We start from the raw sequence: 56,714 nt of genomic DNA, 5'->3' as shown, positions 1-56,714 counted from the left end.
CACCCAGGCGATCGCCGGCGCCGACAAGGCCGCCTATCTCGACGAATGGTCGCAGCCCGGCGCGATGACCGCGATGCTCAACTGGTATCGCGCCTCGACCGTCATCGTCCCCGCGCCGGACGAAGCCCCGCCCCGCCCCGCCTTCCTCGACCGCCCCTTCCCGCCGGTGACGCAGGACACTTTGGTGATCTGGGGGATGCGCGATTCGGCGTTGCTGCCGCCGCTGGTCGACGATCTCGGTCCCTATGTGCCGAAGCTGACCGTCGAGAAGATCGACGCCGGCCATTTCGTCCCATGGGAAAAGCCCGAAGCCGTCCTCGCCGCGATGCGCCGCTGGAACATCTGAAGCTTCGCTCACCCTCACCCCTCGCCGGCTTCGCCGTCTCCTCCCCTCTCCCGGTGGGAGAGGGGAAAGGCGCGCAGCGCCGAGGCGTGAGGGTGAGCAGGCGCCCAGCTTTCGCGTTGCTGACCAAAACATTCTTCGTTCGTTCAGGCGGATAGGCCGAATAAGCGGCCATGCCCCGCTGGGGCGCCCGATCGAAAGGAGTGTTACGATGCGTAAGATCATCATCGCCGCCATCGCCGCCGCGACCATCCTGCCCGCCGCAACCGCCACCGCGCAGAGCGGTCGCGAAGTGCGCCAGAGCGAACGCGAAGTGCGCCAGAGCGAGCGCGATCTCGCCCGTGCCCGCGCGTACGGCGACCGCGGTGACGTCCGCGAAGCCCGCCGCGAGGTCCGCGAGGATCGCCGCGAATTGCGCGAGGATTGGCGCGACTATCGCCGCACCCACCGCGACGTCTACACCCGCGGCGGTTATGCCGGTCCGCGCGGCTATCGCTATCGCCCGGTGAACGTCGGCTATCGCTTCGCGCCGGAATATTACGGTCAGCGTTACTGGATCAACGACTACGGCACCTATCGCCTGCCGCGCCCGGGCTACGGCTACCAGCGCTGGGTCCGCTACGGCAACGACGTGGTGCTCGTCGACACCCGCTCGGGCCGCGCCGTGCAGGTCTACAACCGCTTCTTCTATTGATGACAGCCACTCCTCCCCCGCAAGGGGGAGGGGGACCGTTCGGCGATAGCCGAATGGTGGAGGGGGAGGAAAGGGTGGGAGCCTTGACGCGGGCTCTCACCCTTTCCTCCCCCTCCGTCACGCCTGCGGCGTGCCACCTCCCCCTGGCGGGGGAGGATTTATTCAATCCGCCTCATACGCCCCGCGCCGCATCACATAGTCGCGCGTTTCGTACGGCGCCGGCAGCCCCTCCACCCAGGCGCCATGCGCATGGGTCAGCGCCACCAGCTCCATCGGCGTCTCGCCCGGCCAGCCGCGCACCCGCACCTCGTGGCGGTGAAGATCGCGGTTCGGCTCCATCATCACCCAGCCGAGCGGCCGCTCCGCGCTCGCCCGCGCGCCCGCCGCCGCCATCGCCGCGACGATCCGCGCCCGCCCCTCGGCGGAGAGGTACTGCCACACCACCGAATGCATCAGCACCCGCGTCACCCCCGCCGCCTGCGGCTCGGCGAGCCGCGCCTCGACCCAATCCGCCGCATCGCCCCGCACCAGATCGACGCCGGCGCGGCGCACCTCCCCGATCGCCGCGGCGAGCCGCGCCAGCCGCTCCTGCGCATCGACCCAGACATAGGCCTCCAGCCGCGCCGCCTGCGCGGGATCGCCGACGTCGACCGGCGCGATATCGACGCCGCGCGCCGCGACCACCGCGACCGTGGCGGCGGGCGGCGCCACCCCGCGCCATTCCGGCGCGATCCGCACCGCCGCGTCCGCCGGCCCCACCGCCACGCCGCCGAGATCGAACCGATAGCGCCCGAGCATCAGATTGAGCCCCGCGCTCGACCCGATCTCCAGCACCTCGACCCGCGGCCCGAACCGCGTCGCCAGATGCAGCAGCCCCGTCATCAGCCCCGCCGACCGCGCCGCCTCGTTGGTCTGCGGCGGCCCGTCGAGCCAGGGCAGCAGCGCCGCATCGTGCTCGCGCACCACCCGCCCGAGCGTCACCGCGACCGCCGCCGCATCGGTCACCGCACCGTCGAACACCCGCGACAGCTCCGCGTCCACACCCGCACGATGCAGCGCATGCAGCCCGCCGATCAGCCGCAGCACCACCGCATCCGCCACCGGCTCGCCCGGCCAGTCGAGCACCCGCCGCCCGGTCGCGCTGGTCCGGTCGAGCGCCTGCCCCAGCGCCACGCAGACCCGCGCCGTCACCGGCGCCGCCATCGCCGCGCAATAGCCCGCCTGCACATCGAATGCCGCCCGGTTCTCCGCTTCGTTCGCCATCGACTCGCCCCCCTTCGCGACGCCGTGTTGCGCCCACCCCTGCCCGTCAGTAAAGCCCGGGCCGTGCCGACACCCCCCTTAGTCATCGCCGTGCCGAAAGGCCGTATCCTCGCCGAGGCGCTGCCGTTGCTGGCGCGCGCCGGTATCCACCCCGAAGCCGCCTTCGGCGACCCGGACAGCCGCGCGCTGCGCTTCGCCACCGACGTGCCGCATATCGAGCTGATCCGCGTCCGCGCCTTCGACGTCGCGACCTTCGTCGCGCACGGCGCCGCGCAGCTCGGCATCGTGGGGTCCGACGTGCTCGCGGAGTTCGCCTATTCCGAACTTTACGCGCCGGTCGACCTCGGCATCGGCCATTGCCGCATCTCGGTCGCCGAGCCCGCCGCGATGGCGGCGACCGACGATCCCCGTGGCTGGAGCCACGTCCGCGTCGCCACCAAATATCCGCACACCACCGCGGCGCATTTCGCCGCGCGCGGCGTGCAGGCCGAATGCGTGAAGCTGAACGGCGCGATGGAGCTGGCACCGACGCTCGGCCTCGCGCCGCGCATCGTCGACCTCGTCTCCTCGGGCAAGACCTTGAAGGAAAACGGCCTCGTCGAGGTCGAGGTGATCGCCGAGGTGACCAGCCGCCTGATCGTCAACCGTGCCGCGATGAAGACCCGCCCCGAAGTCGTGCCGCTGGTCGAGGCGTTCCGCCGCGCCGTCGCGCAAGGGCAGGCGGCATGATCCGCCTCGACACCCGCGACGCCGGCTTCGCCGACGCCTTCACCGCTCTGGTCGAGGGCCGCCGCGAAGCCTCCGCCGACGTCACCCGCGACGTCGCTGCGATCATCCGCGCGGTCCGCGACGACGGCGAGGCGGCGGTGGCGGCCTTCACCCGCAAGCTCGACCGCCACGATCTTGCCGAGACCGGCTGGCGCATCGAACCCGCCGCCTGCGCCGCCGCTTATGCCGCGCTCGACCCGTCGTTGCGCGACGCGCTCGATCTCGCCGCCACCCGCATCCGCGCCTATCACGAGCGCCAGAAGCCGACCGACACCGATTATACCGACGATGCCGGCGTCCGCCTCGGCGCGCGCTGGCGACCGGTCGATGCCGCCGGCCTCTACGTCCCCGGCGGCCGCGCCGCTTACCCCTCGTCGCTGCTGATGAACGCGATCCCCGCCAAGGTCGCGGGCGTCGGGCGGCTGGTGATGGTCACTCCCACGCCCGACGGCCAGATCAACGATCTCGTCCTCGCCGCCGCGCATCTCGCCGGGGTGGACGAGGTCTGGCGGATCGGCGGCGCACAGGCGATCGCCGCGCTGGCTTATGGCGCCGGCCGCATCCTGCCGGTCGACGTGATCACCGGCCCCGGCAACGCCTGGGTCGCCGAAGCCAAGCGCCAGGTCTACGGCGTCGTCGGCATCGACATGGTCGCCGGCCCCAGCGAGATCGTCGTGATGGCGGACGCGCGCAACGACCCGCAATGGACCGCCGCCGACCTGCTCAGCCAGGCCGAGCACGACGTCACCACGCAATCGATCCTGTTCACCGACGACGCCGCCTACGCCGACCGCGTCGCGGCGGCGGTCGGCGAGGAACTGGCGATCCTCCCCACCGCCGCGGTCGCCCGCGCCGCCTGGGACGCCAATGGCGCGATCATCGTCGTCGATTCGCTCGAGGCCGCTTGCCCGCTGATCGACCGTCTGGCCCCCGAACATCTCCAGCTCGCCGTCGACGACCCGCAGTCGCTGTTCGACCGCGTCCGCCACGCCGGCAGCGTCTTCCTCGGCCGCCACACGCCGGAGGCGATCGGCGATTACGTCGCCGGCCCCAACCACGTCCTCCCCACCGGCCGCCGCGCCCGCTTCGCCAGCGGCCTGTCCGTCCTCGACTTCATGAAGCGCACCAGCTTCTTGGGGCTGGACGAAGCCGCGCTCGCCGAACTCGGCCCGGCAACGGTCGCCCTCGCCCACGCCGAAGGCCTCCCCGCCCACGCCCGCTCGGTGGCGCTACGCCTGCGGCTCAACCGATAGGGCGGATCGAGATCGAGGGCAGCGCTGAACCTTCATTTAAGCCGGCCTCGTTCCAAACCCGCCCCGTCACCCCGGAACGAGTCCTAAGCCGGATCGACATTCGGGGTTTTGGCTAAATTCCTCCCCGCCCGGGGGAGAAATTTGCCTGAATGTCGATCCGACCCGGGCGGCGATGGTCTGCGTCCCCGGCTTGCGATACGCTGCGCGCCGCGACCATGACGGCAAAGCGGGGAACGACGAAGATGGGACGATTCACCCAGGCCTATCGCGACGTCATCGTCCAGGCGCTCGATCGGTTCGTCGCCTCGCCGGACGATGACTTCAATCGCGGCTGCGACGCGGTGGCCAGCGCGCTCGCGGCGGACCGGATCATTTATGTGGCGGGCAGCGGCCATTCCCATCTGATCGCGGAAGAGGCCTTCTACCGTGCCGGCGGCGTCGCCGCGGTACAGGCGATCCTCGACCCCGATCTGATGCTGCATGTCAGCGCGACGCGATCCTCGGCGCTGGAGCGCGAGGCGGGCCGTGCCGAGGCGCTGCTGGCGAATTACCCCGTCGCGGCGGGCGATGTCGTCATCGTCGTGTCCAACTCGGGGCGCAACGCCTTCCCGATCGAGATGGCGCTCGCCTGCCGATCGCGCGGCGCGAGCGTGATCGCGATCACCTCGCTGCGCCATTCGCGCAGCGTCGGATCGCTATACCCCTCGGGCCAGCGCCTGTTCGAGGTCGCCGACATCATCCTCGACAACGGCGCCGTTCCGGGCGACGCCAGCGTCGCGATCGCCCCGCACGGACCGGTGATGGGTCCGACCTCCACCATCCTCGGCGCCTTCATCATCAACGCGCTGCTGGCGGAGGCGACCGCGCGCCTCGCCGACCGCGGCATCGCGATCGACGTCTATCAAAGCGCCAACACGACGAACGGCGACACCGCCGCCGCCGCCATCGCCGCCGCTGGAAACCGCGCCTGAAAGGCCTCTGACGCAGGACGGGTGGAAAGCATCCGCGGCACCCGGCCCCTCTCTGCGCGGACACCCCGTCTTCTCCGCGCCTCCGCGCGAATGAATCCTCAGCCAAGGCATCCCCGGCCGCGCCGCCGACGTACCTCTCACCAGCAGCCCACAAAGGGGTGCGCCAAGAGAAGGATGCCCCATGACCAAGATCCACGTCCGCGCCGCGATCGCCGCCGTCGCCATGCTCGCCGCCGGCCCGGCCATGTCGGCCGCCAAGAACCCGATGGTCGGCGGCGCCGCGATGTACCCGACCAAGACGATCGTCGAGAATGCGGTCAATTCGAAGGACCACACCACGCTCGTCGCCGCGGTCAAGGCGGCCGGCCTGGTCGACACGCTGTCCGGCCCCGGCCCGTTCACCGTCTTCGCGCCGACCAACGCCGCCTTCGCCAAGCTTCCCGCCGGCACCGTCGACACGCTGGTCAAGCCCGAGAACAAGGCGACGCTGACCAACATCCTCACCTATCACGTCGTTGCCGGCACGATGACGTCGAAGCAGATCGCCGCCGCGATCAAGGCCGGTGGCGGCAAGGCGACGCTGACCACGGTGCAGGGCGAGCCGCTCACCGCGTCGATGATGGGCAACCGGCTGACGCTCACCGACGCCAAGGGCGGCATGAGCCACGTCACGATCAAGGACGTCATGCAGTCGAACGGCGTCATCCATGTCGTCGACACGGTGCTGATGCCCTGATCCCGCTTCGGGCCGCGGCGCGCACGGCGTCGCGGCCCGGTCAAGGGGTGACGGATCGCGTCAATCCGATTACAGGCCCGCCGGATGTCCCGAAGCTCCAACCGCACCCAGGCGCGCGCCGCCGCCCGCCTTGCCGCCGTCCAGGCGCTCTACCAGCATGAGATGGAAGGCACCGCGGTGCCGTCGCTGCTCCACGAATTCCACAACCACCGCCTCGGCGCGACGATCGAGGACGCGGAATATGCCGACGCCGACGTCGATTTCTTCGACGACCTCGTCAAGGGCACGACCGCGCGCGCCGGCGAGATCGACCTCGCGATCGAGAAGAAGCTCGCCAAGGGCTGGACGCTTGCCCGCCTCGACAAGCCGATGAAGGCGATCCTGCGCGCCGGCACCTACGAGCTGATGGCGCGCGCCGACGTGCCGGTCGGCGCGACGATCAGCGAATATGTCGACATCGCCCACGCCTTCTACGAGCGTCGCGAGGCGGGCTTCGTCAACGGCCTGCTCGACGGCATCGCCAAGGACGTACGCACGGCGTAACCCGAATCCCTTCCCCGCCGGGGGGAGGATTTGGAAGGACAGGCCGAGCCTCATGACCGAAACCGACTTCCTCACCGCCTTGCGCGCCCTGCCGCTCCATCCGGCGGCGCGCGGGCTTCGCGACGATACCGCGCGGCTGCTCCACGTCCCCCTCGTCGTCACCACCGACACGTTGGTCGAGGGGGTCCACTTCCTCTCCGCCGACACGCCGCAGGACGTCGCGTGGAAGCTCGTCGCCACCAACCTCTCCGACATCGCCGGCAAGGGCGCGAGGCCCGACGGCATCCTGCTCAACTATCCGCTTTCCGACGACGCCTGGGATCGCGCCTTCCTCGCCGGCCTCGCCGAGGTGCTCGTCGCCTGCGGTACCAGCCTGCTCGGCGGCGACACGGTGACGCTTCCCAGGGGCGCGCCGCGGTTCCTCACCGTCACCGCCTTCGGCTGCGATACCCCCGCCCCGCCCCGCGGCGGCGCCGGCGAGAATGACGCGCTCTGGGTCACCGGCACGATCGGCGACGCTGGCGCCGGCCTCGCCATCGCGCAGGGTGCGGACGGCCCGGCCGAACTCGCCGCACGCTATCGCCGCCCGACCCCGCGCCTCGCCGAGGGCCGCGTGCTCAGCCGGATCGCGCATGCGATGATGGACGTCAGCGACGGCCTGCTGATCGACGCCGCGCGGATGGGCGAGGCGAGCGGCCTCGCCGTCCACCTCGATCTCGCTGCGGTGCCGCTATCCCTGCCCTATCGCGCCTTCGCCGGCGACGACCGCGCCGCCCGCCTCGCCGCCGCGACCGCGGGCGACGATTACGAATTACTGTTCGCGATGCCCGCCAACGTCGTCCCGCCGGTCGTCGCCACCCGCCTCGGCCGCTTCGCGCGCGGCGGCGGCCTCCACCTCCACGACGACGGCCAGCCCCTGCCCCTGCCCGCCCGCCTGGGCTTCGAACACTAGCCGCATCGCAACGGCGCGCTTGCACTCCCCGCCGCCGCGCCATAGCCTCCGGTCAGGCGCCACGAGACCGGGACACATCGGCCGTGCGTCAACAGGAGAAGGAGATGCGAGAATGACCACGGTCTTCATCGCCATCCTCTGCGGCGTCATCGCCGTGGTCTATGGCTTCGTCACCAGCCAACAGGTGCTGCGCGCATCGCCCGGTGACGCTAAAATGCAGGACATCGCCGCCGCCATCCAGGAGGGCGCCAAGGCCTATCTCGGCCGCCAATATACCACCATCGCGATCGTCGGCGTCATCGTCGCGGTCATCCTGTTCGCCGCATTGGGCGCGATCTCGACGATCGGCTTCGTCATCGGCGCGGTCCTGTCGGGCGTCGCCGGCTATGTCGGCATGAATATCTCGGTCCGCGCCAACGTCCGCACCGCGGAGGCTGCGCGCCATTCGCTGCAGGGCGGCCTCACCATGGCGTTCCGCTCGGGCGCGGTCACCGGCATGCTCGTCGCCGGGCTCGGCCTGCTCGCGATCAGCGGCTTCTTCTGGTATCTCACCGGTCCCGCCGGTCACGCCCCCAACGACCGGATCATCGTCGAGGCGCTGACCGCTCTGGCGTTCGGCGCGTCGCTCATCTCGATCTTCGCGCGATTGGGCGGCGGCATCTTCACCAAGGCCGCCGACGTCGGCGCCGACCTCGTCGGCAAGGTCGAGGCGGGCATTCCCGAGGACGATCCGCGCAACCCCGCGGTGATCGCCGACAACGTCGGCGACAATGTCGGCGATTGCGCCGGCATGGCCGCCGACCTGTTCGAAACCTATGTCGTCACGCTCGGCGTCACGATGATCTCGATCGCGCTCCTCATCCGCGCCGATGCCGCCGAGCTGATGCGGCTGATGAGCCTGCCGCTGCTCGTCGGCGGCGTCTGCATCGTCACCTCGATCATCGGCACCTATGCGGTCCGCCTCGGCAAGGGCAGCATCATGGGCGCGCTCTACAAGGGCTTCTGGACCTCGGCATTGCTGTCGATCCCCGCCATCTATCTAGCCACGCAATATGTGCTCGGCGACCTCCACCGCACGATCGGCAGCGCCGGCTTCCTCGACGCGGTGTCGGACGACCTCACCACGGGCTTCGACCAGCCCGCAGCGGCGGCGGGGGCGATCCCCAGCTTCACCGGCATGGACCTGTTCTGGTGCATGGTGATCGGTCTCGCCGTCACCGGGCTGATCGTCTGGATCACCGAATATTACACCGGCACCAACTATCGCCCGGTCAAGTCGATCGCCGCCGCCAGCCAGACGGGCCACGGCACCAACGTCATCCAGGGCCTCGCGATCAGCCTCGAATCGACCGCGATGCCGACGCTGGTGATCGTCGTCGCGGTCATCGCCACCTATCAGCTCGCCGGGATCATCGGCATCGCCTTCGCCGCGACCGCAATGCTCGCGCTGGCCGGCATGGTGGTCGCGCTCGACGCCTACGGCCCGGTCACCGACAATGCCGGCGGCATCGCGGAGATGGCCGGCCTGCCCGACGACGTCCGCAGCCGCACCGACGCGCTCGACGCGGTCGGCAACACCACCAAGGCGGTGACCAAGGGCTATGCGATCGGCTCGGCGGGGCTCGCCGCGCTCGTGCTGTTCGGCGCCTATACGACGGACCTCCAGACCTATTTCCCCGACGTCACCGTCGATTTCAGCCTGTCCAACCCCTATGTCATCGTCGGCCTGCTGCTCGGCGCGCTGCTGCCCTATCTGTTCGGCGCGTTCGGCATGACCGCGGTCGGCCGCGCGGCGGGCGCGGTGGTCGAGGAAGTGCGCGGCCAGTTCCGCGACAATCCGGGCATCATGCTCGGCACCAGCCGGCCCGATTACGCCCGCACCGTCGACCTCGTCACCCGCGCCGCGATCCGCGAGATGATCGTGCCCAGCCTGTTGCCGGTGGCGAGCCCGATCGCGCTCTACTTCGTCATCACCGCGGTGGCGGGTCAGGCGCAGGGCTTCGCCGCGCTCGGCGCGATGCTGCTCGGCGTGATCGTCTCCGGCCTGTTCGTCGCGATCTCGATGACCAGCGGCGGCGGCGCCTGGGACAATGCCAAGAAATATATCGAGGACGGCAATTACGGCGGCAAGGGCTCGGAGGCGCACAAGGCCGCGATCACCGGCGACACCGTCGGCGATCCCTACAAGGACACCGCCGGCCCGGCGGTCAACCCGATGATCAAGATCACCAACATCGTCGCGCTGCTCCTCCTCGCCGCACTGGCGGCGGGCGGCGGCGGGTAAGCCCTTGCGTCAAGGGCGTCGGGGCCGCGCGGAGGTGTTGAGAAACGGGATCGGCTCCGATCCCACGACAGGGAGAGTAGCCGCCTCTCTCATTCGTCAACCCGACGAAAGTCGGGACCCATGGACGCGCCGACGGCGCGGCAGCGCACCACATCGCAGCTTACCGCAACCATAGGCCCCGGCCTCCGCCGGGGTGGAGGCGCGATACCCCACGAAAGCAACACCTCCGCGCTCTCCGCGCCTCCGCGCGCAAAGCCTTCCTTCCCTCTGCGCCTTCGCGCCTTCGCGCGATCTTTCCTATCGACCCGAACGACCCGGCCCGCGAACCCGCCGATAGCCGCACCGCCACAATTTTGCCCATCAACGCCAACCCCAAGCTAACGTCAGGAAAGACAACGTTTCTTCCCCAAACCTTCGCCGATCCCGGCACCCGCCACGCGATCCGCCGGCCATTTCGTTGATAAATCGGTAAGGTCTGATGCCTAGCCGCCGCCTCCAACCGTGGAGGAGCGTAGGACGATGAAAGACACACTTGCCGGCTTCATCGACAATGTGGGTCTGGCCGATGCCTTCAACGTCCAGCACGACGATCCGCACAAGGCGCGCAAGCCGCTGCTCGACGGCATCAGGCGGATGCGCGACCAGTTCGCCGCGCGTAACAGCGATACGAGCAGGGCGGCCAACCGCTGGTGGCAGATCAAGAACGGCGTCCTCGCGATGACGGTGAAGATCGGCGGCGAGACGCTGCAGATCAACGGCGCGACGACCAATCACCTGCCGGTCGATCGCTTCGAGGAGTTCCTCGAAAAGTTCGAACAGGCGGTCGACAGCGGCGCCTTCGACGACGAACTGAAGGCCAAGGGCATCGGCCGCGCCAGGACCCAGCAGCCGTCGAACGGCAAAAGCAAGATCATCGACACGCGCATCGGCGGCCGGCATCCCAGCAACGACCGCGAAGACTGGGACGATCTGACCTGGGCGCAACGCCAGCAGATCGGCGCCTATTACCGCGCCGGCAAGAACCCCGACGGGACCGTGATCGCCAAGGTCGGCTATCGCCCCGACGCCCCCCTGGCCGACTGACGCAGGCGCGCGTTCCAATGGCGAGACGGGGCACATAACGCCCCCCAGGTCATCTCGGCGAAAGCCGGGACCCAGGGATTGCGCGCCATCCATGATGCGCGAAACGTCGGCTGCGCGTCGACAGGTCTTGGCGTGCGTCGAATGACGACTGCGACCCCGCCAATTCTGCGAGCTTCCCGCTAAGCCAACGGTCCAGACGCGGCGGTTTGCCCTCGGGATCGGAGACGGCAGCCACTATCGGCTCGTCCTGTGGCCCGCCATGATAGCCGCCGTCGTCCTGCTCGATGGTTGCGGTACTCCACTAGTCGAAACAGACACTTCGCACTCCGCGCTTGCAGCCTGCCACGGCCCCCGTCATCCCTCCCTATGCGGTCTTGGGGGCAAGGCCGCGCAAGGGGGAGACACGCTTTCATGGTCCGTCGTCACGCACGTTGCGCTGCCACCATCCTGCTTGCCGCGATTGCTGCGCCGGCAGGCAGCCAGACCGGCGGTGGCGCGCCCAAAGCTGCCGACGCGCCCGCGGTCGACCCCCAAGCCACCGTTCCCGTAGAAGCCTTTGCCGAACTTCCGGTCCTCGCCGATCCGAGCCTTTCGCCGGACGGCACGCACATCGCCGGCAAGATGGCGGTCGCAGGCGCACAGCATCTCGTCGTCGTCTCGCTCTTCGATCATGCCAAACCCGTCGCGATCAAGGTCGGGCCGGAGATGGATATCAACTGGTGGCACTGGGTCGGCAACGGCTGGCTTGCGGTCGGCGTCGGCCAGCAGGTGCCGTTCCAGGGTGACGATGTCTATATGACGCGGATGATCGGGGTCAGCGCCGATATGAAGCAGGTACAGCGGATCGACTGGCCGCGTTCGGGCTTGCGTGCGGACGATCTGCTTTGGGTTGCGCGCGACGGCAGCCCACGCATCCTCTTCTCGCGCCAGACCGGTATCGAAACACTCGACGAAATCTACCCGTCGGTATGGGAGGCCGACGTGTCGACCGGCCGGACCAAGCGTGTCGCCAGCAGCCAAGTGGACGTATGGAACTGGCACGCTGACGGCGCCGGCACCGTCCGCATGGGTGTCCGCTACGCCGATGCGACCGGTCGGGCATCCCTTCTCTATCGCACGAGTAACAGCGAATTCTTTCACACCATCGCGCGCAACGATCCCAAGAGCGAGACGAGCGTCGTCGTGCCGCTTACCTTTCGTGCCGACGGCACCGCGCTTGCTACCGACGACACCAGTGGCCGCGATCAACTCTATGAAGTTTCGCTGCCCGACCTCAAGCTCGGCAAGAAGCTATTCGGCCTCGATCGCTATAATATCGACGGCATCATCGAGAACCACGACGGTACTGATGTCATCGGCGTCCAGGTCACCGACACCTATCCGCATACCGTCTGGCTCGATCCGGAGATGAAGAAGATTCAGGAGGCGGCAGACAAGGCGGTCGGCAACCGCCGTGCGCGCATCGTCTCGCGCAATGCAGACGACAGCCGCATGCTGGTCGAGGTCGGCACCGCCTCGCAGGCCGGCACGCTATATTTTTGGGACCTCGCCGTCGGGCGCATGCAGCGTTACGCCTATCAGAACAGGACGCTCGGCAACCGCAGCCTCTCGCCGGTAAAGACCGTCCGCTATACTGCGCGCGACGGCACCGCGATCGATGCGGTGCTAACCCTCCCTCGCCGCCGAGCGGCCAGGAACCTGCCGCTGATCGTCCTGCCGCACGGCGGACCGATCGCCCGCGACAGTGAGGAATGGGATTGGTGGACGCAATATCTCGCGGAGATCGGCTATGCCGTGATCCAGCCCAATTATCGCGGCTCCTCGGGCTATGGCACCGCCTTCGTCAAGCTGGGTGAAGGCGAATGGGGTCTGAAGATGCAGGACGATCTCAACGACGCGATCGGCTATCTCGCCAAGGAGGGCATCGCCGATCCGAAACGCGTCTGCATCGCCGGCGCCTCCTACGGCGGCTATGCCGCGCTCCGCGCCGCGCAGCGTGATGGCACCTTTTACCGCTGCGCGATTTCCTATGCGGGCGTTTCCGATCTGGTTGGCATCAAACACTACGACGCGCAATTCCTCAACGGCAAGACCGCGGGTCGCTATTGGAGCAAGCGCACGCAGGATCTGCATGGTGTCTCGCCCCGCTTCGGCGCCGCTCAGGTGTCGATTCCCATCCTTCTGATGCACGGCAAGGCCGACCGTCGCGTCCCCGTCAGACAATCGCGACAGATGGCCGAAGCGTTGAAGGCGGCAGGCAAGCCCTACGAATATATCGAACAGCCCTTGGGCGACCACCATTTCACCCGCACTGAGGACCGACTGGAATTCCTTAAAGCCATGGACGCCTTCTTGGCAAAATATAACCCAGCATGATCGTTTACGGCCAAGGTATATTGTCGAGTCTACGGATGCCGTCATTACTTTAGAATATATTTGCTTTGCTCTTCAATAACTTGATCGATAGTGGGCTATTGGGTTGATCTGCAAGGCAATCACGCCTGTCCTACACACCAAAGATCTGCCACCTACCGACGCGCTCTTTGCCACCCATCGACTGTCCCCGGCGCGCCAGTCTCCCGGAACGCGCTCCGTCGCCATGCGCTTGCCGAACCGCCCGGCGCTCCCCACATCCACGCTGCTGCCGACAGCGATATGCGCGAACTTTGTGAAGTTGGCGCCCGCCCGCCGGTCCCCATTGCTTCCCTTTTTCGGCAGCCTGCGCTAAGGGCGCGCCCGAAGCACGCGAATAGAGGTTGATTTTTGGCCAAGGAAGAATTGCTCGAGATGCGCGGCCGCGTGGTGGAATTGCTCCCCAACGCGATGTTCCGTGTCCAGCTCGAAAACGATCACGAAATTCTCGGACACACCGCCGGCAAGATGCGCAAGAACCGCATCCGCGTGCTGGTCGGCGACGAGGTCCTGGTCGAACTCACCCCCTACGATCTGACCAAGGGCCGGATCACCTACCGCTTCATGCCCGGTCGCGGCGGCCCCGGCCCGCAATAAGCGGCCGCGCGACGCGTGTCGCTGGCTCTCGCCTCCTCGTCCCCGCGCCGTCGCGAACTGCTCGGCCGGCTCGGCCTCGCCGCCGACCGGATCACCGCGCCCGACATCGATGAATCGGCTTTGCCGGCGGAGCGTCCGCGCGACTACGTGCTGCGCATCGCCTGCGCCAAGGCCCGCGCGGTCGAGCGAGCGCCGGGCGAGGTCATCCTCGCCGGCGATACGACGATCGCGGTCGGCCGCCGCATCCTCGGCAAACCCGCGGATGACGCCGACCTGCGCCGCATGCTGGCGTTGCTCTCCGGCCGGCGCCATCATTGCTTGTCGGCGGTCGCGGTGATCGACACCGCGGGGACGCTGCGCCACCGGCTGTCCGACACGATCGTCGCCTTCCGCCCGCTCGACCCCGCCGAGATCGAGGCTTACGTCGCCAGCGGCGAGGGTGAGGGCAAGGCGGGCGGCTATGCCATCCAGGGCCGCGCCGAGGCGTTCGTGCGCTTCCTCCACGGCAGCCATTCGGGCGTCGTCGGCCTGCCGCTGATGGAGACGCGCGCGCTGCTGCGCACCGCCGGCCTGCCGCTTGCCTGAATGGCTCTATGAAGCCGGCATCGGCGAGGCGCGCGCCGCGCTGGTCGAGGACGACCGCATCGTCGAGGCCGCGATCGAACGGCCCGACCCGCTCCGCCTCGGCACTGTCGCCCGCGCGAAGCTGGTCGAACTGACCGCGGGCGGCATGGGCCGCCTCGACATCGCCGGCCAAGAAGCGGTGATCGCCCGCATCCCCCCCGGCGTCACCAAGGGCGCCGCCCTCACCGTCCAGATCGCGCGCGAGGCGATCCCCGAGGCCGGCCGCGCCAAGCCTCCCCGCGCGGTCGCCAGCGATGCGCCGCTCGGCGAAGGACCCGACCTGCTCGCCCGGCTCCACGCCACCGGCCTGCCGGTCCGCACGTTTCGCGCCCACGAACCCGACGCGCTCGAAGCCGCCGGCTGGTCCGAACTGCTCGACGAGGCGATCGGCGGCGAGATCGTCTTCCCGCTCGGCGGCCTGCGCATGTCGCCGACCCCGGCGATGACGCTCTTCGACGTCGACGGCCCGCCGCCGCTCGATCCGCTCGCCATCGCCGCGGCGCGCGCGGTCGCGCTGGCGATTCGCCGCCATGCGATCGGCGGCTCGATCGGCATCGACTTTCCGACGCTCGCCAACAAGACGGCGCGGCAGGCGGTGGCCGAGGCGATCGACGCGACGCTGCCGCCGCCGTTCGAGCGCACCGCGGTCAACGGCTTCGGCTTCCTGCAGATCGTCCGCCCCCGCCCCCGCGCCTCGCTGCCCGAGTTGCTGCGCGCCGATCCCGCCGGCACCGCCGCGCGCGCCACGTTGCGCCGCCTGGAGCGCGAACCGCCGGGCAGCCCGCTTCACCACCGCCTGCCGCCCGCGGTACACGCGCGACTGACCAGCCGCCCCGAATGGCTGGCGGAGCTTGCCCGCCGCACCGGCGTCACCCATCGACTGGACTGCGCATGACCGAAAAGAGCTGCCCGATCTGCGGCAAACCGGCGACGCCGGACCACACGCCCTTCTGCTCGCGCGGCTGCCGCGACCGCGATCTGCTGCAATGGCTCGGCGAGGGATATCGCCTTCCGGTGAAGGACGAAGAGAAAGACGGGGTAGACAGCATCGATTCCGCTGACTAAAGGCCGCGCTCCGATCGCGAGCATCCTCGCTTTCCACCCTGCCCGGGTAGCTCAGTTGGTAGAGCATGCGACTGAAAATCGCAGTGTCGGCGGTTCGAATCCGTCCCCGGGCACCACTTCCCCGCCCGTCGCGCGGTCAAGCCATCTCCATCATCACCACGGTCGAGGCGAGCGCCCCGGCGAAGATCGCGCGTGCGGTCGGATCGCGTCGTGCCGCCATACATGGCGGCAGCCGATGCAGCCGCTCGGGATCGGCGATCAGCCGGCACAGCAACGCCTCGTCGCCGTCGGGTCCGAACGGACACCCGCGACACAGCGGCCGTCCCAGACAGGCCTCGCCCAGGGTCATCACGCTGTCGATTACGGGGGCGAGCATGTCATAGCCCAGCGGCGCGAGCAGCGCATGCAGGCGTTGTTGCACCGGTTCGCGCTTGTCGCGCGCGGCGCGCCAGCATCGCGCGGCGCGCGCGATCACAGACGGTGCCACGCCGGGCGGCCGCGTCGTGCCCGCGGGGACCTCGATCATCGACGCTCCGCTCATCATCCGCCTCCGTATCTGCTATTGCGAGTCTATATCAGATACGGAGGCGTGAAGCTATGGCTGGCGTCAGTCGGCGAGGGGCGAACGGTCGAAGCCGGCCAGCAGCGTCGCGACATCGTCATAGCGCGCCACCGCCCCACGCAGCGCCGCGTCGTCGAAGCCGCCCGACCGTACCGCCACCGCGGCGACGCCGCAGCACTTGGCGGCGGTGATGTCATAGGGGGTATCGCCGAGCACGATCGCACGGCCCGGCGCGACGCCCGCCTTGGCCAGCGCCGCAGCAAAGATGTCGCCCGCCGGCTTGCTGGTCGCGACATCGTCCTTCGAAACCGTGGCATCCACCGCGCCGGCGATATCGAGCAAGCGCTGATAATGCGCCAGATCCTCGCCGCTCGCCGATGACGCGAGCACCACCGTACGGCCGCTCGCCGCGACGCGCCGGACGAGATCGGCGGCACCCGGAAACGGGCGAACGCGGTCGCGATAGCGCGCCTTGAACAGCTCACCCTGCCGCGCCGCCAGCCGCTCGCGATCCGCCGCCGCGACATCCGGCAGCAGCGCGGGCACGAGCAGATCGCCGCCCTTGCCGATCTGACCGCGGATCGCATCGCGATCGACGGCATGCCCGGCTTCGGCGAAGGCGGCGTGCCACGCCTCGACGTGGAAATCGTTGCTGTCGACCAGCGTGCCGTCGAGGTCGAACAGCACCGCCTGCACCTGCGCCCGCTCGCGCGTCAGCCACGCGGCCAGCGCACTCGCGCCCAGCACGGCGACGCCGGTGCGCGCCTGCCCCCGTTTGCGCAGCAGGCGCAGGCCGAGCGTCGCCGAGGCGCTGGTGATCAGCCCCGCCTTGCCGAGCCCCACGACCTGCCCCGCGCGGGCCGCGGCACGGCTCGCCGCAAATTCCTGCGCGGCGGCATGGGACTCGCGATCGTCCGGTGCCGCCGCGTCCCCATCGATGCGCTCGCCGCGTGCCGCGCCATCGCCGGCGACGTGATCCGCCACCCACGAGCCGCGGCTGCCCAGCGGTCGTGCCGTGCCGGTGGTGGTGTCGGCGGAGGTCTGGTGTTCCAGTTCGGCGTTCATCTCCGCGCCGAAGACGAGGATATAGGCCGACAGGTACAACCAGGTCAGCATCACCACGACCGCGCTCAACGAGCCGTAGGTCGCGTTGTAATTGCCGAAATTGGCGACGTAGAGGCCGAAGCCGAGGCTGAGCAGCAACCACCCGGCCGCGGCGAACAGCGACCCCGGCGTCAGCCAGGTCCAGCGCGCCTGCGCCCGCGACGGGCCGAAACGGTACAGCGCCGCCGCCGCGGCCGAGCCGGCGACGAGCAGCAGCAAATAGGAGGCGAGCTTGCCGCCGACCAGGATCACGCCCGGCGCGCCCGGCAGCAATGCCTCGAGCTTGCCGAGCGCGGCGATCGCCAGCGCCGCGACCAAGGCGACGATCACCGCCGCCGCGGTGATGCCGAGCGCGAGCAGATTGACCTTGATGAAGCCGCGCTTCTCCTCTTCCTCATAGGCGATGTTAAGCGCGGTGATCACCGCACCGGCGCCGTTGCGCGCGCCGAACAGCGCCAGCGCCAGCGCGAGCAGCAGCCCGAACCCCTTCTTGCCGTCCGACGATTTGACGACGTTCATCAATTGCTCGCCGACCAGCGTCGCCGCATCGGCGGGCATCACGGCGGCCAGGCGGTTGACGTCGGCGATCACGGTCTGCTGATCGGCGATCAGGCCATAGCTCAGCACGGTGACGCCGAGCAGCGGCACCAGCGCCAGGAAACCGTAGAAGGCGACACCGGCAGCGATCAGCCCGACATTGTCGCGTCCGGTCTCCGCCCAGGTGCGCTTGAGGACGGCCTTCCAGCCGCCCGCCGGCAGCGCCCAGGGGCTGTGTACCCCGTGTTCGCGATCGTCCATGCCCGTAACCCCCAATAACGCCGTTCGTTGTGCAAGGGCGAACCGGTGTCGCGGCGCACGGTTCCGCGGCGATTGGTGCGAGCGGGATATCGCGGTATGACGCGACGTTAACCCGGTGTAACGGATGGTGTCCGGGCGCGACTTGGCGCATCATCGGCCGGGGGCCGGACAGGGATGCGTCCGGGCTCCCGATGCAGGTTATTCGAACATGAACGCGCCTTTCCAGCCGAACGCTTCGCATCGCACCACCGACGGCCAGCCGGCGCAGCGGATCCACACGCTCGACGTGCTGCGCGGCATCGCGATCTGTGGCATCCTGCTGATGAATATCCACGGCATGGGCGACGTCGCCGATTACCCGCTGACCCGGTTTCCGGCGGGCTGGACCGGCGAATGGATCGCCTGGGGCGTGCAGACGCTGTTCGTGCAGGGCGCGATGCGGGGTCTGTTCACGATGCTGTTCGGGGCGAGCATGGTGATCATGCTGCGCCGTGCCGAGGGGGCGGACGCGTCGCCGCAGCCGCTCGACATCTGGGTGCGACGGTCGCTCGCCTTGATGGCGTTCGGCGTCGCGCAATGGCTGCTGTTCCTGTGGCCGGGCGAGATCCTGTGGAATTACGGGATCAGCGGCCTGTTCCTGCTCGCCTTCCGCGCCGCCCGTACGCGCACGCTGCTGCTCGCCGCCGCGCTGCTCACCGCCGGCCTCGCCGCCAATGCCGCGCTGTGGACGCATCAGCAGGCCGCGCAGCTCGAACAGGGTCAGGCGGCCGGCCTGCGCGCCGCCCGGGGGCAGGCGGTGACCAGCGACGACCGCGCCGCGATCCTGGCCGAACAGGAGCATCGCGCCAGCATCCGCCCCACCGCCGCCGAACGCGCCGAGCGGATCGCCCAGCGCACGCATGCGATCACGCTGCTGCACTGGAGCGGCGGCTATTGGATGCGCGAGAATCTGACGATCACCGGCTGGGTCGACATCGCCGAGAGCATCAGCTTCATGCTGGTCGGCATGGCGCTGTTCCGGCTGGGCATCCTCACCGGCGCGGCACCCGCCGCGACCTATTGGCGGATGGCGATCGGCGGCTATGCGGGCGGGCTGCTGCTGCGCGGGCTGCACGTCGCGCTGCTCGCGCGGACCGGACTCGACATGGGCTCGCCGGCGGCGCCGGGATGGGCGTGGGTGGTCATGGAAGCGGCGTTCGAGCCCGCCCGGCTGTTGGTGACGATCGGCCATGTCGGGGTGGCGGTGCTCGCCTTCCGCGCCGGATGGTTCGGCCAGGCGGTGACGCTGCGCGCGCTCGGGCGGATGACCTTGTCGGTCTATTGCCTGCAGTCGATCCTCGGCGCGCTGATCTTCTATGCGGCGGGCTATGTCGGCGCCTTCACCCTGCCGCAGCTGTGGCTGATCGCGGTGGCGATCTGGGCGATCTCGGCGATGCTGTGTCGCTGGTGGCTGGCGCATCATGAGATGGGGCCGGCGGAACGGCTGCTGCGCCGCATCGCCTACGGCCACGCCGCCAAGGCGCGCGCCGCGCCGCTCTGAACGGCTTCACGATGCTGTGAGGTGGGGAGCTTCTGTTGCCCGGTGCTCCCCGTACCGCTGGAATCCCTTCTGTTGCCCGGTGGGTCCAACCGCGTAATCTTGGAATAACTTCAGGCCGTTAGGCCCTCAGTTACGCCGCAATCGCGAGTGCTTCGTTATCGTTGGCACTTGTGTAATGGGCCGTTGCGGTGGTCCCATTCCGAGCGAAAGACAGCGCCCTTCAACACACGTCGATCCTAGTTCGGCCCCGTCATCGGAGCTGAGCCGATCGGCGGCACGCTTCACGCGCATCGACGTCCGGTCAGCTGCGGTGGTGGAGCCGCCGGGTACTGCCCCCGGGTCCGCTGCGTCTATTCAACGCCACCGTTTATCGCCATAGCCGGCTGGAAGCCGGTAACCGTCATATAGGCGTAACCCGCAGCGGCTGCAATCCACGCCTTTCGTTCGACACATTATGGCGTCATAGGGCCGGCATCATGTTGACCCAGCGTTCCCGTTACGCGCTGCGCGCGATGCTGTTCCTCGCGCAGGCGCCCGTTGCCAGTCCCCCGATTCCGATGGGGCGGATCGCGGTCGCCGCGAACGTGCCGCGCAAGTTCCTCGAACTCATCCTCGCCGACCTGCGCGACGCCGGCCTGCTGACCAGCACGCGCGGCAAGATGGGCGGCTACGTCCTGTCGCGCCCGGCGCGGCTGATCTCGCTCGGCGAGGTGATCCGCGTGATCGAGGGGCCGCTGGCGCTGGTCCCCTGCGTCAGCCGTACGGCTTATCGTTCGTGCACCGACTGCTACAGCGAAACCGATTGCGCGATCCGCCACGCGATGATGCGCGTCCGAGACGAAACCGCGCGGATCCTCGACGGCACCAGCCTGGCCGAGGCGACGGCGGAGCATCTCGTCGCGGCGTGACAAGTTACAATCCTCCCACGCCAGGGAGGTGTCGCCGCAAAGCGGTGACGGAGGGGGAGGATACGGCGGAGTTGCGTTTGCGGAAACGCCCCCTCCACCACCCGCTAACGCGGGCGGTCCCCCTCCCCCGCTAAAGCGACGGAGGAATTGGCACTCAGACCCGCGGCCGTGCCTTCAGTTCGTCGCGGATCTCGCGCAGCAGCGTGACGTCGGCGGGTTCGGCGGGCGCGGCGGCGGACGGCTTGGGCAGCAGTTTGTTGACCGAGCGGACGACCAGAAAGATGATGAAGGCGACGATGACGAAATTGGCCGCCTGGGTGATGAACGCGCCATAGCCGAGCAGCGGCACGCCCGCCTTCTTGAGCGCGGCATAATCGCTCAGCGACCCCGTGTAATTCGCCGGCACCGGCCCCATGCGCAGGAAATAGCCCGAGAAATCCAGGCCGCCGAAGATCTTGCCGATCACCGGCATGATCACGTCTTCGGTCAGCGAGGTGACGATCCGGCCGAAGGCCGCGCCGATGATGACCGCGACGGCCAGATCGAGCACGTTACCGCGTGCGATGAATGTCTTGAATTCCTTGAACACGATTGCGTCTCCCTCGTTACCCGCGCAGAGGGCGTGAGGGTAGATGGCGATTAGGCCCTCGCCAAGCCCGTCGACTGTCCTATATCCCTAGCACAGACCGTCTCAGGAGTATGTCCATGTCGTCGCTTCGTCCCGTTGCCGCCTTTGCCCTGGCCGCCACCGCATCGGTGTCGCTGGCCGGCTGCGGCATCAATTCCGTGCCGACCGCCGAGGAAAACGCCAAGGCGCGCTGGGCGGATGTCCAGAACCAATATCAGCGCCGTGCCGATCTGATCCCCAATCTCGTCGCGACGGTGAAGGCCGCGGGCGCGCAGGAGAAGGACGTGCTGGTGCAGGTGACGCAGGCCCGCGCCGGCGCCAATCAGGTCAAGCTGTCGGGCGATCAGCTCACCGATCCCGCCAAGATGCAGCAGTTCGAACGCGCGCAGAGCGCCGTGACGCTGTCGCTGCAGCGCCTGCAGGAGGCCTATCCGGAGCTCAAGTCGCAGGGCAATTACACCACGCTGATGAGCCAGCTCGAAGGCACCGAGAACCGCATCACCATCGCGCGGACCGACTATAACAATGCGGTGCAGGCCTATAACACGCGCATCCGCACCTTCCCCGACGCGGTCGGCGCGAAGATCTTCTACGGCGCCAAGCCGCTGACGCCCTTTACCGCGACGGCGGCGAATGCGGAGAACGCGCCGACGGTCAACTTCGGGAATGCGAGCTGAGGGTGATGCCGGTGCTCGCCCGGATGCTGGCCGCATGGCGGGCGGCGCTGTTGCTGACGCTGGCGTGGCTGATCGTCACGCCGGCGGCGGCGCAGACCTTCCCCAAGTTCACCGGCCTCGTCGTCGATGCCGCGAACGTGCTGCCGCCCGACCAGGAGGCGGCGCTGACCGCGAAACTGGTGGCGTTGCAGAAGGAGACGAAGCGCCAGCTGGTGGTCGCGACGATCCCCGACCTCCAGGGCTATCCGCTCGAGGAATATGGCTACAAGCTCGGCCGCGCATGGGGCGTCGGGCTGCGCGACGTCAACAATGGCGCGATCCTGTTCATCGCACCGAACGAGCCCGCCGGGCATCGCGGGCCACGGATCGAGGTCGGCCGCGGGCTGGAGCCGATCGTGACCGACGCCTTGTCCAGCGTCATCATCAATCAGGACATGATCCCGCGGCTCAAGGCCGGCGACATTCCCGGTGCGATGAACGCCGGCGTCGATGCGCTGTCGCAGCAATTGCGCGCCTCGCCCGAAGAGGCGCAGGCGCGGCTCGATACCGCCGCCAAGCAATTCGATCAGGCGCATAAGCGATCCACCGCGCGCCAGGGCGGCGGCGTGCCGTTCGGCCTGATCATCTGGGGCGTGATCCTGCTGTTCGTGCTCATCCCGCTGTTCCGCGGCCGCAAGCGCGCCGGGCCGTGGGGGCGGCGCTACGACGACGGCGGCGGCAGCGCGCTGCCGATCGTGCTGTGGGGGATCGCCAACGAGATCGGCCGGTCGCAGGGCGGCGGTGGCGGCGGCGGCGGCGGTTGGGGCGGCGGCTCCGATGGCGGCAGCGACGGCAGCTGGGGCGGCGGCGGCTTCACCGGCGGCGGTGGCGGCGACTTCGGTGGCGGCGGCGCTTCGGGGAATTGGTGACATGCAACTGACCGATACCGATCGCGCCCGCGTCGCCGCGGCGGTGGCCGAGGCGGAGCGCGGCACCGCCGGCGAGATCGTCACGATCGTCGCCCGGCGTTCCGACAAATATCACGACGTCGCGCTGCATTGGGCGGTGCTGGCGATGCTGTTCGTGCTCGCGCTGCTGGCGCTGTGGCCGGACGCGGCGGTGCGGCTGCACGGGCTGGTCGCCGATCCCTGGGACGGCGCGCCGGCGCCGGGCGGGCTGTTCACCGTCGCGCTGGTGCTGCTCGCCGTGACCTTCCTCGTCGTGCGGCTGGCGCTCGCCTATATGCCGCTGCGGCTGGCGCTGACGCCGGGGAGCACCGCGGCGCGGCGGGTGCATGCGCGGGCGTTGATGCTGTTCCGCACCGCGGCCGAGGCGCGGACGCTGGAGGCGACGGGGGTGCTGCTCTATCTGTCGCTCGACGAGCATCGCGCCGAGATCATCGCGGACAGCTCGATCCACACGCGCGTCGAACCCGAAATCTGGGGCGCGGCGATGGCGGCGCTGATCGCGGCGACGCGCGACGGTCGCCCCGGCGACGGCATGGCAGAGGCGGTGAGCCAGATCGGCCTCGTCCTCGCCGAGCAATTCCCGCCGCGCGCCGACGACACCAACGAACTGCCGGACCGATTGATCGAGCTATGACCACCGAAACCGTCTGGAAGGGCAAATATCTCTCGGTCAAACAGGCCGGGACCTGGGAATATGCCGAGCGGGTCGGCGCGATCACCGCGGCGGTGATCGTCGCGATCGACGGCGAGGGCCAGTTGCTGCTGGTCGAGCAGCATCGCGTGCCGTTGGGGCGCACCTGCCTCGAACTACCCGCCGGGCTGGTCGGCGACGAGCGCGCGGGCGAGAGCGTCGCCGATGCGGCGCGCCGCGAACTGGAGGAAGAGACCGGCTATCGCGCCGCCTTCGTCGAGGAGCGCGGCGAGTTCTTCTCGTCGCCCGGCATGACCTCGGAAAGCTTCACCTTGGTGCTCGCCACCGGGCTGACCCGTACCGGCAGCGGCGGCGGCGACGCGCAGGAGAACATCACCGTCCACCGCGTCGCGCCCGAGGCGATCGCGGGCTTCGTCGCGGCGAAGCGGCGCGACGGCGTGGCGGTCGACGCCAAGATGCTGCTGCTGCTGGGGAGCGGGTTGCTCGACGAAGTGGTGGGGCGATAGCGGGAGCGGAGGGCGTACGGCGGATCGCGTTCGGACCTCGCCGTCACCCGGACTTGTTCCGGGGTGACGGGTGGATTTGTGTTGACCTTACCCTAAAGGATTGCCGTCCGGCTTACCGGAAATTGTCGGCGTAAGCCTGCAGCTTCAGCTTGCGCTCCGGCGCCGGGATCAGCTCGTAGTCGAAGCCCTGCGCCTCGCAATAGGCGATCGCCGCCGCCTGCGTCGGGAAACTCAGCCGCAACTGGTCGCGCGTGTCGCCGCTGCCGGCCCAACCGGTGAGCGGGTCGGGCTGTTTCGGCTCGGCGGGCTCGAATTCGAGGCTCCACGTCTGGGTCCGGGCTTTGCCGGACTGCATCGCGTTCTTGGGGCGCTGGAAGATACGGGCGGTAGGCATGGCGGCTCCTTAGCGCGTCCCGGCGGCGCGCGCATCCGCCTTTTTGGTGCGCAGCGTCGCTGCTGCGGCGGCGGGATCGTCGGGCCAGGGATGTTTGGGATAGCGGCCGCGCATCTCCTTCGCCACCGCGGTCCAGCTCCCCGCCCAGAAGCCCGGCAGATCGCGCGTCGTCTGGATCGGCCGGCCGGCGGGCGAGGTCAGGCTGAGCACCAGCGGCATCCGCGCCGAGCCGATGCAGGGATGCTCGGCCAGCCCGAACAGCGCCTGCACGCGCAGCTCGACTTTCGGGCCGCCTTCCGCCGCATAGTCGATGGCATGCGTGCTGCCCGCCGGGCTGGTGAAGTCGGGCGGGGCGAGCCGGTCGACCTGCCGCATCCCGTCCCAGCCGATCAGCGCACGCACCGCGTCGGTCAAGGCGCCTCCGGGGATCGCGTCGAGCCGCCGCCGACCGTCGAGCAGCGGCGGCAGCCAGTCGTCGAGCCGATCGACCAGCAGCGCGTCGATGTCGACGCCCGCATAACGCGCACGCGCTTTCAGCGCCTCGCCGCCCTCGCGCCACGGCAGCAGCGCAAGACCGTGCGTCCGCACGCCGTCGAGCAGCGCCGCCGCCACCGCCGCGGGATCGGCCTGCGAATCGGGTCCCGACGACAGCCGCAGCGCGCCGAGCCGCCGCTCGCGCAACGTGGTAACGCCACCGGTCGCCGGATCGAAATCCACCGTGCGACGCGTCTCGATCCGGTCGGCGAACAGCCGCTCGATCGTCGCCAGCGCGATCGGCGCGGCGGCGAGGATGCGCGCGCCGGACGCCGCGCCCTGCGTCTCCGCCACCGCGAGCCATTCGCTGCGCGCCAGCGCGGTCGCCGGATCGAGCCGGAAGCCGCGCCCACCGACCGACGCCCAATATTCGCCGCTCGCATCGCGCGCCCGCGCGATCCGGTCGGGAAAGGCGAGCGCGATCGGCACTTCGACCCCCTCGCTGCCGCCCGAGTCGCCGCCGACCAGTTTCGCCCAGCGCTCGGCGAGCTTGCGCGCTGCCTGCGCCTTCGTCCCGCGCTCGCCGCGCCAGCGCCGCAGCCGCGCCTCGATGTCGGGATCGTTGCCGCCGAGCCCGCGCTCCGACAGCAGCACCGCGACCTCGGCGGCGATCCGCCCCTGCCCCATCTCGCCCGCGCGCAGCAGCATATGCGCGAGCCGCGGCGGCATCGGCATCGCCGCGATGCGACGGCCGTGCGCGGTCGGCCGGCCGTCGCCGTCGATCGCCTCCAGCGCAGTCAGCCGCTCGCGTGCTTCCGCCACCGCCGCTGCGGGCGGCGGATCGAGGAAGGCGAGATCGCGCGGATCGTGGACGCCCCACAACGCCGCAGCGAGCACGAGGCCCGACAGATCGGCTTCGAGGATCTCCGGCGGATCGAACCGCGGCAGGCCCCCGGTCGCCGCCTCCTCCCACAGGCGATAGGCGACCCCCGGCCCGAGTCGCGCCGCGCGGCCGGCGCGCTGGATCACCGCCGCCTGGCTCGCCCGCTCGGTGACCAGCCGCGTCATCCCCGCGGCGCGATCGTAGCGCGGCCGTCGCGCCAGCCCCGAATCGACGACGATGCGGATGCCGTCGAGCGTCAGGCTGGTCTCGGCGATCGAGGTGGCGAGCACCAGCTTGCGCCGGCCATCGGGCTCGGGCTTGATCGCGGCACGCTGCGCGGCGGGATCGAGGCTGCCGTGCAGTTCGTGGATGACGATGTCGTCGGGCAGGCCGGCGAGCCGTTCGGCGGTCCGCTCGATCTCGGCGACGCCGGGCAGGAAGGCGAGCACGCCGCCCTCCGCCTCGCCGAGTGCGCGGCGGATCGCACTCGCCATCGCATCCTCGATCCGGCCGTCGCCACTGCGGCCGAGGTGGCGCAATTCGAGCGGATAGCTGCGCCCCTCGCTCTCGATCACCGGCGCGTCGCCGAGCAGGCTGGCGAAGCGCGCGCCGTCCAGCGTCGCCGACATCGCGACGATGCGCAGATCGGGGCGCAGCGACCCCTGCGCATCGAGCGCCAGCGCGAGGCTGAAATCGCCGTCGAGGCTGCGCTCGTGGACCTCGTCGAACAGCACCGCAGAGATGCCGGCGAGTTCGGGATCGCTCTGGATGCGCGCGACGAAGATGCCTTCGGTCACCACCGTCACCCGCGTCGCGGCGGAGCGCCGGCTGTCCATCCGCGTCGCATAGCCGAACGTGCCGCCGACCGGCTCGCCGGCGAGCGCCGCCATCCGCTCCGCCGCCGCCCGCGCCGCGAGCCGGCGCGGCGAGAGCAGCAGGATCTCGCCGGTGCACCAATCCTCGCGCAGCAGCGCGGGCGCGACCGCGGTGGTCTTGCCCGCCCCCGGCGGCGCGACGAGCACCGCATTGGGCCGCGCGCGCAACGCGGCAATCAATTCGGGCAGCACGGCGAGGATCGGCAGGTCGGTCACGGTCGCGGCGCCATGCCATGGATCGCCGCGCGACGCGATACGCGCGAGCTGCTATATGCCCGGCAGCAATTTCGCCGCGCGACGTAAACGAAGGAGACGCATCATGGGTCTGTTGGACGGCATCCTGGGCCAGGTGGCCGGCAATCCCGCGATCACCAACCTCGCCGAACGGATCGGCCTCTCGCCCGAACAGGTCACCGCGGCGATCAGCGCGCTCGGCGAGGCGCATACCCAGCCCGGCGACACCGTCGCGGGCGCCGCCGATTCGACCGGCCTCTCGCCCGACGTGCTCCAGCAGATCCTCGGCCATCTCGGCGGCGAAGGCGCCCTCGGCAATCTCGGCGCGCTGCTGGGTGGCGCAAACGGCGAACAGGGCGGCCTCGGCGGCCTGCTCGGCGGCCTCGGCGGCCTCGGCGGCATGTTCGGCAAATCCTGACGACCTGCGCGTACGGTCCAATTACTTTCGTCATCCCGGCGAAAGCCGGGACCTATGGTTGGATGACGCGACTGATGGAACACCATCGCCACACATCGGGTCCATGGGTCCCGGCTTTCGCCGGGATGACGATCCGGGTCGGGGTCTATCCGCCCTGCCCCGCCAGATGACGAAAAGGTCATCGCCCGCGTCCTAGTATCTCCCGCCCCGCGGATGATAGGCAGGGTGTCACGACGGCAGCCGGACGGGATCATTGGGCGGACATCATCACCACGGACACGATCACGGCGGCCACGACCACGGTCATAGCCACGGGCACGGGCACGGCCATTCCCACGCCCCCGCCTCGTTCGACCGTGCCTTCGCGATCGGGATCGCGCTCAACATCGCCTATGTGCTCGCCGAGGGTGGCGCCGGCCTGTGGACCGGGTCGGTCGCCCTGCTCGCCGATGCCGGGCACAATCTGTCCGACGTGCTCGGGCTCGCGGTCGCCTGGGGCGGCGCGGCGCTGGCGCGGAGCGCGCCGACCAAGCGCTTCACTTATGGGCTGAAGGGATCGACGATCCTCGCCGCGCTCGCCAACGCGCTGTTCCTGCTCGTCGCGCTCGGCGCGATCGTGACCGAGGCGGTGCAGCGGCTCGGCAACCCGCCCGTCGTCGCCGGCCTAACCGTCTCCGTCGTCGCGGGGATCGGCATCGCGATCAACGCCTTCACCGCCTGGCTGTTCGCGCGCGGGCGCAAGGGCGATATCAATATCCGCGGCGCCTATCTGCACATGCTCAGCGATGCCTTGGTGTCGGCGGGCGTCGTGCTGGCGGGGATCGCGATCTGGGCGACCGGGCTCGGCTGGATCGATCCGCTGGTCAGCCTCGTCATCGCCGCGCTCATCTTCTGGCAGACCTGGGGCTTGCTGCGCGAGACGGTCGAGATGAGCCTCGCCGCGGTGCCGCGCGCGATCGATTACGATGCGGTCACCGGCGCGCTCGAGGCGCTGCCCGGCGTGACCAAGGTCCACGACCTCCACATCTGGCCGATGTCGACCACCGAGCCGGTGCTGACCGCGCATCTGGTGATCCCCACCGGTCATCCCGGCGACGGCTTCCTCGCCGCGGCGCGCGTCATGCTGCGCGACCGGTTCGCGATCGGCCATGCGACGCTGCAGGTGGAGATCGGCGGCGACGCCTGCACCAGTTGCTGACGTCCCGCGCCGCCGATCGCGGCGCGATAGGCTGCCATGCCTCCCAAGCCCTTGTACCCACGGGAAGATACGGCAGAGCTGTCCTACAGAGGGGCGGCCATGCTAATGCCGCAGCGCAATCGCCGCGCTCTTTCTCGCTCGTGAATCATCGTCGAAATGGAAACGATGGGACCCTGATCGTTTCGATTAAGGTGTCCAACTTGTCCAAGTTGCGTTGAAGGGATCGCCTAACATGGTCCGGGAGCAACGCCTTCGACCGTTATCCCCGCCTGCGCGGGGACGACCGAAAAGGGGAGCGCCCCTTGCCCTCAATACGCCCGTGCGACCGCGAATTCGACCGCTTCGATCATCGCATCCTTGGCCTTGCCGTTGGCGAAGCCGCCGATCGCGTCGATCGCGCGCTGGCCGTAATGGCGGGCGCGTGCGAGCGTGTCGTCGACCGAGCGCGTCTGGCGGACCAGATCGATCGCATGCGCGAAATCGGCGTCGGACTGGCGCCGGCCCTCGATCGCGTCCTTCCAGAATTTGCGGTCGTCGGCGCCGCCGCGGGCGTAGGCGAGGATCACCGGCAGCGTCATCTTGCCTTCGCGGAAGTCGTCGCCGGCATCCTTGCCCATCGTCCCCGCGTCCGACACGTAATCGATCGCGTCGTCGACCAGCTGGAAGGCGATGCCGAGATTGCGCCCGTAAGCGTCGAGCGCCAGTTCCTCGCCCTCGGGCCGTTCGGCGACCACCGCCGAAATACGGCAGGCAGCGGCGAAGAGCGCGGCGGTCTTGGCGTTGATGATGTCGAGATAGCGGTCCTCGCCGAGATCGACGCGGCGTGCGGCGGTGAGCTGGTTGACCTCGCCCTCCGCGATGACCGCCGAGGCGTTCGACAGGATCTTGAGGACCTTGAGGCTGCCGTCCTCGACCATCAGCTCGAAACTGCGGCTGAACAGGAAGTCGCCGACCAGCACGCTCGCAGGATTGCCCCAGATGATGTTGGCGGTGCGCTTGCCGCGGCGCAGGTCCGATCCGTCGACGACGTCGTCGTGGAGCAACGTCGCGGTATGGATGAACTCGACCGAGGCGGCGAGGCGGTGGTGCCGCGTGCCGGTATAGCCGATCAGCCGCGCGCTGCTGAGCGTCAGCATCGGCCGCATCCGCTTGCCGCCGCCCGCGATCAGATGCCCGGCAAGTTCCGGGATCAACGGGATTTGCGACTGCATGCGGTCGAGGATCACCGTGTTGACGGCGTTCATGTCCCCCGCGACGAGCTGAAGCAGCGGCTCCAGCGAAGGCTCACGGTTGTCGAGGCGATGGATGGTGGCGGTCATCTCGCCCTGCGCTGTGGCCTCTCGCCTTCGCGAACGCAAGCCTTGCTCGCGGGTGCAACACACCCCATGGGGGACGGACACCGACCGGAGAAAGGCGACGCATGAGTGACGACGTGCTGCAGGGATATCGCAAGAGCATCGACAATATCGATGCGGCGCTGGTCCATCTGCTCGCCGAGCGGTTCAAGGTGACGCAGGCGGTGGGGCGCCATAAGGCGACCTCGGGCCTGCCCGCTGCCGATCCCGGCCGCGAGGAACGCCAGATCGCACGGTTGCGCCGGCTCGCCGAAGACGCGGAGCTCGATCCCGAATTCAGCGAGAAATTCCTGCGCTTCATCATCGACGAGGTGATCCGCCACCATCAGCAGTTGCGCGGCTGAGCGCGGCCGACCATCTCCCTGCCCGTGATCACCGCGTTTCTTCTTGCCGCCGCGTCCGCGGCGTCGCCGTCGGCGGCGATCCTCGGCACCTGGCACAATCCCAAGAACAGCGTCGCGGTGCGGACCGGGCGCTGCGGCGATAAACTGTGCGGCTGGGTGATCCGCGCCAGCGACAAGGCGCAGCGCGACGTCGCCGACAAGGGCTATCCGCCGCTGATCGGCACCGCCTTGCTGCGCGAGTATAAAGCGGACGGCAAACAGCGCTGGGCCGGGCAGATCTACGTCCCCGACATGGGCCGGGCGTTCGGATCGACCGTCACGATGGTGGATGGCGACACGCTCAACGTGCGCGGCTGCCTGATCGGCGGGTTCATCTGCAAGTCGCAGATCTGGCGCCGCGACTGATGGCGGGCGCATTCATCGCGGTCGAAGGCGTCGATGGATCGGGCAAGAGCGGCGTCGTCCGCCGGCTCGTCGCCGGCCTTCAGGCGCGCGGCCACGACGTGGTCGGCACGCGGGAGCCGGGCGGCACGCCGCAGGGCGAGGCGCTGCGCGGGCTGCTGCTGGCGGGCGAGGATGCGGCGTGGGAGCCGCGCGCCGAGCTGCTGTTGATGACCGCGGCGCGCGTCCAGCATGTCGCGCGCGTCGTCCTGCCGGCGGTGGCGGCGGGGCGCGTCGTCGTGTCGGACCGCTATGCGGGGTCGACGCTCGCCTATCAGGGCGCCGGGCGCGGCATGTCGGAAGCGCTGATCCGCGAGCTGCACGCGGAGATGGTCGACGATCTCTGGCCGGACCTGACGCTGGTGCTCGACGTCGATCCGGCGGTGGGACTGGCGCGCAGCCGCAAGCGCCTGTCGGACGGCGGCATCGACGAGGGGCGGTTCGAAAGCCTCGACCTCGCCTTCCACCAGCGCATCCGCGAGGCGTTCCGTGCGCAGGCCGCGGCCGCACCGGAACGGCATGCGGTGATCGACGCGAGCGACGCACCGGGCGCGGTCCAGGCGCAGGCACTCGCCGCCGTCGAACGGTTCCTGGCGCGTTGATGGCAGTAGATCCTCCCCCGCCAGGGGGAGGTGGCAGTGCGAAGCACTGACGGAGGGGGAGGATACGGCACGCCCGTCTTATGCGGAGAGGCCCCCTCCACCACCGGCCTGCGGCCGGCGGTCCCCCTCCCCCGCTAAAGCGAGGGAGGACTTTGGTTCACCGTCCCGTCCACGCTCCCGGCCGCTTCTCGACGAACGCCGCCATCCCCTCTTTCTGGTCCGCGGTGCCGAACAGGCCGTGGAACAGCCGCCGCTCGAACTGCACGCCCTGTGCCAGCGTCGTCTCGAACGCGGCGTTGACCATCTCCTTGTTCGCCAGCACCGCGAGCGGCGCCATGCCGGCGATCGTCGCGGCGGTCTTGACCGCTTCCTCGATTAGATCGGCGGCGGGGATCACGCGGCTGACGAGACCGGCGCGCTCCGCCTCGGCGGCGTCCATCATCCGGCCGGTGACGCACATCTCCATCGCCTTGGCCTTGCCGACCGCGCGGGCGAGCCGCTGCGAGCCGCCCATGCCGGGGCTGACCGCCAGCTTGACCTCGGGCTGGCCGAATTTGGCGGTATCGGCGGCGAGGATGAAGTCGCACATCATCGCCAGCTCGCACCCGCCGCCGAGCGCATAGCCCGCCACCGCGGCGATGATCGGCTTGCGCGTCGCGGTCAGCGTCTCGTAGCCGGCGAAATGGTTGCGGCCGTACATCGCGGCGAAGTCCATCGCCTGCATTTCCTTGATGTCCGCCCCCGCCGCGAACGCCTTGGCGCTGCCGGTCAGCACCGCGCAGCCCTGTTCGGGATCGGCGTCGAACGCCGCCAGCGCGGCGAGCAGGTCGGCGAGCACCTGCGCGTTGAGCGCGTTGAGCGCCTCGGGCCGGTTGAGCGTGATGAGCGTGACGCGGTCGCGCCGCTCGACGAGGATGGTCTGATAGTCGGACACGGCGGCTCTCCTTATGCGGGCCCTTATGCGGGCGTCCACGCCTCGCCCTCGGGCATCGGCGCGAAGATCTGGTCGATGACGTGGTCGGTGACGTCCTCGGCGGTGGCCGGCTGCCAGCGCGGCGCATGGTCCTTGTCGACGATCACCGCGCGCACCCCTTCGAGGAAGTCGTGGCGCTGCACGACGCGGCAGGCGACGGCATATTCCTGCACCATCTCGTCGGCGAAACCCTGCATCAGCCCGCCATCGTAGAGCAACCGCAGCGACACCTTCATCGCCTGCGGCGATTTGGTGCGCAGGATGGCGAGCTGTTCGGCGGCGAAGGCGCCGCCGTCGGTTTCGAGCGTCGCGAGCACCTCTTCGAGCATGTCCGAGGCGAACAGCCGGTCGATCTCGTCGCGATGCGCGAGCAGTTTCGCGGGCGGCCGCTCCACCGAAAGTGCATCGAGCGCGCGGTCGATGGCGAGCGGGTCGGCGAGGATCGCCGCCTTCGCTGCGTCGATCGTGGCAGCGGGCAGGTAGTGAGTCGCGAGCCCCAGCGCATGCGCCTCGGCGCCGTCGAGCCGATGCCCGGTCAGAGCGAGGAACTGGCCGATCCGCCCCGGCAGCCGCGACAGATACCAGCCGCCGCCGACATCGGGGAACAGGCCGATGCCAGTCTCCGGCATCGCGAATCGCGTATTCTCGGTGGCGATACGATAGCGGCAGGGCAGCGCGATGCCGACACCGCCGCCCATCGTCACCCCGTCCATCACCGCCACGGTCGGCTTGGCATAAGTGAACAGCCGGTGGTTGAGCCGGTATTCGCTGAGGAAGAAGCCCCGGGCCGCCGCACCGTCGCCCGCGCCGCTCTCGCTCAACATGCGGATGTCGCCGCCCGCGCAAAAGCCGCGCCCCTCGGCATGGTCGAGCAGCACCGCGGCGACCCCGGCGTCGGTCCGCCAGGCCTCCAGCGCGGCGAGCATGCCATCGCACATGCCGCGGTTGAGCGCGTGCAGCGCCTTGGGCCGGTTGAGGCGCAGTCGGCCGACGGCGCCCTCTGTCTGGATCAGCAGGTCATCGCTCATCCCCTGCCTTTGACCCGCGCGGGTCGCGCCGTCCATACCGGACTCGATGAAACCGCGCAGGTGCGGGCGGGACCGCGTTCAGTCGTACGCCGCATCCCACATCAAAGCACCGATCCGCTTCGCCGTCAGTTCGTCCGCCGCGACCGTCGCGACACCGTCGGCGAGCGCCGCCTGCGCCACCACCACCGCGATGTGCAGCGCCACCGCTCGCAGGTCCTCGATCGGCGGCAGCAGCGTCTCGCCCGCGCCACCCAACGCGCCGAGCGCCCGCGCGGCGGCCATGAACATCCCGTCGGTGACCCGCGTCGCACCGGCGGCGAGCGCGCCGAGGCCGACGCCGGGAAAGATGTAGACGTTGTTGACCTGCGTCACGCCGGCGACGCCGAACGGGCTGCCGGTACCGACCACAGCACGCCCGTCGGTCCACGCCAGCACGTCGGCGGGATGCGCCTCGGCACGCGACACCGGATTCGACAGGGGGAAGATCACCGGCCGCGCGCAACCCGCCGCCATCGCGCGCACCACCGCCTCGGTGAAGCTGCCCGCCTGGCCGGAAGCGCCGATCAGCACGGTGGGCCGCACCGCCTTTACCGTTTCGAGCAGGCGGAGATCGCCATCGGCGTCGCGCGGCCAGCCCGCCACCTCGGCAGGGTCGCGCGCGAGCAGCATCTGCGGCGCGCTGAGCTTCGCCATGTCCGACACGATCAGCCCGTCGCGATCGACCGCCCAGATGCGCGCGCGCGCCGCCGCCTCGTCGAGGCCTTCGGCGCGCAACGCCTGGACCAGCAGCTCGGCTACGCCGCTGCCCGCGGCACCGGCGCCGAACAGCACGATGCGCTGATCGGTCAGGCTGGCGCCGGTGCGCCGGATCGCCGACAGCAACGTGCCGACCGCGGTCGCCGCCGTCCCCTGGATATCGTCGTTGAAGCTGAGCAGCCGGTCGCGATAGCGCGCGAGCAGGTCATGGGCGTTGTGCCCGGCGAAATCCTCCCATTGCAGCAGGACGTCGGGCCAGCGCTCCGCCACCGCCGCGACGAACGCCTCGACGAAGGCGGCATAGTCCGCCCCGCGCACCCGCGGGTTGCGCCAGCCGACGTAGAGCGGATCGTCGCGCAGGCCGGCATTGTCGGTGCCAACGTCGAGCAGGATCGGCAGTACCTCGGCGGGATGGATGCCCGCGCAGGCGGTGTAGAGCGCGAGCTTGCCGATCGGGATGCCCATCCCCCCTGCCCCCTGATCGCCCAGCCCGAGGATGCGCTCGCCATCGCTGACGACGATCACCTTGACCCGGTCGAGCGCGGGATCGGCGAGGATGTCGGCGATCCGATCGCGGTTGGGATAGCTGAGGAACAGGCCGCGCGGCTTGCGCCAGATCTCGCTGAACCGTTCGCAGCCCGCCCCGACCGTCGGCGTATAGACCAGCGGCAGCAGGCGCGGCAGGTCGGCCTGCACCAGCGCGTGGAACAGCACCTCGTTCGAATCCTGCAGCTCGCGCAGGAAGGCGTAGCGATGGAAATCGTCGGCCATCCCGTCGAGCACGCGGCGGCGGCGCACGATCTGGCTGGCCAGCGTCCCGACATGCGGCGGCAGCAGCCCGTGCAGGCCGAAGCGGTCGCGCTCCTCCTCGGTGAAGGCGGTGCCCTTGTTGGTCAGCGGGTCGGCGAGCAGCGCGCGGCGCGCGGCATGGAAAGCGGGGGACATAGACCCTCTCTAGAAGCGGAAGCTGAGCCAGCCGGCCATGAAGTCGGAGCTTTTGAACCCCGCCTTGGACAGCGACGGGCCGGCGGCGAGATGCTCGTAGCGGCCGGTGAACGACAGCCGCGGGCTGATCGACCAGACGCCTTGCAGCCGCATGACGTCGCCGATCTTGGCATCGCCGACGCGCTGCGTACCGGCGAAGGGCTGGCCGTTGGCGCGATATACCGCGTCGGTGACGCTATCGCGCCATGCGAGCTGATATTCAGCGGTCAGGCGCACCTTCTTCACCGGCGAGAAGGTGAAATTGGGCGCCACCGCGATCAGGTTCGACGGGGTCAGGAACAGGCCGTAGCTGTAGTAGATATTGTTGCCGAACGGCGAATAGGCATCCCGCAGCTTGCCGTCGCCGTAACCGCCGCCGCCGCTCGCATAGTCCATGTGGATGCCGACGCGCGGCGCGGTCTTGGATTTGCCCAGCCGGTAGGTCTGCGCGAACAACAGCTGCCAGGCGTCGATGTCCTGGTCGATGTAATGGCCGGATTGATGGTTGATCGTCCAGTCGACCGTCACCGGGCCGGCATCGCCGTAGATGTGCGTGCCCACGTAATAGCGCGTCGCCGGGCCGATGCGGCCGCCCCAGGCGCCCACCGTGTTGCGCCGCCGCCAGAAGAAGGGATCGACGAAGAGCTTCGATCCGCCCAGCCAGCCGTTCGGCACGGCATAGCCCAGCGTCACGCCGGAGAAGCGCCGCGCGGGATCGCTGACGTCGTCGTCGGGGCCGAGGTCGCCATATTGCGTCGGCTTGAAGTCGAACAAATCGGCGCGCACCCGGCTGCCGCGCGCCCAGGCGCGGATGCCGTTGAGCGTGTAGCGGATCGTGTTGTTGTCGCGTTGCGAGGTGAGCAGATTGGGACCGTCGGTGAATTCCTGCCGGCCGTAGCGCGCGCCGACCGCGACGCCGGAAATCTCGGCATCGCCCTCGACGAACGCCTGTTGCAGCACAAGGTCGTTGCGCAGCGTCGCCGCCGGCGCGCCGAGTTCGACGCCGGAGATGCCGCCATGCGCGATCTCGGCGAAGGCGCGGAAATGCGGGCCGACGTGCAGGTCGGCGCCGCCGACGATGCGGTTGATGTCCTGCCGCTGCGCACGGCTGTCGCGCAGATTGGGGTTGGTGGTGTGGTTGACGCGCAGCCGCACCTCGCCCGACAGCGTCAGATAGACGTCGCCGTCGCTATCGAGCGGCAGGAACTTGAGGCGGTCGAGGAAGTCGTCGCGCTTGGCGGGATCGCGATAGCTGCTCCAGTCCTCCGCCCAGCGCGACAGGTTGAAGCCGTTCGCGGTGGCGCCGTCGCCCGCCGCGGCGGCCGGATAGCTGGTCACGGTCGGCGTCGCGGGGTCGCGGGTCTGGCCGGATTCGCTCGGCGCGACGCTGGTCTGCGCAGAGGCGGCGGCGGCCGTGGCGAGGGTGAGCAGAGCAGTGGCGCCGGCGAGGGCGCGAGCATGGTGCAACATGGGATATCCTTGTGGGCAGCCATCGCCCCCACCCGTCGCAGCCTTCGGCGTCCGTCCCCCTCCCGTCGGGAGGGGGAGCAGGTCGCGCAGCGAGCGAGGGGTGCGGGCGCGGCGCGTTATTCGGCGGGCATCGCGTGGGCGGGCATCTGGTCGACGCGCACCGCCTCGCCGTGCAGCGCGGCGTGGAGCTGCGCGGCGTCGAGCCGCCCTTCCCAGCGTGATACGACCACGGTCGCCACCGCATTGCCGATGAAGTTGGTCAGGCTGCGGCATTCGCTCATGAAGCGGTCGACGCCGAGGATCAGCGCCATGCCGGCGACGGGCACGCTCGGCACGATCGACAGCGTCGCGGCGAGCGTGATGAAGCCCGCGCCGGTGACCCCCGCCGCGCCCTTCGACGACAGCATCGCGACGCCGAGCAGCAGCAATTGCTGGCCGAGCGTCAGGTCGACGTTGCACGCCTGCGCGATGAACAGCGCCGCCAGCGTCATGTAGATGTTGGTGCCGTCGAGGTTGAACGAATAGCCGGTCGGCACGACGAGGCCGACGATCGACTTGGGGCAGCCGGCGCGCTCCATCTTCTCGATCAGCGCAGGGAGTGCGCTTTCCGACGACGAGGTGCCGAGCACCAGCAGCAGCTCCGCCTTGAGATAGGAGATCAGCCGCAGGATCGAGAAGCCGCACAGCCAGCTCACCGTGCCGAGCACGACCAGTACGAACAGCAGCGAGGTGAAATAGAAGGTGCCGACCAGCATCGCGAGATTGGCGAGCGTACCGACGCCGTATTTGCCGATGGTGAACGCCATCGCACCGAACGCGCCGATCGGTGCCGCCTTCATGACGATGCTGACGACCTTGAAGAAGGCGAGCGAGACGTCTTCGAGCACGCTCAGCACCTTGGTGCCGCGGTCGCCGATCAGCGCCAGCGCGATGCCGAACAGGATCGAGACGAACAGCACCTGCAGGATGTTGCCCTGCGTCAGCGACGACAGGAACGTGTCGGGGATGATCCCGGTCAGGAAGCCGGTGATCGTCGATTCATGCGCCTTCTCGGCGAATTCGGCGACCTTGCTGGTGTCGAGGGTGGCGGGATCGATGTTGAGCCCCGCGCCCGGCCGCACCACGTTGGCGACGATCAGGCCGACGATCAGCGCCAGCGTCGAAAAGAACAGGAAATAGATGAACGCCTTGCCCGCGACGCGGCCGACCGCGCCGAGATCGCGCATACCCGCGATACCAGTGACGATGGTGAGGAAGATGACCGGGGCGATCACCATCTTGACCAGCTTGATGAAGGCGTCGCCGATCGGCTTCATCGCCTCGCCGGTCTGCGGCGCGAAATGGCCGAGCAGCACGCCCGCCACGATCGCGACGAGCACCTGCAGGTACAATTGCGCATACCAGGGCTTGGCGGCCGGGGGTATGACGGGTCCTCCGGACGGCGTCGCGGCGACGGTGATGCTCATGGGTGCCTCTCATCCTCTATGACGGCGCAGATCGGCTCTTCTGGCCGTGGTGCGTCGCCGGACAATGCCGCGATCCCTACCGGGCAGGCAATGCCACGGTCTGAAGCAAAGAATCGTTATTTATCAGATAGTTAGCTTGATAGGCCGTCACCGGCCCGCGGGGCGGGCCGCAGCGCGATCACCGATGTGTGCAGAAAGTTGCACAGGCTCGTCACAACGGCAGTTCGCCGGCACGGCGCTCCAGCGCGAGCAGCAGCGCCTTGGCCGGCAGGCCGCCGGCGAAGCCGGTCAGATGGCCCGCGCTGCCGACCACGCGGTGGCACGGCGCGACGATCGACAGCGGATTGCGACCGTTCGCCGCGCCGACCGCGCGCGACGCCGCCGGCCGGCCGATCGCCCGCGCCAGGGCGCCATAACTGCGCGTCTCGCCATACGGGATGGTCAGCAGCGCCGCCCATACCTGTTTTTGGAAAGCGGTCCCCCGCCAGTCCAGCGGCAGGTCGAAGACGGTGCGCTCGCCGGCGAAATAGGCGCCGAGCTGGCGGGTGGCTTCGACAAGGATCGGGTGATCCGCCGCCGCGGTGAGCGGACCCAGGCGAACGCGCAGCGGATCGTCGTCCGGCCACAGCACCGCGACGAGTCCGATGTCGCTCGCCACCAAGGTCAACGTGCCGACCGGCGAGTCGCAGGGCATCGAGAAAAGCATGGCGGCACCATAACAGCGCAGCGGCGGTCGGAGCAGGGCGCGCGGCCACAAAGTCGGCGAAGGCGAAGCGCGGTGGCGTCCCCATACGTCCGCCCACCCCGTCACCCCGGGAAGCGGCTCGAACCTCGCCGGCCGACATATGGGAAGAGCGAGAGCGCCCGCGAATATCCGCCCCTTATCAACCCCTTGCCCGCGCCCCGCGAGCGACCCCGCCGCATCGCGCTAACCATGTATTATGTCTTACTTATCGACATTCGGCTCGCCGCTTGGTAGCGCCACCATCAGCAAAGCGGCACCCGCGGGGGCCGATGCGATCTGGGAGGATGACGATGACGGGCAGGAACACGCGGTGGATCACCGCGCCTTTGGTGGCGGCGGCAATCGGGCTCGGCGCACTCCCCGTGCAGGCGCAGACCGCCGCGCCGCTGCCCAGGATCGTCGCCCGCGACGGACGCCACGCGCTGATGGTCGACGGCGCGCCGTTCCTGATGCTCGGCATCCAGGCGAACAACAGCAGCAATTACGCCGGCATGCTGCCCAAGGTGTGGCCGATGGTCGAGCGCATCCACGCCAATACGCTGGAGATCCCGGTCGCCTGGGAGCAGGTCGAGCCGGTCGAGGGGCAGTTCGATTTTGGCTATGTCGACGCGTTGCTCGCCGGCGCGCGGACGCATGACACGCGGCTGGTGCTGTTGTGGTTCGGCACCTGGAAGAACACCGGGCCGAGCTACACTCCCTCCTGGGTGAAGAGCGATCCCAAGCGCTTCCCGCGGATGCGCAAGGCGGACGGCTCGACGCACCCCACCTTCAGCCCGCACGCCCGCACCACGCTGGAGGCGGACAAGCGTGCCTTCGTGGCGCTGATGCAGCATCTCAAGGCGAACGATCCCGACCATCGCGTCATCATGGTGCAGGTCGAGAACGAGACCGGCGTCTACGGCCAGAACCGCGATCTCTCGCCCGCCGCGCAGGCGTTGTTCCGCCAGCCGGTCCCGGTGGCGCTGGCGAAGCAGACCGGCAAGCGCGGCGACTGGACGAGCGTCTACGGCAAGGTCGCCGAGGCGGCGTTCAACGGCTGGTACGTCGCGCGCTACGTCGACGAGATCGCCGCGGCGGGCCGTGCGGTGCTCGACCTGCCGATGTACGCCAATGCCGCGGTCGGCAGCCCCTTCGCCACGCCCGGCGAGGACGGCGGCGCGAGCGGCGGCCCGAACTGGACGATCATCGACGTATGGAAGGCGGCGGCGCCGCATCTCGATGTCGTCGCGCCCGATCTCTACAATGCCGATCCCAAGACCTATGCCGCCTTCCTCAAACTGTACGGCCGGCCCGACAATCCGCTGATGATCCCGGAGACCGGGAATGCGATCGCCTATGCGCGCTATCTGTGGCCGGTGCTCGGCCATGGCGGCATCGGCTTCGCGCCGTTCGGTTTCGACGATACCGGCTACGTCAATTACCCGCTCGGCGCCAAGGTGATCGACGCCGAGACGATCGCCGCTTTTGGCGACAAATTCGCGCTGATGGCACCCAACGCACGCGGCTGGGCGAAGGTCGCGCTGGAGCATCCGACCTGGGGCAGCGCCAAGCCCGCCGACGCCTCGGACGAAAGCGGCGTGCTGGGACGGTGGAAGATCACCGCGCAATATGGCCAGTGGCAGTTCGGCGATCGCGACTCGCAATGGCTGAAGTCCGATCCCAACGCGACGCGCGACCAGCCGGTCGGCGGCGTCGCGGTAGCGCAGCTCGGGCCGGACCGCTTCCTGCTCGCCGGCTCCGACGTGCGCATCAAGATCGACCGCGCCACCGCAGCGAAGGGCGAGAACACGCAATTGCTCAGCGTCGAGGAAGGCAGTTTCGACGCCGCCGGCACCTGGACGACGCTGCGCGTCTGGAACGGCGACCAGACCGATTATGGCCTCAATCTCACCAAGCCCACGCTGCTCCGCGTGACGCTCGGCACGTATCGTTAAGGACCGCCCGATGACCTTCCGTTTCCTCGCCCGCGCCGTCACGGGCCTCGCCGTCTCCGTCTCGGGCATGGCGCTCGCCTCCGAAGTGCAGAAGATCGACCAGGGCGTCGTCGTCACGCCCGACAGCGGCCCCGCCAAGCGCGTCCGCGTCGTCGCTTATGGCGACGACAGCTTCCGCGTCACCGCGGTCCCCGGCACCGACCTCACCCTGCCCGACAGCCTGATCGTGGTCGCCAAGCCGCACGGCGCGCCGGCGATCAGCGAGGGCGCGGGCGTCGTCACGCTGAAGCTCGCCAAAGCGAGCGCCGAGGTCCGCCTGTCCGACGGCCACCTCACCTTCCGCGACGCGGCGGGCAAGGTGCTGCTCGACGAGGCGGGCCGCGCCGCTTTCGCCCCCAGCGTCGAGGGCAAGGGCTATGTCGCCACGCAGCAGCAGTTCAACCGCGCCACCGACGAAGGCTTCTACGGCCTCGGCCAGCATCAGAACCGGCAGATGAACTATAACGGCGAGGACGTCGAACTCGCCCAGCACAATATGGACATCGCCATCCCGTTCGTCGTCTCGACGCGCAATTACGGGCTGCTGTGGGACAACAACTCGATCACCCGCTTCGGCAATCCCAAGCCCTATGCGCTGGTCGGCGACGGGATGAAGGTGTCGAACGGCGGCAAGCCGGGCTGGACCGCGCAATATTACCTCGGCGACAGACTGGCCGCGACGCGGCAGGAAGCGACGATCAACTATCAATATATCCGCGATCAGGCGCGCTGGCCGGCGGAAGCCAAGGCGCAGACCGTCGCCTCGGCGGACAGCGGCCAGAACACCGCCGGCAAGGTGGTCGGCAAGCAGCGCGTGATCTGGACCGGCACCGTCGATCCCACCGTCACCGGCCTGCACAAGTTCCGCGTCTACGGTTCGAGCTATTTCAAGGTCTATGCCGACGGCAAATTGGTGCTCGACCGCTGGCGGCAGAACTGGAACCCCTGGTACCATAATGTCGAGCTGCCGATGACCGCCGGCAAGCCGGTCGCGATCCGCATCGAATGGGAGCCGAACGCCGGCTATATGGCGTTCTTCCACAACGATCCCCTGCCCCAGCCCGATCGCCATTCGCTGTGGCTGTCGTCGGAGGCGGGCAAGGCGGTCGATTATTACGTCGTCGCCGGTGCCGATATGGACGCGGTCGTCGCGGGCTATCGCGGGCTCACCGGCAAGGCGCCGATGATGCCGCAATGGGCCTATGGCTTCTGGCAGAGCCGCCAGCGCTACGAGACGCAGGAGCAATTGGTCGGGGTCGTGCGCGAATATCGCAAGCGCCAGATCCCGCTCGACAACATCGTCGAGGATTGGTTCTACTGGCCGCAGGATCAATGGGGCAGCCACCAGTTCGACAAGACGCGCTTCCCCGATCCGCAGGGGATGGTGGACGAGGTCCACAAGCTCAACGCACAGTTGATGATCTCGGTCTGGCCGAAATTCTATCCCAATACCGACAATGCCAAGGAACTGGCCGCCAAGGGCTTCCTGTACCAGGGCAACCTCAAGCTGAAGAACAAGGATTGGGTCGGGCCGGGCTATCTCAACACCGATTACGATCCTTATTATCCCGAAGCGCGCAAGATCTATTACCGGCAGGTGCGCGATAACCTCGTCAAGCTCGGCATCGATGCATGGTGGATGGACGCGACCGAACCCGACATCCATTCCAACCTGTCGATCGAAGAGCGCAAATACGTGATGGGGCCGAACGCCTTCGGGCCGGGCGGCGCCTATTTCAACAGCTTCCCGCTGGTCCATGCGGCTGGCTTCGCCGAGGGGCTTCGCGAGACCAATACCGACAAGCGGCCGTTCATCCTGACGCGGTCGGGCTTCGCCGGCCTGCAACGCGCGAGCGCGGCGCTGTGGTCGGGCGACGTCGCCGCGCGCTGGGACGATCTGCGCGACCAGATTTCGGCGGGCGTCAATCTGTCGATGTCGGGCGTGCCCAATTGGACGCACGACATCGGCGGCTTCGCGGTCGAGGATCGCTATACCAATGCCGAACCCGCCGCGCTGCCCGAATGGCGCGAGCTCAACCTGCGCTGGTTCCAGTTCGGCGCGCTCAGCCCGCTGTTCCGCAGCCATGGCGAGACGCCCAAGCGCGAGATCTACGAACTAAGCGCCAGCGATCCGGCGATGGCATCGTCGATGCTGTGGTACGATCAGCTCCGCTATCGCCTGATGCCGTATATCTACACCACCGCCGCCGACACCTATCACAAGGACGGCAGCATCATGCGCGGGCTGGTGATGGACTATGCCGCCGATCGCAAGACGTGGAACGTCGACGACGAATATCTCTTCGGCCGCGACCTGCTCGTCGCGCCGGTGACCGCGTTCAAGGCGCGTTCGCGCGCGGTGTATCTGCCCGCGGGAGCGGACTGGTACGATTTCGCCAGCGGCCGGCATTACACGGGCGGCCAGTCGATCACCGCCGTCGCGCCCTATGAGCGGATGCCATTGTTCGTGCGTGCGGGTGCGATCCTGCCGACCGGGCCGGCGGTGCAATATGCGCGCGAACAGCCCGGCGGGCCGATCGTGCTGCACGTCTTCACCGGCAAGGACGGCGCGTTCTCGCTGTACGAGGACGACGGCGTGACCCCCGGTTACGAGTCCGGCAAGTTCGCGCGCGTGCCGCTGACGTGGAACGAGCAGGCGAAGACGCTGACGATCGGCGCGCGCGAAGGCAGCTATCCCGGCATGGTCGCGACGCGCGCGGTATCGGTACGCTTCCACACCCCGGGCAAGGCCGAGGCGGTGGACTTCGCCGAGAATGGCGCGACGCGGGTGAGCTACACCGGCAAGGCGATGACCGTCCGGATGAAGTGACCGCATCTTCCTCCCCAGCAAGGGCAGGGCGATCGCATATGGCCATTGGGGTGTTGCAACGGCTTTCCCATCCCCGTCATGCCGGACTTGATCCGGCATCCCGCTTCTTCGCGCCGTCCAAAGAAGCGGGACCCCGGCGCAAGGCCGGGGTGACGAAGTGGATTTGGAGGGCGTACGACTTACCGTGAGGGCCATATGCGATAGCCCTGCCCGCAAGGGGGAGGGGGACCGGCGAAGCTGGTGGTGGGGGAGGACACGGGACGCCAATGATGCTCCCGCCCTGTCCTCCCCTCCGTCACGCCCCGTGGGCGCGCGCCCCCTTGCGGGGGAGGATTTTGGTTCAGACGGGGAACACGCCCTTGCGTGCGGCATAGGTCGCGAACAGCGTCGGCCATGCCGCCGTCGGCACCGTCTTGGCCAGCCGCACGCCGAAGCCGTGGCCGCCTTCATCGAACAGATGCATCTCCGCCGGGCGTTTCGCCGCCAGCAGCGCCGCATACATGGTGATACTGTTGGCGATCGGCACCGCGCCGTCGTCGCCGGCGTGGACGAGGAACACCGGCGGCGTCTCCGCCGTGACGCGCGTCTCGACCGAGGCTGCCGCGACCTCCGCCGCCGAAGGCGTCGCCCCCAGCAGATTGTCGCGCGAACCCTTGTGCGTGATCGCGGCATCCATGCTGATCACCGGATAGATCAGCCCAGCGAGATCGGGCCGCGCCGACAGCGTGTCGGCGGCATCGACCGGCGCATAGACGCGCTCGCCATGCCGCGTCGCCAGCGAACCGGCGAGATGCCCGCCCGCGGAGAAGCCGATCACCGCGATCCGCTTGGCATCGACGCCGAAGCTGCCCGCACGGCTGCGGATCACGCGCATCGCACGCTGCGCGTCCTGCAGCGGCACCAGCCGCCGCTCGCCCCAACCCTCGCCGGGCAGGCGATAGAGCAGGATGAAGCAGGTGACGCCCAGCGCATTGAGCCAGCGTGCCTGCTCGATCCCCTCATTGTCATAGGCGAGGAAGCCATAGCCGCCGCCCGGTACCAGCAATACCGCAGCACCGTTGGGACGCGCCGGCCGCTTGACGACCAGCGCCGGCACGTCGACGCCGGTCACCCAGCGGTCGGTGAAGCTCGCGGTCTTCGACCGCTCCTCGACCTTGCGCGGGATCGTCTTGCCCGGTGCGCCGGGAATGCGGCCCGGCCACAGCGGCACGACCTCCTCCCCGGCGACGGTCTGCGCACCCGCCGCGCCGGCGAGCGTCAGCAGCGCCGCACCGCCGATCAGGCCGCGCCGCGAGAGACTAGCGTCGCTCACTTGGCACCACAGGCGATCGGGGTGGTGGCGCTGCCGATGCGAATGCTCGACACGTCGATGCCGAGCGCACCGCTGCTCGCCAGTTCGAACGGCTTGGTCACCTTGTTCATCGCGATCCCCTGATTGGCGAAGCACCGCAGCGGCACCGCCACGGTCGCCCAATCACCCACCGCCAGCCGGTTCGTCAATGGGACCATCGCGGACTTACCCGTATCCGCGATGCCGACGCTGACCGTCCCGGTCGGCTTGGCGGTGACGCGGTAATCGACGATCAGGCTGAGATCGCCGTTGGATTCGCGCGTCAGGTCGATCGGCATCGCCTGTTCGATTCCGACGCTGCCGGCCCCCTTGTAGGCGAGGCGCAGGCTGTCCTCCTGCCCGCTGCGGTCGGTGCGGGTCTGCACCGCCGCGCCGGTCGTGCCGATTCGCGCGCCCCCGGCGACGCGGCCGCGGACGAACAACGCATTCTGGTCGCCCGCCGCGATCTTCGGCTTGGTCTCGTCGAGCCGGGCGAGTGTCGCCTTGTCGGCATAGGTCAGGCCGAAGCCGATCGGGAACAGCGGATCATAGCCCGGATCGGTGCGGTTGAGCACATTCTGGTCGATCCGCTTGGGCCAGCTGAAGCTCAACTTGCCGTGGAAGTCGGCGACCGGACGGCCGCTCTTGCCCGCGACCAGCACGTCGGCGACGCCGCCGCCCTCGGTCCCCGGCAGGAACGCCGCGACGAAGGCGTCGGCGGCGTTCAGCTCGGGATTGACCCACATCGGCCGGCCCGAGAGGAAGACCGCGACGGTCGGCACCCCCGCCGCCTTCAATTTCTTGAGCAAAGCGAGGTCGCTCTTGTCGTCGGGGCTGTATTCGAGGCTCGGCCGGTCGCCCGTGAATTCGGCATAAGGCGTCTCGCCGAACACGACGATCGCGACGTCGGGCTTGGCGGTGAAGGCACCGTCGACCGCCAGCGTCGCCTTGCCGCCGGCGGCACGTGCCGCCGCATCGATCCCCGACCAGATCGACTGGCCGTTGGGGAAATCCTTGTTGGCGACGTCGGTGCCCTGCCAGGTGATCGACCAGCCGCCGGCCTGCTGGCCGATATTGTCGGCACCGCGCCCGGCGACCAGGATGTTGGCGCCCGGCTTCACCGGCAGCACGCCGCCGTTGTTCTTGAGCAGCACGAGCGATTCACGCACCGCCTGCCGCGCGATCGCGCGATGCTCCGGCGCGCCGAGTAGCGCGAACTTGCCCGACATCGGTCGCGCCGACGGCCGGCCGTTGTCGAACGTGCCGGCGATCACCTTGACGCGCAGGATGCGGCGCACCGCATCGTCGAGGCGCGCGGCGGGGATCGTGCCGGCCTTCGCCTCGCGCAGCGTGTTGGCGTAGAGTTCCTTCCACTTCGGGCCGGAATACATGAACATGTCGAGCCCGGCGTTGATCGCGGGCGCGCAATCCTCGTTGGTACAGCCGGTCACCTGGCCGTGCGCGTTCCAGTCGCCGATGGTGAAGCCCTGAAAGCCCCAGCGGTCCTTGAGCACGCCGGTGAGCAGGCTCTTGTTGCCCGTCATCTTCTCGCCGTTCCAGCTCGAGAAGCTGGGCATCACGGTCAGCGCGCCGGCGGGCAGCGCGGTCATATAGCCCGCGCCATGCACCTCGCGCAGCACCGTCTCCGACACGCGCGTATCGCCCTGGTCGTGGCCGCCGGTACCGCCGTCGCCGAGGAAATGCTTGACCGAGGCGATGACATGGCCGGGCTTCATGAAGTCCTGCCCGATCGTGCCCTGGATGCCCTCGACCATCTGGCCGGCATAGGAAGCGACGATCGCCGGGTCCTCGGAATAGCTTTCGTAGGTGCGGCCCCAGCGGTCGTCCTGCACCACCGCGACGGTCGGCGCGAAGCTCCAGTCGATGCCGGTCGCGGCGGTCTCGGCGGCAGTGACCGCGCCGATCTTCTTGATGAGCGCGGGATCGCGCATCGCGCCGAGGCCGATGTTATGCGGGAACAGCGTCGCGCCGACGATATTGTTGGCGCCGTGCACCGCATCGGTGCCCCAGATCACCGGCACCACCGGGCGGCCGTCCGTGCGCTTGACCGAGGCGTCGTAGAAGGCGTCGAACAGCTTGAGCCATTCCGGCGCAGGCGCGAATTCGTCGCCGTTGGGCGCAGAATTGCCGCCGTTCAGGATCGAGCCGAGCTTGTACGTCTCGAGATCCGCGGGCGTGATGCTGGCGATGTCGACCTGGATGAGCTGGCCGACTTTGTCCTCGATGCTCATCTTGGCGAGGATCGCGGCGACGCGCGCCTCGACCTTGGCGTCGCGCTTCAATTGCATCGGCAGCAGCGGCCATTGCTCGGGATGCGCGGTGGCGGCGGCGGGAACGGCGGCGCTTGCCGCCTGCTGCTGCGCAACCGCGGGCGACGCGCCCACCATCAGCGCGAGTGCTGCGCAAGCCGTACCGAACCTCAAAACCATCATCCTCTCCCCGGGAGCCGTCTCTATCGTGATAGCGGCACCAAAGCCGTGCCACGAAGCCGCTGTCAACGATGGACATTCCCTGTAGAGGTCGTGGGAACCACGGGATGAGAGGAAGAGGGTCGGTGCAGGCGGAGCAGCGGATCAGGGTGGTGATCGTCGGTGGCGGCACCGCCGGCTGGATGACCGCCGCGGCCCTGGCGACGCTCGCACCGGGCGCCGCGGAGGTCGCGCTGGTCGAATCGCAGGAGATCGGCATCGTCGGCGTCGGCGAGGCGACGCTGCCGCATCTGCGCGCCTTCGTCACCCGGCTCGGCATCGACGAGGCGGCGTTCATGGCCGCCACCCATGCGACCTTCAAGCTCGGCATCGAGTTCCGCGACTTCGGCGCGATCGGCGATTCCTACATCCACCCGTTCGGCAGCTATGGCCGGCCGCTGGATGGCGTCGGCTTCCACCATTATTGGCTGCGCCGCCATCACGCCGGCGCGACCGCGGCGATCGGCGACTATTCGACCGCGGTGGTCGCCGCCGCGGCGCAGCGCTTCACCCGCCCGGGCAGCGACCCGCACGATCTGGCGAGCGCCTTCGGCTATGCCTATCAGTTCGACGCGACCCGCTTCGCGCCCTTCCTGCGCGCGCATGCCGAGGCGCGCGGGGCGGTGCGCACCGAGGGACGGGTGACGCACGTCGACCGCGATGCGGAGAGCGGCGACGTCGTCGCGATCACGCTCGCCGACGGCCGGCGGATCGAAGGCGATTTGTTCATCGACTGCTCGGGGTTTCGCGCGCTGCTGATCGGCGGCGCGATGGACGAGGCGTGGGAGGATTGGTCGCACTGGCTGCCCTGCGACCGCGCCGTCGCCGCGCCCTGCGCCTCGCCCGACGGCGGTATCGAGCCGTACACCCGCGCCACCGCGATGGCCGCGGGCTGGCGCTGGCGCATCCCCCTCACCCACCGCATCGGCAACGGCTATGTCTATTCGAGCGCGCATCTGTCCGAAGGGGCGGCGACCGACGCGCTGGTCGACGCACTGGAAAGCCCGCCGCTCGCCGAGCCGCGCCACCTGCGCTTCCGCGCCGGGCGGCGGCGGCGCAGCTGGGTCGGCAACGTGCTGTCGATCGGCCTTGCCTCGGGATTCCTCGAACCGCTGGAGTCGACCAGCATCTATCTGGTGCAGATGGCGATCACGCAATTGGTCGAGCATTTCCCCGCCGCCCGCGTCACCGACGCCGATCGCGACGGCTTCAATGCCTTGGTCGACGCCGAATACGACCGGCTGCGCGACTTCCTGATCCTCCATTATCACGCGACGACGCGCGACGATTCGCCGTTCTGGAACCACGTCCGCACGATGACGATCCCCGACAGCCTCGCCGAGAAGATGGCGCTGTGGCGGCAGACCGCGCAGGTGTCGCGCTACAGCCACGGTCTGTTCCTCGAACCGAGCTGGGTCGCGGTGTATCTCGGCCAGAACGTCGTGCCCGACGGGTGGGACCCGCGCGCCGATCTGCCCGACGGCGCCGCGCTCGACCGCGCATTGGCCGCGCTGCGCGGCGGTATCGCCGCCGCGGTCGCGACGATGCCCGATCACGCGGCCTATCTGCGGGCGGCGGCGTGAACCGGCGCGAAGGTTTGCAGAGCGTCGTGGTGGTCGGCGGCGGCCTCGTCGCCTTGACCGCGGCGCTCGGCTTCGCGCGCGCGCTGCGCCACGCGACGGTGACCTTCGTCGCCACCGCGCCCGACCCGGCGGCGCTCGCCGATCGCCTGCCCGCGGTGACGCCGCAGGTCGCCGAGGCGTTCGACGCGCTGGGGCTGGACGAGGCGGCGATGGTCGCCGCCGGCGCGGCGACGCACCGCGTCGGCGAGCGTTTCGCCTGGGGCGATGCGGCCTTCACGATCGGCGAGGGCGACGGCGTACCGAGCGTCGCCGGCGCGGCGGTGCACCAATTGTGGCTGGCGCACGGCGACGGCCCCTATGACGCGCTGGTTCCCGCCGCGACGCTGGCGGCGGCGGAGCGGTTCGCCCCGCCGGCAAGCGATCCGCGATCGCTCCTGTCGCGCGTCAATTACACGCTACGGCTCGATGCCGATGCGGCGACGCCGTTCTTCGCCGCCGCGCTGCGTGCGGCGCGGGTGCGCGTCGTTGCGCCGCAGCAGCTCCGGGTCGTTCGCGACGGCGATACCGTGCGCGCGCTGACGATGGACGACGGTGGCGCGCTGACCGGCGACCTGTTCGTCGACGCGACCGGACCCGCCGCCCTCCTCGCCGCGGAGCATGCCGCCTGGCTCGACTGGCACACCACCCTGCCCGTCGACCGGCTGCTGCTCGGCGTCGCGCCGCCGCGTCCGTCGCCGCTCGACCGGTACGAGGCGACCACCGACGGCTGGACCGCGCGTTGGCCGCTGGCGGGTCGCACGCTCGCCGGTCTCGCTTATGCCAGCGCGACGACCAGCGACGCGCGCGCCGCCAAGCAGATGCCGCACAATCGCGAACGCATCGCGATCCGGCCGCGGCGGCAGGTCGTGCCCTTTGCCGGCAACGTGCTGGCGCTCGGCGACGCCGCCGCGACGCTGGGGCCGCTGGGCTGGCCGGGCTATACGCTGGCGCTGGCGCAGCTCGAACTGGCGTTGGCGCTGATGCCGGCACGGACGCCCGAACCGTTGCTCGTCGCCGAATACAACCGCCGCGCGACGCTGCGCGCCGATCGCTTCCACGCTTATGCCGCCGCCTTCTATCTGGTCGGCCGGCGGCGCGGCGACGTCTGGCATGCGCTGCGCACGCAGGTGCCGCCCGCCGAACTGGCGACGGCGCTCGCCCAATTCGGCCAGCGCGGCACGCTGCCGCCGCTGGAGGAGGAGATGGTGCCGCAGGCGGCGTGGCAGCAGGCGCTGATCGGGCTCGGCGTCCGTCCGGTGCGCGCCGATCCGCTGGCGCTGTCGGTGCCGCGGGCGAGCGCGGTCGCCGCGCTGACGCAATTGCGCGATGCCGTCGCGGCGCTGCCCGCCGGCCTGCCCGCCTATCCGGAGTATCTCATGGCAGCGCAGCGGGGCAGGCGATGACCGCAACACCGATCGGCCGGGTGGTGATCGTCGGCGGCGGCACCGCCGGCTGGATGGCGGCGGCGGCCGCCTCGCGCTTCCTCAACGACGGGCAACGCACGATCACTTTGGTCGAATCCGACGCGATCGGCACCGTCGGCGTCGGCGAGGCGACGATCCCGCCGATCCGCGGCTTCAACGCCCGGCTGGGGATCGACGAGGCGGAGTTCCTGCGCGCGACCGGCGGCACGCCCAAGCTCGGCATCGAATTCGTCAACTGGGGCGCATCGGGCGATCGCTACATGCACCCGTTCGGTACGCCGGGTCACGACATCGAGGGGCTGAACTTCCACCAGCTCTGGCTCAAGCTGCGCGGCGAACCGGAGATCGGCGACTTCGAAGGCTATGCGATGGCCGCCGTCGCCGCGCGCGCCGGCCGCTTCGCGCCGCCCTCCCCCGACCCGCGCTCGCCGCTGTCGGGGGTGGATTACGCCTATCATTTCGACGCCGGCCTCTACGCCGCCTTCCTGCGCTGCCGCGCCGAGGAACAGGGCACGATCCGCGTCGAGGGGCGGATCACCGGCGTCGAGCAGGACGCGCGCGGCCATGTGACCGCGGTGCGGCTAGAGGGGGACCGGCGGATCGCGGGCGACCTGTTCCTCGATTGCTCGGGTTTCCGCAGCCTGCTGCTCGGCGAGACGATGGGCGTCGGGTTCGAGGATTGGTCGCACTGGCTGCCCTGCGACCGCGCGATCGCGGTGCCGACCGAACGCACGCAGCCGCTGCTGCCCTATACCCGCGCCACCGCGCACGATTCCGGCTGGCAATGGCGCATTCCGCTGCAACACCGCACCGGCAACGGCCATGTCTACGCCAGCGCCTTCACCGACGACGACACCGCGGAGCGCGTGCTGCTGGCGAACCTCGACGCGGCGCCGACGGCGGCGCCGCGCCGCCTGTCCTTCACCGCGGGCCGGCGGCGGCAGAGCTGGGCGGGCAACGTCGTCGCCCTGGGCCTCGCCGGCGGCTTCCTCGAACCGCTCGAATCGACCAGCATCCACCTGATCCAGGAGGGGATATCGAAGCTGTTCGCGCTGTTCCCGGACGCCCGCTTCAGCCCGGTCGAGCGCGACGAATACAACCGGCTGATGGGCAATCATTACACCGCGGTTCGCGACTTCATCATCCTCCATTACGCCGCGACGCGTCGCGACGACACGCCGTTCTGGCGCCACGTGCGGACGATGGACCTGCCCGAGACGCTGGCCCGCAAGATCGCGCTGTTCCGCGAGAAGGGGCGCATCTTCCGCTACGACGACGAGCTGTTCACCGTGCCGAGCTGGGTGGCGGTGCTGCTCGGCCAGGGGATCATGCCGACCGGCTACGACCCGATCGTCGATGCACTCGACGCCGATCGGGTCGCCGGCGCGCTGCGTCAGATGCGTCGCCAGAATGCCGCGCTGGCACAGCAACTGCCGCTCGCCGGCTGACACCGCCCGCGAACCAGTCAAAACGGTTCCGTTACCGTTCGTTAAGTGCAGGCCACCCAAGCCGGTCGGGCGACCGATCGCGCAGAGGAACCAAAAGTGGATCGTTGGGGGGAGAGCGGGTTTGATCGCAAGGAGTTGGTCGATTTCGAATCGCCCGGCGGCGAGGGCGAAGACGCGGCGGACACCGTCGCGATCCGCGCCGCGGTCGCCCGCGCGGTCGCCGGCCTCGACACCGGGCTGCCGCTGAGCACGGTATTGAGCCGCGCCGACATCGGGCTGCTCCACCGCGACCGCCACCGCCGCGTGCTCATCGTCAACGACCGGTTCTGCGATCTCGTCGGCCGCGACCGGGACAGCCTGTCCGGTCTGTCGATCGAGGCGTTCATCCACCCGGACGACCTGCCCGGCGTGATCGCCGCCTACACCCACCACCAGCCCCGATCGACGCCGTTCAAGGTCGAGGCGCGCTTCGTCCGGCCCGACGGCAGCACCTTGTGGTGCGACATCAACGTGTCGTTCGTCTGCGATGCGACCGGCACCGCGATCTCGACCATCACCATCGCGCAGGACATCTCCGCCCGCCGCGCGGCCGAGGCGCGGTTGCGAGAGAGCGAGGAACATTACCGCCACACCGTCGAACTCAATCCGCAGATCACCTGGACCGCGGGCCCGGACGGCGAGGTCGAATCGGTCAGCTCGCGCTGGCAGGATATCACCGGCGGGGCGCCCTGCGACGCATTGGGGCGGCGCTGGCTCGCCGCGCTTCATGCCGACGACCGCACCGCGACCGCCTCGGCGTGGCGAGCGGCGGTGGCGAGCGGCAGACCGATCGACATCGAATATCGATTATGCTCGCCCGAAGGCGACTATCGCTGGTTCCGCTCGCGCGCCGCGGCCCGCTGCGACGAGCAGGGCCAGACGATCCGCTGGTACGGCACGCTGGAGGACATCCACGACCGCAAGCTCGCCGAACGCGCGCTCCGCAACAGCGAGCGACGCTTTCGCCTCGCCGCGCATGCCGCGGGCCTCGGCATCTGGGATTATGATGCGACCAGCGGCCAGCGCCAATGGTCCGACGAGCTTAAGGCGATGCTCGGCCTGCCGCTCGACGCCGCCGCCTCGGTGGCGACCGCGCTCGACCTCGTCATCCCCGACGATCGCCACCGGCTCCAGGCGCTGATCGCCGCGGTCGACGCCGGCGACGGCAGCCACCGGTTCGACACGATCCTGCGCATCCGCCGCGCCGACACCGGCGAGGAACGCTGGATCAAGACCGGCGGATGGCGGATCGAGGCGCCTTCGGGCAAGCTCAGCCGCGTCCTCGTCACCACCCGCGACGTCACCGAGGAACGCACCGCGGAGGAGCGCATCCGCTTCGCCGCGCATCACGACGCGCTCACCGGCCTGCCCAATCGCGCCAAGTTCGGCGAACAGCTCGAAACCGCCATCGCCCGGGCGCGGCAGGCGGGCAGCGATCTCGCGCTGGTGCTGCTCGACGTCGACGATCTCAAGGAAACCAACGACACGATCGGCCATGACGCCGGCGACATCGTGCTGCGCACGCTCGGCACGCGCCTGCGCGACGCGCTCGGCGAGGAGGCGACGCTGGCGCGGCTCGGCGGCGATGAATTTGCCGCGGTGATCGAGAGCCGCGACGATACGCAACAGGTGATCGCGCGGGTGCGCGCCGCGTTGCAGGCGGTGCGCGAGCCGCTGTCGCACGACGGACGCATCCTCGACTGCCATGCCACCGCCGGCGGCTCGATCTTCCCCGCGCATGGCGCGACCGCGACCGAATTGCTCAAGGCCGCCGATATCGCGCTCTATGCCGCGAAGGCGCAATATCGGGGCGGGCTTTTGATGTTCGAACCGCCGATGCGCGCGGATCTGCAGCGCCGCTCCTCGATGCTCAGCATCGCCCGCGACGTCATCCGCGACGACCAGATCATGCCCTTCTACCAGCCCAAGGTGGCGCTCGGCACGGGCCGGGTGTGCGGGTTCGAGGCGTTGCTGCGCTGGCAGCACCCCACTTTCGGCCCGCAGGCGCCGGCGACGATCGCCGCGGCGTTCGAGGATTTCGAGCTGGCGCAGGGGTTGAGCGAGCGGATGCTCGGCGCGATCGTCGGCGATATGCAACGCTGGCTCGATGCCGGGCTCGACTTTGGGCGCATCGCGTTCAACCTGTCGCCGGCGGAATTCCGCCGCGACGACCTGACCGACCGCATCCTCGGCCGCCTGGAGCGGGCCGGCGTGCCGTTCGACCGGCTCGAGCTGGAGGTCACCGAGACGGTGTTCGTCGGCCGCGGCGCGGAATGCGTCGCCTCGATGCTGGAGACGTTCAGCCGGGCCGGCGTGCACATCGCGCTGGACGATTTCGGCACCGGCTATGCCTCGCTGACCCATCTCAAGGCGTTTCCGGTCCACACCATCAAGATCGACCGCAGCTTCATCAGCCACATCGACCGCGACGCCGGCGATGCGGCAATCGTCGATGCGGTGGTCGCGCTCGGCCATCGCCTCGGCATGACCGTGGTCGCCGAGGGGATCGAAACCGAGGATCAGGCGCGCTACCTGCTCGGCCAGGGCTGCGACGTCGGCCAAGGCTTCTGGTTCGGGCACAGCGTGCCGCGCGACGAGGTGCCGGCCATCCTGCACCGCCGCCACCCGATCCCGCGCGTGGCGCTGGGGTAGAAAAGGCGGGCGGCGTCGGTCGCGTGACGCGGGGGCCGGCGCGGACCGCCTGCCCCCGCCCCGTCGATCAGCCGCGCAGGCTGTCGGGAACGATGCCGCCGTTCTCGGCGAGCTTCGCCATCACCGCGCGGTGCAGCGCGATGTTCTGCTCGGCGCTGCCGTCGTCACCGGCATGCACGCCGAGTTCCTGGCCCAGTTCCTTGCGCGCCGAAAGGCTGGAATCGAGGTCGAGCAGCTTGAGCAGGTCGACGATCGACGACTGATAGTTGCCGCCGCCGTTCTTCATCGTCGCCATTTCCGACAGCACCGCGCCGACATCGACCGGCTGGGCGGGCGCTTCCGGCGCGGCGGCGGGCGCTGCGGCCGGTGCAGGCGTCGGCGTCGGTGCCGCCTGCGTGGTCTGCGGCGCGGCGGGGGCCGCGGCGGCATCCTGCTTGTGGTGGAATATCTTGCCCATGATGTTGCTGAAAATGCTCAACGCGTGTCTCCTGTCGGTTGGGATGAACGTGCAACGTCGGGACGCCCGGAACGCTCCCCCGGCAAACGGAACGCGTCGCAACGCCCGGACGTTCAGCGCGCGCAACGAGGGAGTTTCACATGCTCAAGAAATCCATAGTTATCCTGTCGGCATCGGCGCTGGCGCTCGCCGCCTGCGGCCAGAAGACCGACACGACCGCCGCGAACGACACCGCGCTCGCGACCAACGACACGACGGCGTTCGACGCGAACACGGCCGGCACCGCCAACACGGTCGCGCCCGCGACCGGCGGCCAGGCCTTCGTCAACTCGGCAGCGGCGAGCGACGCGTTCGAGATCGCGACGTCCAAGCTCGCGCTCGACAACAGCAGCTCGGCCGCGGTGAAGAAATATGCCAACCAGATGATCACCGCACACACCGCCTCGACCGACAAGCTCAAGGCGACCACCGCCGGCCTGGCCCCGGCGCTGACCCCCGATCCCAAGCTCAGCGCCGAGCAGCAGACGATCCTCGATTCGCTGAAGACCAAGAAGGGCGCGGACTTCGACGCCGCCTACATCACCGCCCAGCAGTCGGGCCATCAGCAGACGCTTGACCTGCTCCGCGGCTATGCGGCGACGGGCGACGTGCCCGCGCTCAAGACCTTCGCGACCGGCCTCGCGCCGACCGTCGCGGCGCACCTCAACATGGCGAAGGCCCTCAAGTCCTGATCGGACGCAGGCGTGGCCGGCATCGCCCGGCCACGCCGTCACGGGACCAACGAGAAGGGGCACCGGCTGCTGCCGACGCCCCTTTTGATATCCGCTGGGGACCGGCAATTACGCCGAGGTCTTGCCGCGCAGCGTGTTCAGGATCGCGAGACCGACCACACCGGCGAGCGCGGCTGCCGCGAACGGACGCTCGTTGGCGAACTTGCGGGCCTTGTCGGCGAGCGGCGCGGCGTTCTTGGCAACGGTTTCCTTGGTGTCGCCAAAGGTCTTCTGAACCTTGCCGCTGATCTGATCGACCACGCCGGCGTTCTGCGTCTCGGTGTCGCCGGTCGCCTTGCCCAGGCCTTCCTTGAGCTTGCCGGTGAGATCGCCTGCCGTACCTTCGATCTGATCCTGATTCATGTCGGTCGCTCCTGTTAGATGATGACGGCGACCAACGCTTCACCACCCCAGTGTTTCCGCCGATCGTTCCGCATGTGCGAAATGAACGCAATTCAGCGCGGATGGCGGCGGGCGAGCGCGATGCCGGCGAGGTTCTTCGAACGGCCGACATGGCGGACGTGGACGCGCACCAGCCCCGCGGTCGCGGCGCGATAGGCGGCGAGATGCGGCTGCAGGTGCTGGCTGCGGCAGCGCCAGCGGCCCAGCGCCTGTTCGACGATCGTGCGCGCATCGCCGATGAACACCGCATCCTCGGCACCCGCCGCCACCGCGATCTCGACCGCATAGAGCAACGCCAGCCATTCCGCGGTGCAATTGTCGCCGGGACCGAGATCGTCGCGGATATAGGTGCGCCCGCCGGTCACCACCGCAATCTCCATCCGGTCGGGATTGGGCCGCGATCCCCCGTCGAAATGCAGCGTCATGCGATCCATCCGTCCCCCTCGCCCGCAGGGCAATGGCATATGAGCTTTTGTAAGTCGCCCGTGTTCCAAACCCACCCCCTCACCCCGGCCTCGCGCCGGGGCCCGCTTCTTCGAACGGCGCGAAGAACCGTTAGCCCCGCCCGCTACCTGCGCGAAGGCGAGCGTCAGGCCGCCGCCCTCAGCGCGGATCGCAGCGCCGCGGTGACCGCGGGCGCGACCTGATCGACGACGAGGCCGATCGCGCGGGCATTGGGGTGGATGCGGTCCGCCAGCGTCATCGCGGGATGGCCGAGCACGCCGGCG

Annotated in this window: 52 protein-coding genes, 1 tRNA gene and 1 other RNA gene (2 of these 54 running past the window's edge); 34 read left to right on the top strand and 20 right to left on the bottom strand. The window is 69.3% G+C overall.

What is annotated here, in order from left to right:
- Both SFC76_RS07385 and SFC76_RS07380 read left to right on the top strand, forming a co-directional pair.
- Positions 1 to 346, top strand: the 3' portion of a protein-coding gene (locus SFC76_RS07385) for an alpha/beta hydrolase (protein WP_322848841.1). 536 nt of this gene lie to the left of the window's left edge; only the last 346 of its 882 coding nucleotides appear in the window; the start codon falls outside the window, past its left edge; its stop codon occupies positions 344 to 346.
- 208 nt (positions 347 to 554) lie between these two features.
- On the top strand, positions 555 to 1,037 hold the full coding sequence (locus SFC76_RS07380; protein ID WP_322848840.1) for an RcnB family protein: 483 nt from the start codon (positions 555 to 557) through the stop codon (positions 1,035 to 1,037).
- 162 nt (positions 1,038 to 1,199) lie between these two features.
- Here SFC76_RS07380 and SFC76_RS07375 read toward each other — a convergent pair whose 3' ends face one another.
- Positions 1,200 to 2,300: a DUF2332 domain-containing protein gene (locus tag SFC76_RS07375; protein WP_322848839.1), complete on the bottom strand. Its 1,101-nt coding sequence runs from the start codon at positions 2,298 to 2,300 to the stop codon at positions 1,200 to 1,202.
- A 90-nt stretch (positions 2,301 to 2,390) separates the two neighbouring features.
- Between SFC76_RS07375 and hisG the strand changes: the two genes are divergently transcribed.
- The 14 genes from hisG to SFC76_RS07305 all read left to right on the top strand — a co-directional run bounded on the left by hisG (position 2,391) and on the right by SFC76_RS07305 (position 15,704).
- The gene (gene hisG, locus SFC76_RS07370) at positions 2,391 to 3,029 is read left to right on the top strand and encodes an ATP phosphoribosyltransferase (protein ID WP_322848838.1); all 639 of its coding nucleotides are present in this window, start codon (positions 2,391 to 2,393) and stop codon (positions 3,027 to 3,029) included.
- Positions 3,026 to 4,321: a histidinol dehydrogenase gene (gene hisD / locus SFC76_RS07365; protein ID WP_322848837.1), complete on the top strand. Its 1,296-nt coding sequence runs from the start codon at positions 3,026 to 3,028 to the stop codon at positions 4,319 to 4,321. Before hisG ends, hisD begins: the two co-directional genes overlap by 4 nt.
- 242 nt (positions 4,322 to 4,563) lie before the next feature.
- Positions 4,564 to 5,292, top strand: coding sequence for an SIS domain-containing protein (locus SFC76_RS07360; protein WP_322848836.1), 729 nt, complete (start codon positions 4,564 to 4,566; stop codon positions 5,290 to 5,292).
- Positions 5,293 to 5,473: 181 nt separating this feature from the next.
- Complete coding sequence (locus SFC76_RS07355) at positions 5,474 to 6,028, top strand: fasciclin domain-containing protein (RefSeq protein WP_322848835.1); 555 nt, start codon at positions 5,474 to 5,476, stop codon at positions 6,026 to 6,028.
- A gap of 84 nt (positions 6,029 to 6,112) precedes the next feature.
- The gene (gene nusB / locus SFC76_RS07350) at positions 6,113 to 6,571 is read left to right on the top strand and encodes a transcription antitermination factor NusB (protein WP_322848834.1); all 459 of its coding nucleotides are present in this window, start codon (positions 6,113 to 6,115) and stop codon (positions 6,569 to 6,571) included.
- A 52-nt stretch (positions 6,572 to 6,623) separates the two neighbouring features.
- Complete coding sequence (gene thiL / locus SFC76_RS07345; RefSeq protein ID WP_322848833.1) at positions 6,624 to 7,523, top strand: thiamine-phosphate kinase; 900 nt, start codon at positions 6,624 to 6,626, stop codon at positions 7,521 to 7,523.
- A gap of 112 nt (positions 7,524 to 7,635) precedes the next feature.
- A complete protein-coding gene (locus tag SFC76_RS07340; RefSeq protein WP_322848832.1) occupies positions 7,636 to 9,807 on the top strand; it encodes a sodium-translocating pyrophosphatase in 2,172 nt (723 codons plus the stop codon).
- Between the two features lie 519 nt (positions 9,808 to 10,326).
- Positions 10,327 to 10,890, top strand: coding sequence for a hypothetical protein (locus SFC76_RS07335; RefSeq protein WP_322848831.1), 564 nt, complete (start codon positions 10,327 to 10,329; stop codon positions 10,888 to 10,890).
- 411 nt (positions 10,891 to 11,301) lie between these two features.
- Positions 11,302 to 13,266, top strand: coding sequence for an alpha/beta hydrolase family protein (locus SFC76_RS07330; RefSeq protein ID WP_416222402.1), 1,965 nt, complete (start codon positions 11,302 to 11,304; stop codon positions 13,264 to 13,266).
- A gap of 387 nt (positions 13,267 to 13,653) precedes the next feature.
- Positions 13,654 to 13,899, top strand: coding sequence for a translation initiation factor IF-1 (infA, locus tag SFC76_RS07325; RefSeq protein ID WP_017977808.1), 246 nt, complete (start codon positions 13,654 to 13,656; stop codon positions 13,897 to 13,899).
- Between the two features lie 15 nt (positions 13,900 to 13,914).
- Positions 13,915 to 14,484: a nucleoside triphosphate pyrophosphatase gene (locus tag SFC76_RS07320; RefSeq protein ID WP_322848829.1), complete on the top strand. Its 570-nt coding sequence runs from the start codon at positions 13,915 to 13,917 to the stop codon at positions 14,482 to 14,484.
- Entirely contained in the window at positions 14,477 to 15,418 is a 942-nt protein-coding gene (locus SFC76_RS07315; RefSeq protein WP_322848828.1) for a ribonuclease, read from the top strand. Before SFC76_RS07320 ends, SFC76_RS07315 begins: the two co-directional genes overlap by 8 nt.
- On the top strand, positions 15,415 to 15,588 hold the full coding sequence (locus SFC76_RS07310; protein WP_322848827.1) for a DNA gyrase inhibitor YacG: 174 nt from the start codon (positions 15,415 to 15,417) through the stop codon (positions 15,586 to 15,588). Before SFC76_RS07315 ends, SFC76_RS07310 begins: the two co-directional genes overlap by 4 nt.
- Positions 15,589 to 15,628: 40 nt before the next feature.
- Positions 15,629 to 15,704: transfer RNA gene (locus SFC76_RS07305), tRNA-Phe, on the top strand.
- A 20-nt stretch (positions 15,705 to 15,724) separates the two neighbouring features.
- Here SFC76_RS07305 and SFC76_RS07300 read toward each other — a convergent pair.
- Both SFC76_RS07300 and SFC76_RS07295 read right to left on the bottom strand, forming a co-directional pair.
- Positions 15,725 to 16,114, bottom strand: coding sequence for a hypothetical protein (locus tag SFC76_RS07300; protein ID WP_322848826.1), 390 nt, complete (start codon positions 16,112 to 16,114; stop codon positions 15,725 to 15,727).
- 81 nt (positions 16,115 to 16,195) lie between these two features.
- Positions 16,196 to 18,052 carry a YhjD/YihY/BrkB family envelope integrity protein gene (locus tag SFC76_RS07295; RefSeq protein ID WP_322848825.1) on the bottom strand — a complete coding sequence of 619 codons (1,857 nt, stop codon included), beginning with the start codon at positions 18,050 to 18,052 and terminating at the stop codon, positions 16,196 to 16,198.
- A gap of 208 nt (positions 18,053 to 18,260) precedes the next feature.
- Here SFC76_RS07295 and SFC76_RS07290 point away from each other — a divergent pair, with 208 nt between their 5' ends.
- Positions 18,261 to 19,592, top strand: a complete 1,332-nt coding sequence (locus tag SFC76_RS07290) for a DUF418 domain-containing protein (protein WP_322848824.1) — start codon at positions 18,261 to 18,263, stop codon at positions 19,590 to 19,592.
- A 20-nt stretch (positions 19,593 to 19,612) separates the two neighbouring features.
- On the opposite strand, the gene ssrA is transcribed toward SFC76_RS07290, so the two are convergent.
- Positions 19,613 to 20,026: a transfer-messenger RNA gene (gene ssrA, locus SFC76_RS07285) on the bottom strand.
- Positions 20,027 to 20,068: 42 nt separating this feature from the next.
- On the opposite strand from ssrA, the gene SFC76_RS07280 reads away from it, so the two are divergent.
- Complete coding sequence (locus tag SFC76_RS07280; RefSeq protein WP_038662387.1) at positions 20,069 to 20,500, top strand: RrF2 family transcriptional regulator; 432 nt, start codon at positions 20,069 to 20,071, stop codon at positions 20,498 to 20,500.
- 154 nt (positions 20,501 to 20,654) lie between these two features.
- Here the strand turns inward: SFC76_RS07280 and mscL are convergent, their stop codons facing one another.
- Positions 20,655 to 21,089, bottom strand: a complete 435-nt coding sequence (gene mscL / locus SFC76_RS07275) for a large conductance mechanosensitive channel protein MscL (RefSeq protein WP_322848823.1) — start codon at positions 21,087 to 21,089, stop codon at positions 20,655 to 20,657.
- Between the two features lie 110 nt (positions 21,090 to 21,199).
- Between mscL and SFC76_RS07270 the strand changes: the two genes are divergently transcribed.
- Genes SFC76_RS07270 through SFC76_RS07255 form a run of 4 tightly spaced genes read left to right on the top strand, consistent with a single transcriptional unit; the run spans position 21,200 to position 23,910 of the window.
- Positions 21,200 to 21,805, top strand: coding sequence for a LemA family protein (locus SFC76_RS07270; protein ID WP_322848822.1), 606 nt, complete (start codon positions 21,200 to 21,202; stop codon positions 21,803 to 21,805).
- Positions 21,806 to 21,810: 5 nt separating this feature from the next.
- Positions 21,811 to 22,713 carry a TPM domain-containing protein gene (locus SFC76_RS07265; RefSeq protein ID WP_322848821.1) on the top strand — a complete coding sequence of 301 codons (903 nt, stop codon included), beginning with the start codon at positions 21,811 to 21,813 and terminating at the stop codon, positions 22,711 to 22,713.
- 1 nt (position 22,714) lies between these two features.
- A complete protein-coding gene (locus SFC76_RS07260; RefSeq protein WP_322848820.1) occupies positions 22,715 to 23,386 on the top strand; it encodes a hypothetical protein in 672 nt (223 codons plus the stop codon).
- Entirely contained in the window at positions 23,383 to 23,910 is a 528-nt protein-coding gene (locus tag SFC76_RS07255) for an NUDIX hydrolase (RefSeq protein ID WP_322848819.1), read from the top strand. The genes SFC76_RS07260 and SFC76_RS07255 overlap by 4 nt, the downstream gene beginning before the upstream one ends.
- 112 nt (positions 23,911 to 24,022) lie before the next feature.
- Here SFC76_RS07255 and SFC76_RS07250 read toward each other — a convergent pair whose 3' ends face one another.
- Both SFC76_RS07250 and hrpB read right to left on the bottom strand, forming a co-directional pair.
- A complete protein-coding gene (locus SFC76_RS07250; protein WP_322848818.1) occupies positions 24,023 to 24,304 on the bottom strand; it encodes an ETC complex I subunit in 282 nt (93 codons plus the stop codon).
- Positions 24,305 to 24,313: 9 nt separating this feature from the next.
- Positions 24,314 to 26,752, bottom strand: coding sequence for an ATP-dependent helicase HrpB (hrpB, locus tag SFC76_RS07245; RefSeq protein WP_322848817.1), 2,439 nt, complete (start codon positions 26,750 to 26,752; stop codon positions 24,314 to 24,316).
- A 103-nt stretch (positions 26,753 to 26,855) separates the two neighbouring features.
- On the opposite strand from hrpB, the gene SFC76_RS07240 reads away from it, so the two are divergent.
- Both SFC76_RS07240 and SFC76_RS07235 read left to right on the top strand, forming a co-directional pair.
- A complete protein-coding gene (locus SFC76_RS07240; RefSeq protein WP_322848816.1) occupies positions 26,856 to 27,188 on the top strand; it encodes a winged helix-turn-helix domain-containing protein in 333 nt (110 codons plus the stop codon).
- Between the two features lie 253 nt (positions 27,189 to 27,441).
- Complete coding sequence (locus SFC76_RS07235) at positions 27,442 to 28,386, top strand: cation diffusion facilitator family transporter (protein ID WP_322848815.1); 945 nt, start codon at positions 27,442 to 27,444, stop codon at positions 28,384 to 28,386.
- Between the two features lie 308 nt (positions 28,387 to 28,694).
- Here the strand turns inward: SFC76_RS07235 and SFC76_RS07230 are convergent, their stop codons facing one another.
- A complete protein-coding gene (locus SFC76_RS07230; RefSeq protein WP_322848814.1) occupies positions 28,695 to 29,705 on the bottom strand; it encodes a polyprenyl synthetase family protein in 1,011 nt (336 codons plus the stop codon).
- A 101-nt stretch (positions 29,706 to 29,806) separates the two neighbouring features.
- Here SFC76_RS07230 and SFC76_RS07225 point away from each other — a divergent pair, with 101 nt between their 5' ends.
- The 3 genes from SFC76_RS07225 to tmk are packed head-to-tail and all read left to right on the top strand — an operon-like array spanning position 29,807 to position 31,128.
- Positions 29,807 to 30,085, top strand: coding sequence for a chorismate mutase (locus tag SFC76_RS07225; RefSeq protein WP_322848813.1), 279 nt, complete (start codon positions 29,807 to 29,809; stop codon positions 30,083 to 30,085).
- 24 nt (positions 30,086 to 30,109) lie between these two features.
- Positions 30,110 to 30,490 (top strand): DUF2147 domain-containing protein, encoded by a 381-nt coding sequence (locus SFC76_RS07220; RefSeq protein WP_322848812.1) that lies wholly within the window; start codon positions 30,110 to 30,112, stop codon positions 30,488 to 30,490.
- Positions 30,490 to 31,128, top strand: coding sequence for a dTMP kinase (gene tmk, locus SFC76_RS07215; RefSeq protein ID WP_322848811.1), 639 nt, complete (start codon positions 30,490 to 30,492; stop codon positions 31,126 to 31,128). Before SFC76_RS07220 ends, tmk begins: the two co-directional genes overlap by 1 nt.
- A gap of 157 nt (positions 31,129 to 31,285) precedes the next feature.
- Here the strand turns inward: tmk and SFC76_RS07210 are convergent, their stop codons facing one another.
- From SFC76_RS07210 to SFC76_RS07185, 6 genes are all read right to left on the bottom strand, one after another.
- The gene (locus tag SFC76_RS07210) at positions 31,286 to 32,062 is read right to left on the bottom strand and encodes an enoyl-CoA hydratase (protein WP_322848810.1); all 777 of its coding nucleotides are present in this window, start codon (positions 32,060 to 32,062) and stop codon (positions 31,286 to 31,288) included.
- 23 nt (positions 32,063 to 32,085) lie between these two features.
- Complete coding sequence (locus SFC76_RS07205) at positions 32,086 to 33,129, bottom strand: enoyl-CoA hydratase/isomerase family protein (protein WP_322848809.1); 1,044 nt, start codon at positions 33,127 to 33,129, stop codon at positions 32,086 to 32,088.
- 78 nt (positions 33,130 to 33,207) lie between these two features.
- Positions 33,208 to 34,830, bottom strand: coding sequence for an NAD-dependent malic enzyme (locus SFC76_RS07200; protein ID WP_322848808.1), 1,623 nt, complete (start codon positions 34,828 to 34,830; stop codon positions 33,208 to 33,210).
- Between the two features lie 9 nt (positions 34,831 to 34,839).
- Entirely contained in the window at positions 34,840 to 36,339 is a 1,500-nt protein-coding gene (locus SFC76_RS07195) for an alginate export family protein (RefSeq protein ID WP_322848807.1), read from the bottom strand.
- 116 nt (positions 36,340 to 36,455) lie between these two features.
- Positions 36,456 to 37,805, bottom strand: a complete 1,350-nt coding sequence (locus SFC76_RS07190; protein WP_322848806.1) for a dicarboxylate/amino acid:cation symporter — start codon at positions 37,803 to 37,805, stop codon at positions 36,456 to 36,458.
- Between the two features lie 211 nt (positions 37,806 to 38,016).
- Positions 38,017 to 38,511, bottom strand: coding sequence for a methylated-DNA--[protein]-cysteine S-methyltransferase (locus SFC76_RS07185; RefSeq protein ID WP_322848805.1), 495 nt, complete (start codon positions 38,509 to 38,511; stop codon positions 38,017 to 38,019).
- Between the two features lie 329 nt (positions 38,512 to 38,840).
- Between SFC76_RS07185 and SFC76_RS07180 the strand changes: the two genes are divergently transcribed.
- Together SFC76_RS07180 and SFC76_RS07175 are read left to right on the top strand one after the other, a co-directional pair.
- Positions 38,841 to 40,484 (top strand): DUF5597 domain-containing protein, encoded by a 1,644-nt coding sequence (locus tag SFC76_RS07180; protein WP_322848804.1) that lies wholly within the window; start codon positions 38,841 to 38,843, stop codon positions 40,482 to 40,484.
- A gap of 10 nt (positions 40,485 to 40,494) precedes the next feature.
- Positions 40,495 to 43,353: a TIM-barrel domain-containing protein gene (locus tag SFC76_RS07175; RefSeq protein WP_322848803.1), complete on the top strand. Its 2,859-nt coding sequence runs from the start codon at positions 40,495 to 40,497 to the stop codon at positions 43,351 to 43,353.
- A 340-nt stretch (positions 43,354 to 43,693) separates the two neighbouring features.
- Here SFC76_RS07175 and SFC76_RS07170 read toward each other — a convergent pair whose 3' ends face one another.
- On the bottom strand, positions 43,694 to 44,665 hold the full coding sequence (locus tag SFC76_RS07170) for an alpha/beta hydrolase (RefSeq protein ID WP_322848802.1): 972 nt from the start codon (positions 44,663 to 44,665) through the stop codon (positions 43,694 to 43,696).
- Positions 44,662 to 47,136, bottom strand: coding sequence for a glycoside hydrolase family 3 N-terminal domain-containing protein (locus SFC76_RS07165; protein ID WP_416222396.1), 2,475 nt, complete (start codon positions 47,134 to 47,136; stop codon positions 44,662 to 44,664). Before SFC76_RS07165 ends, SFC76_RS07170 begins: the two co-directional genes overlap by 4 nt.
- Positions 47,137 to 47,240: 104 nt before the next feature.
- On the opposite strand from SFC76_RS07165, the gene SFC76_RS07160 reads away from it, so the two are divergent.
- The 4 genes from SFC76_RS07160 to SFC76_RS07145 all read left to right on the top strand — a co-directional run bounded on the left by SFC76_RS07160 (position 47,241) and on the right by SFC76_RS07145 (position 54,357).
- Positions 47,241 to 48,755 carry a tryptophan halogenase family protein gene (locus tag SFC76_RS07160; RefSeq protein WP_322848801.1) on the top strand — a complete coding sequence of 505 codons (1,515 nt, stop codon included), beginning with the start codon at positions 47,241 to 47,243 and terminating at the stop codon, positions 48,753 to 48,755.
- Positions 48,752 to 50,197 (top strand): tryptophan 7-halogenase, encoded by a 1,446-nt coding sequence (locus SFC76_RS07155; RefSeq protein WP_322848800.1) that lies wholly within the window; start codon positions 48,752 to 48,754, stop codon positions 50,195 to 50,197. Before SFC76_RS07160 ends, SFC76_RS07155 begins: the two co-directional genes overlap by 4 nt.
- Complete coding sequence (locus SFC76_RS07150; protein WP_322848799.1) at positions 50,194 to 51,666, top strand: tryptophan halogenase family protein; 1,473 nt, start codon at positions 50,194 to 50,196, stop codon at positions 51,664 to 51,666. The genes SFC76_RS07155 and SFC76_RS07150 overlap by 4 nt, the downstream gene beginning before the upstream one ends.
- A gap of 96 nt (positions 51,667 to 51,762) precedes the next feature.
- Positions 51,763 to 54,357, top strand: coding sequence for an EAL and GGDEF domain-containing protein (locus tag SFC76_RS07145; RefSeq protein WP_322848798.1), 2,595 nt, complete (start codon positions 51,763 to 51,765; stop codon positions 54,355 to 54,357).
- Positions 54,358 to 54,424: 67 nt separating this feature from the next.
- Here the strand turns inward: SFC76_RS07145 and SFC76_RS07140 are convergent, their stop codons facing one another.
- On the bottom strand, positions 54,425 to 54,835 hold the full coding sequence (locus SFC76_RS07140) for a DUF3597 family protein (RefSeq protein ID WP_322848797.1): 411 nt from the start codon (positions 54,833 to 54,835) through the stop codon (positions 54,425 to 54,427).
- Positions 54,836 to 54,954: 119 nt separating this feature from the next.
- Between SFC76_RS07140 and SFC76_RS07135 the strand changes: the two genes are divergently transcribed.
- Complete coding sequence (locus SFC76_RS07135; RefSeq protein ID WP_322848796.1) at positions 54,955 to 55,545, top strand: DUF4142 domain-containing protein; 591 nt, start codon at positions 54,955 to 54,957, stop codon at positions 55,543 to 55,545.
- Positions 55,546 to 55,653: 108 nt separating this feature from the next.
- Here SFC76_RS07135 and SFC76_RS07130 read toward each other — a convergent pair whose 3' ends face one another.
- From SFC76_RS07130 to SFC76_RS07120, 3 genes are all read right to left on the bottom strand, one after another.
- Complete coding sequence (locus SFC76_RS07130; RefSeq protein ID WP_038662454.1) at positions 55,654 to 55,947, bottom strand: CsbD family protein; 294 nt, start codon at positions 55,945 to 55,947, stop codon at positions 55,654 to 55,656.
- Between the two features lie 92 nt (positions 55,948 to 56,039).
- Complete coding sequence (locus SFC76_RS07125) at positions 56,040 to 56,411, bottom strand: reverse transcriptase-like protein (RefSeq protein WP_322848795.1); 372 nt, start codon at positions 56,409 to 56,411, stop codon at positions 56,040 to 56,042.
- A 164-nt stretch (positions 56,412 to 56,575) separates the two neighbouring features.
- Positions 56,576 to 56,714 carry the end of a GDSL-type esterase/lipase family protein gene (locus tag SFC76_RS07120; protein ID WP_322848794.1) on the bottom strand. Its footprint extends 458 nt past the window's final position, so 139 of the gene's 597 nt are visible here — the last part of the coding sequence; the start codon falls outside the window, past its right edge; it ends in the stop codon at positions 56,576 to 56,578.

This window comes from Sphingomonas sp. CD22, assembly GCF_034556155.1.
Taxonomy (GTDB): domain Bacteria; phylum Pseudomonadota; class Alphaproteobacteria; order Sphingomonadales; family Sphingomonadaceae; genus Sphingomonas.
The sequence above is the reverse complement of the archived record's forward strand: the minus strand, read 5'-3'. Positions and strand labels throughout refer to the sequence as shown.

Bases quoted from the DNA above. Each gene is read 5' to 3' on its own strand.
- SFC76_RS07380 (WP_322848840.1), top strand. From the start codon at position 555: ATGCGTAAGATCATCATCGCCGCCATCGCCGCCGCGACCATCCTGCCC.
- SFC76_RS07375 (WP_322848839.1), bottom strand. From the start codon at position 2,300: ATGGCGAACGAAGCGGAGAACCGGGCGGCATTCGATGTGCAGGCGGGC.
- hisD (WP_322848837.1), top strand. From the start codon at position 3,026: ATGATCCGCCTCGACACCCGCGACGCCGGCTTCGCCGACGCCTTCACC.
- SFC76_RS07360 (WP_322848836.1), top strand. From the start codon at position 4,564: ATGGGACGATTCACCCAGGCCTATCGCGACGTCATCGTCCAGGCGCTC.
- SFC76_RS07355 (WP_322848835.1), top strand. From the start codon at position 5,474: ATGACCAAGATCCACGTCCGCGCCGCGATCGCCGCCGTCGCCATGCTC.
- nusB (WP_322848834.1), top strand. From the start codon at position 6,113: ATGTCCCGAAGCTCCAACCGCACCCAGGCGCGCGCCGCCGCCCGCCTT.
- thiL (WP_322848833.1), top strand. From the start codon at position 6,624: ATGACCGAAACCGACTTCCTCACCGCCTTGCGCGCCCTGCCGCTCCAT.
- SFC76_RS07340 (WP_322848832.1), top strand. From the start codon at position 7,636: ATGACCACGGTCTTCATCGCCATCCTCTGCGGCGTCATCGCCGTGGTC.
- SFC76_RS07335 (WP_322848831.1), top strand. From the start codon at position 10,327: ATGAAAGACACACTTGCCGGCTTCATCGACAATGTGGGTCTGGCCGAT.
- SFC76_RS07330 (WP_416222402.1), top strand. From the start codon at position 11,302: ATGGTCCGTCGTCACGCACGTTGCGCTGCCACCATCCTGCTTGCCGCG.
- SFC76_RS07310 (WP_322848827.1), top strand. From the start codon at position 15,415: ATGACCGAAAAGAGCTGCCCGATCTGCGGCAAACCGGCGACGCCGGAC.
- SFC76_RS07300 (WP_322848826.1), bottom strand. From the start codon at position 16,114: ATGATCGAGGTCCCCGCGGGCACGACGCGGCCGCCCGGCGTGGCACCG.
- SFC76_RS07295 (WP_322848825.1), bottom strand. From the start codon at position 18,052: ATGGACGATCGCGAACACGGGGTACACAGCCCCTGGGCGCTGCCGGCG.
- SFC76_RS07290 (WP_322848824.1), top strand. From the start codon at position 18,261: ATGAACGCGCCTTTCCAGCCGAACGCTTCGCATCGCACCACCGACGGC.
- SFC76_RS07280 (WP_038662387.1), top strand. From the start codon at position 20,069: ATGTTGACCCAGCGTTCCCGTTACGCGCTGCGCGCGATGCTGTTCCTC.
- SFC76_RS07270 (WP_322848822.1), top strand. From the start codon at position 21,200: ATGTCCATGTCGTCGCTTCGTCCCGTTGCCGCCTTTGCCCTGGCCGCC.
- SFC76_RS07265 (WP_322848821.1), top strand. From the start codon at position 21,811: ATGCCGGTGCTCGCCCGGATGCTGGCCGCATGGCGGGCGGCGCTGTTG.
- SFC76_RS07260 (WP_322848820.1), top strand. From the start codon at position 22,715: ATGCAACTGACCGATACCGATCGCGCCCGCGTCGCCGCGGCGGTGGCC.
- SFC76_RS07255 (WP_322848819.1), top strand. From the start codon at position 23,383: ATGACCACCGAAACCGTCTGGAAGGGCAAATATCTCTCGGTCAAACAG.
- SFC76_RS07250 (WP_322848818.1), bottom strand. From the start codon at position 24,304: ATGCCTACCGCCCGTATCTTCCAGCGCCCCAAGAACGCGATGCAGTCC.
- SFC76_RS07240 (WP_322848816.1), top strand. From the start codon at position 26,856: ATGGGTCTGTTGGACGGCATCCTGGGCCAGGTGGCCGGCAATCCCGCG.
- SFC76_RS07230 (WP_322848814.1), bottom strand. From the start codon at position 29,705: ATGACCGCCACCATCCATCGCCTCGACAACCGTGAGCCTTCGCTGGAG.
- SFC76_RS07225 (WP_322848813.1), top strand. From the start codon at position 29,807: ATGAGTGACGACGTGCTGCAGGGATATCGCAAGAGCATCGACAATATC.
- tmk (WP_322848811.1), top strand. From the start codon at position 30,490: ATGGCGGGCGCATTCATCGCGGTCGAAGGCGTCGATGGATCGGGCAAG.
- SFC76_RS07205 (WP_322848809.1), bottom strand. From the start codon at position 33,129: ATGAGCGATGACCTGCTGATCCAGACAGAGGGCGCCGTCGGCCGACTG.
- SFC76_RS07200 (WP_322848808.1), bottom strand. From the start codon at position 34,830: ATGTCCCCCGCTTTCCATGCCGCGCGCCGCGCGCTGCTCGCCGACCCG.
- SFC76_RS07195 (WP_322848807.1), bottom strand. From the start codon at position 36,339: ATGTTGCACCATGCTCGCGCCCTCGCCGGCGCCACTGCTCTGCTCACC.
- SFC76_RS07190 (WP_322848806.1), bottom strand. From the start codon at position 37,805: ATGAGCATCACCGTCGCCGCGACGCCGTCCGGAGGACCCGTCATACCC.
- SFC76_RS07185 (WP_322848805.1), bottom strand. From the start codon at position 38,511: ATGCTTTTCTCGATGCCCTGCGACTCGCCGGTCGGCACGTTGACCTTG.
- SFC76_RS07180 (WP_322848804.1), top strand. From the start codon at position 38,841: ATGACGGGCAGGAACACGCGGTGGATCACCGCGCCTTTGGTGGCGGCG.
- SFC76_RS07175 (WP_322848803.1), top strand. From the start codon at position 40,495: ATGACCTTCCGTTTCCTCGCCCGCGCCGTCACGGGCCTCGCCGTCTCC.
- SFC76_RS07165 (WP_416222396.1), bottom strand. From the start codon at position 47,136: ATGATGGTTTTGAGGTTCGGTACGGCTTGCGCAGCACTCGCGCTGATG.
- SFC76_RS07160 (WP_322848801.1), top strand. From the start codon at position 47,241: ATGAGAGGAAGAGGGTCGGTGCAGGCGGAGCAGCGGATCAGGGTGGTG.
- SFC76_RS07150 (WP_322848799.1), top strand. From the start codon at position 50,194: ATGACCGCAACACCGATCGGCCGGGTGGTGATCGTCGGCGGCGGCACC.
- SFC76_RS07135 (WP_322848796.1), top strand. From the start codon at position 54,955: ATGCTCAAGAAATCCATAGTTATCCTGTCGGCATCGGCGCTGGCGCTC.
- SFC76_RS07130 (WP_038662454.1), bottom strand. From the start codon at position 55,947: ATGAATCAGGATCAGATCGAAGGTACGGCAGGCGATCTCACCGGCAAG.
- SFC76_RS07125 (WP_322848795.1), bottom strand. From the start codon at position 56,411: ATGACGCTGCATTTCGACGGGGGATCGCGGCCCAATCCCGACCGGATG.